The following is a 55000-nucleotide window of genomic DNA, read 5'->3' as shown; positions in this document are numbered from 1 at the left end:
GAGCTCGTGCTTGCGCTGGATCGTCCACACGGTGAAGAACGTCCCGACGACGAGCGCGGAGATGGCGTACAGGAAGACCTGGATGAGCGTGAGCGTGGAGATCTCGGCGGTGTAGCCGGGCGAGGCTCCGAAGGACTCTTCGAGCGTCATGCTCGCGGTGCCCGCCGCGGCGTCGCCCCCGGCCAGGTCGATCTCGTCACCGTCCCGTGCGCGCAGGGCGATGGCCGTGGCTTCTTCGTACGCTTCCGCACGCACCTCGTCACCCGGGCCAGCGCCGGCGTGCACCTGCTGCCAGGAGCGCAACGGCAGGTACGCCACATCGACGTGCCCGAACGTGCGCTGGTCGCCGGTGGTTCCGACGATCTTGAGCTGTGTGCCCAGGCGGTCGATGACGACGGTGTCGCCGATCGCCAGGCCCTCGTCCAGGACGGTCTGGCTGACCACGATCCCGTCGAGGTCGCCCAGCCCGGCGCCGTCGGAGACGGGCGGCGTGAGAAACGAACCGGGCTCGACGCCGAACAGCGCCAGGTCGATCGGCACCTCGGTGCCGGCTCGCGTCGTGGCCTTGGCGTTGACCAGCATGACGCCGAACGGCGCGGCGTCGCCGACGTCGTCGCGGCCCTTCCATGTCTCGGCCTTGCTCACGTCGACGGTGCTGCGGGAGAAGGCGGAGTCGGTCTTGGTGCCCTCGGCGAAGGCGAACGCGGTGACGGGCAGCCGTTGGAGCCCGGAGACGCCGTCGTTGACGAGCCCCGAGGAGAGGCCGGACAGCAGGACGACGAGGATTGCGATGAGGGCGACGACTCCGCCCATCAGGCCGAAACGTGCGCGGGCGAAGACCAGCTCGCGCCAGGCCAGGAACATGGCACTCCTTGACGGGAAAGGGGATTTCACGGAACCGACGCCTTAGTTACCGACGCGCCGTCGACAAGATACCAACATGGTGTCGGAAAGATGAAACTCGACGCGTCAGCCACGAGAGACGTCATGAGCCCCGAATCGACGTGATCACGTCGCCGGCCGCCGGGCCGCGGCCAAGCTGCGCGAAGGAGCGGTTACCCGGCCGTGAGCGGACCGGCCGACGGCTCGGTCCCGTCACACCGGCGTCACGGGCATCCGAGTACGCGTACCCACGGAACAGGCATGGATCCTCCGGATCCTTATAGGAGAAACCGCCGTAAAAGTCCCCGGCCCCGTAGATCGCCACCGCGGCGAAACTGCCCTCGAGCCACCCCGTCCGCGCTCGGCGCCAGCGTCTCTTCGAGAGGGTGACGGCGATGTGCACGGCCATCCCCACCGCGGCGATCGCGATCAGCGGCCACCCCAGCGATACGAAGAGGAGGGACATGCCCAAGGCGGCGGTCATGGGCACCATTGATACCGGACGAGAACGGATGCGTTGCCGCCCCCGCAGGACCCGGCGACGGTGACGTTCTCGAACGAGGTCTTCGTGGAGGCGTAGAGCCCGACGCCGCCGCTGCGCACGACGTTGTCGCGGCCCTTCCGCCTCGTCGGCGGAGGTGACCGGACCAGTTCGGGTCAGGGGAAGGTGCTGATCTCGATGAGGTTCCGTTCCGGGTCGCGGATGTAGACGCTGCGGATGGGGCCGGTCGCGCCGGTGCGTTCGACCGGGCCTTCCTCGGGGACGCCGTGCGCCGCGAGTTCCTCGATCACCTGCTCCAACGGATCCGTGGTGATCAGGCAGAGGTCGGCGTTGCCCGGGGTCGGCCGGTGTGCCTTCGGCTCGAACTCGCGACCGGCCTGGTGCAGGTTGATCTTGGTGCGTCCGAACGTCAAGGCGGTGCGGTTCGCGCCGAACGTCACCGCCTGCATACCGAGAACCCGGACGTAGAAATCCACGGTGGTGTCGATATCGGCGACGGTCAAGACCACGTGGTCGATGCGGTCGATACGCATGCGGCTCCTCGACTGCCTCGGGTGCCCCGAGCGGGCTGCGGCATCTTCCAGCACCATAACCGCCGAGTCCGCATTCGAGCCCGGCCCACCTGTGCCGCCGGCGCCTTCGCCCGCACCGTTCTCGGCCCCTGCGACGGCCCTCGCAGAGTCCTGGTCGTCGGAACGCGACCCTTGAGAAGGGCCGGACTGCATGGTCCGCACCATCACCCGCATCGCCGCCATCGGCACGCTTCTCGCCACCACCCTCGCGTCATCCCCCACCACCGGAGCATGGGCGGCGACCACCTGCTCCGCGCCGCAGGAGAAGACGTTCTCCCTGCCCGGCAGGCCGGACGTCTGCGTCGGCGCAGTCTCCAACGAAGTTGTTGCTGGAGTCTCCTGAGAAGATCGCCCCGAACGTCCAGCCTCGGGAGGCGCATGATGGCCACGGGTAAGGCGACCGCAGCCGCTTATGAGTGGCTCTACCAGGAGTTCACCGACGACGTGGGCGACACCTGGCTCTGCGCGTGTTTCGTACGGGACTCGCCTCCTGAAGAGGCGCTGCGGCGGATCGACGTGGTCGCGGGCAGCCCTCTGGAAGGGGAGGGATTCGGCGTCGCGGCGTACCGGACCGATGGCGGGACGGTGCTCATCGAGTACGGCTGGGGCGGCGTCGTCTATAACGGTGCCGGGCGTCTTCGGCCGGCTCGGCGGCCGCCGCGGTCCGCGTGACGATCAAGGACGCTGAGTTCGCGTACCACGAAAACGGGACGCTGATCACCACGTTCAGCCTGTACAGCTACCGTTTCCGGGAGGGCGCCGAGCCCGATCGCCTCAGGGCCGACGTCACCGACCTCGGACTGCACGCCGACGTCGAGCACGGGTTCGCGGACAATCCGGCCTCCGCCGCGCTGGCCCTCGCCGAGCGGGCCACCGGCGTGCACCTTTCGCATGCGGCTTACGCGGACGCTGCTGCTGCGCTGGTCGGCTCGGCGGCGCAGCTCCATCCCTACGCCTAGCGAGAACCCCAGGAGCCCTCCGTCGGCGATGGCGCGCATGTCACGCCCCGGCCGTCACGGACCGGGGTCGCGGCGGCGGGCGGCCAGGCGGGACGGGGTCGGCCAGCGGACGTCGCGCACCCAGCCCAGCCGCTCCAGCCACCTGATCAGCCGGGCGGAGATGTCGATCTGGCCGGGCAGCATGCCGTGGCGGGCGCAGGTGGGGTCGGCGTGGTGGCCGTTGTGCCAGCTCTCACCGAACGAAAGGATCGCCAGCGGCCAGAAGTTCGCCGCCCGGTCCCCGGCGCGGGTCTTCAGCGGCCGCTCGCCGAAGACGTGGCAGACGGAGTTGATCGACCAGGTGACGTGGTGCAGCAGCGCGAGCCGTACCAGCGAGCCCCAGAAGAACGCGGTCACCGCCCCCGCCCAGGTGCCGGTGACCAGCAGGCCGACGGCGGGCGGCAGCAGCATCGAGACCGCCACCAGCGGCCCGAACAGCCGCTCGACCCGGACGATGCCGGCGTCGTTCAGCAGGTCCTTGGCGAAACGCTCCCGGTTGGTGAGGTCGCGTCCGAACATCCAGCCGACGTGCGCGAACACCAACCCCTTGGCCAGGCCGCGCACGCTGTGGCCGTAGCGCCAGGGCGAGTGCGGGTCGCCGTCACGGTCGGAGAAGGCGTGATGGCGCCGGTGGTCGGCCACCCACTGGATGACCGAGCCCTGCACCGCGAGCGACCCGGCCACGGCCAGGGCGATCCGCAGCCAGCGCCGTGCTTTGAACGCGCCATGGGCGAGGTAGCGGTGGAAGCCCACCGTGACGCCGAGCCCGGTCAGGACGTACGCCGCGCCGGCGATCACCACGTCGGTCCAGCTCAGGCCCCATCCCCAGGCCACCGGCACGGCGGCGACCAGCGCCGCGAACGGCACCAGAACGAACACCCACAACGCGACCACCGCCGCGACCGGTTTACGGCCGCCGATGAGCGGCGCCGCCCCCGCCCGTCCCTGATAGAACGCGCCTGCCTCCGACGCAGCCATGTCCGCATTCCCCCTTACACTGCGACGCCGATCTCCTGATGTACTCATGTGCCCACGAACGCGCAGGTCATGTCCGGGACCACGAGAGCCCACCGGAACGCGGCGCCCATCGCGGACGTGCCGCCCGGCCCGAAGGGGCATCCGGCCTCCTGAGCCCGCGAAGCAGCGAGCGTTCGCGGGAATCGCCGACCCTCCCTGGTCGACAGGTCACCGGCGCGCAGCGGAGATCATCCACGCGTGGAGCGCCGCGGGGCTCTCCGGCTCGGGGATGATCCGAGCCGGAGAGCCCCGGACGGCGTCACGAGATGCCGTAGGCGCGGGTGATGGTCTGGGTGAGGGAAACGCCGTCCGCGTCGGTGACGGTGGTACGGAGAGAGGCGAATCCCGGTGCGGACGGGTTCTGGATGGCCTGTTTACGACGCACCGGTCATGCTCCCTTCATCGGTTCGTCCCTGCTTGGTGAGAACCGCCCGGAAGGGTTACATCCGCACGTCAGGGCACATCTGCCCGGTCGGCGGCGGGTTCAGCGGTCGTCGGCGAAGCCGGTGCGGTAGGCGAGGACGACGGCCTGGACGCGGTCGCGCAGGTTCAGTTTGGTGAGGATGCGGGAGACGTACGTGCGGACGGTCTCGAAGCTGATGACCAGCTCCTCGGCGATCTCCTGGTTGGACAGGCCGCGGGCGATCAGGCGGAGCACCTCGCGTTCGCGGGGCGTGAGGACGGCGAGCGGGTCATCGGCCGGCTGCGGGGAGGCGGGGCGGAGGCGGTCGGCGTAGCGGCCGATGAGGTTGCGGGTGACGGCGGGCGACAGCAGGGCCTCGCCGCGGGCGACGGTGCGGACGCCGTTCACCAGCTCCGTCAGGGGCGCGTCCTTGAGCAGGAAGCCGCTGGCGCCGGCGCGCAGGGCCTCGTAGACGTACTTGTCGACGTTGAACGTGGTCACGACCAGCACCTTCGGCGGCGACTCCGCGCCGGGTCCGGCGATGCGCCGCGTCACCTCGATGCCGTCCATCAGCGGCATCTGGATGTCCATGACGACCACGTCGGGCTTCAGCTCGTGGATCGCCTCGATCGCGGCCGGGCCGTCGGCGGCCACGCCGACCACGGTCATGTCCGGCTGGGCGTCGAACGCCATCTGGTATCCGGCGCGGACGATCTCCTGGTCCTCGCAGATCATGACGCGGATGGTCACGCGGCACCGTCCATGGGGATCGACGCGTGGAGGCGGAAACCGCCGTCCGGCTGCTTTCCCGCGGCCAGCTCGCCGCCCAGCGCGCTCACCCGGGCGCGCAGCCCGGACAGGCCGCGCCCGCCGGACAGGTCGCTCCTCGCGCCGGCGGGCTGCGCGGCGGGGGCGTTCGTCACCTCGACCTCCACACGATCGTCCCGGCAGCCGACCCGTACGGTGGTCGGCCGGCCTTCTGCGTATTTGACGGCGTTCGTCAGGCCCTCCTGGACCACCCGGTACACGGCCAGGCCCACCGCGACCGGGAGCGCGGGCAGCTCGCCGTCCTCCACGAGCTCGACGGGCTGGCCGCCGCCGCGTACCTGCTCGACCAGGTCGCGCAGGCTGCCCGCGACGGGTCTTGCCGACTCCCCGGTGGCCTCAAGCACGTCGAGCAGGTAGCGGAGTTCGGCCAGGGCGCGGCGGCCGGTGCCGCCGATGGTCGTCAGCGCCGCGCGCACGCGGTCCGGCTCCGTGGCCACGAACTGGGTGGCGTCGGCCTGGATGACGATGCCGGTGACGTGGTGGGTGACCACGTCGTGCAGCTCGCGGGCGATGCGCGCGCGTTCCGCGGCGGTCGCGGCCTCGGCGGCGTGCCTGCGGCGTTCGGCCTCCTGGCGGCGCTGCCCGCGGACGAAGGCGCCGACCAGCCAGCAGGCGGCGAAGAGAACGTAGAACACCACGAACTGGCTCGGCCCGGCGGGCGAGCCGAGCAGCAGCATCGTCACGACCAGCAGGACGTACGCGGCCGACGCCGCGACGGCGACACCGCGGCGGAACCGCTCCTGGTGCGCGCCCGCCGAGTACAGCGCGAGGTACACCGTCACGGTGCTGAACCGCATGGGGTAGCCGAGCGCCTCGTGCAGGGCGAAGGACGTGCCGATGATCGCCAGGCAGGCGGCGGGCCACCGGGTGCGTACGGCGAGCGGCAGCGTCTGCGCGAGCGCCAGGACGATCGCGAACGCGTCCTCGGGGCGTTCGGGCAGGTCGCCGAAATCGACGCTCATGTTCGCCAGCAGCGGCACGAACGCGAGCCCGGTGAACACGGCGGCCAGCACCGGGTCCCAGATCGCGGCGCCGGATGAGCGCCACGCGTCGCGCGATCTTCGTATGCGGTCGGCGACCCGGGCCCACGACATGGGTCAGAGCCTATCGATCCCTGATCGTCAGCGTTTGTCCCTCAAATGAGCTACCCGGATTGTCCGCAGCACAGTGATTCGGAACGTGCCTCTGACCTCGTACTTTCCTGTCAGCCGCACAACGGAGAACAGCACAGGAGGCACGATCATGGGAGACACCATCCGCGTACGGACCGCCATCGCCGGCGCCCTGGCCGCGATCGCGACGGCGGGCACGCTGGTCGGCGCGCAGCCGGCCAAGGCCGCGACGCCGATCACCTGGGGGAAGTGCCCGCCGCTCGCGCAGGGCGCGGAACGCGACCCGAGGCAGACCTGCGGCACGGTCGAGGTGCCGCTGGACTACCGGCGTCCCGGCGGTGAGACGATCTCGATCGCCGTCTCCAGGATCGCCACCGCCAAGCCGGGCAAGAAGCGCGGCGTCCTGCTGCTCAACCCGGGCGGCCCCGGACTGCCCGGCCTGGACATGCCGGGCCAGATGGCTCACACGCTGCCGAAGCCGGTGCTCGACGCGTACGACCTGATCGGGTTCGACCCTCGCGGGATCGGCCACAGCAACCCGATGAGCTGCGGGCTGAGCGGCGCCGACAGCCTGTCCACCCTGTTCCCCTATCCCGGGCCCGGCGGCGCGATCGAGCCGAGCGTGGCCGCCGCCCGCAAGGTGGCCGAGCAGTGCGCCGCGAACGCCCCCAAGCTCCGGTACTTCACCAGCGCCAACACCGCCCGCGACATTGACCGCATCCGCCAGGCGCTCGGCGTGCGGAAGATCTCGTACTGGGGGCAGTCCTTCGGCACCTACCTCGGCGCGGTCTACGCCTCGATGTACCCCCGCCACACCGACCGGATCGTGCTGGAGGGCAACGTCGACCCGCGCAAGATCTGGTCGGGCATGCTCGACACCTGGAACCAGGGCATGAACGACCGCTTCCCCGACGCCGCCCGCATCGCCGCCGCCGACCACGCCACGCTGGGCCTGGGCCGCACCGCCGACGAGGTCACCAAGACCTTCATCGCGCTCGCCGACCGCCTCGACAGGAAGCCGGCCACGGTGCCGGGCGCGCAGGTGACCGTCAGCGGGGGGCTGCTGCGCGCGGTGACGTACCAGATGCTGCTGCACGACGAGACGCTCGCGCCGCTCACCAGGATCTGGAAGGCGGTGTCCGATCTGTCGGCGGGCAAGGCCCCGTCGAAGGAGGGCGCCGCCGCGCTCCAGCAGGCGCTCGCCGGCACCCCGGCCACGCCGGGCGTCCCGGAGGACAACCAGGTCACGATGGCCCTGGCCATGCTGTGCGGGGACACCTCGTGGTCGCGGGACGTCGGCTCGTACGCCAAGGCCGTCAAGACCGCCCGCGCGAAGTACCCCTTGAGCGCGGGGATGCCGGGCAACATCCGGGCGTGCGCGTTCTGGCCGGAGAAGCCGATCGAGCCGACGGTCAAGGTCACCTCGCGGGGCCCGCGGAACGTCCTGGTCCTGCAGAACCGCCGCGACAACGCCACCCCCTGGGCGGCGGGGAAGGGCATGCGCAAGGCGCTCGGCCACCGCGCCGTCCTCGTCGGCGCCGATCAGGGCGGCCACTACGTGTACGGCACCGGCTCGGCCTGCGCCGACCGCGCCACGGTCGCCTTCCTGGCCAAGGGCGAGCTCCCGGCCCGCGACCTCTACTGCCGCTCCTGACCCCGCCCCCCGCAGGACGCCACGGTTCCCGCTCGTCTCCACGGCGGTCGCCGTGGCCCCGGCGGCCGGCGCGCTCGCCGGGGCCGCTCCTGCGACGGCGCACCTCGACGCGCGGCCGGTGGCCGCCTCCTCCGCCGGGTCGTTCTCGCTGGCCTACGTACGGGTCGCCGGCAGCTCCAGGATCAACCGGGACGGCGTCACGTGTTACTCGGGGCCGGTGAGCTTCGGCATCGCCCTGAAGGGGCCGAAAGCTGAAGAAGTCGGTCACGTCGGTCAAGTGCTGACGTTCTGCTCCCGCTCTCCGCCCTCCGCGACGTCCTGAAGGGCTTCCCGGCGGGCGGTGAGTGCCGGGGCACCGGCCCAGACGACGACGCGGTCGGCGTCTGCGTCGTACCCGAGATCCGGATGGGCGGGTGTTCCCTCCGCGCTCATCCAGACGGACATGCCGAGACGCCGGCCGATCGAGCGGAGGAGGTCACGAGGACGTCCCCTCCACGACCACATCCGGCAGGGTTCCGTTGAGCGCGGGGTCGAGGAAGGGCTTCACCTCCTCCCACAGCAGATCAGGCACAGCAGGCATCATTCCCGAGACCCGAGAACGGCACGGCTGCGAGAGTATGGCGGAATGGACCACCAGAAACTTCGCGATTCGATCAGCAACGCGTGGGCGGCGGACGTGCTGCCCAGCCTCTCCGGGCTGGTCGAGATCCCCGCCGTGTCGGCCGCCTACGACGCCGCCTGGGAGGAGAACGGGCACCTGCGGGCCGCCGTCGAGCACGTACGCGGCTGGATAGCCGCGCGGGGGCTGCCGGGTGCGCGGTGCGAGGTCGTGCGGCTCGACGGCCGGGCGCCGCTGCTGTTCGTGGACGTGCCCGCGACGCCCGGCGCGGCGGCGACCGCCGGGACCGTGCTGCTGTACGGGCACCTCGACAAGCAGCCGCCGCTCGGCGACTGGTCGGAGGGCCTGGGGCCGTGGCAGCCGGTGATCCGCGGCGACCGGCTCTACGGCCGGGGCGCCGCCGACGACGGATACTCGGGTTACGCGGCCACGACCGCGCTGGAGGCCGTACAGGAGGCCGGTGGCGAGCATGCCCGTGCGGTGCTGCTGCTGGAGACCGGCGAGGAGTCGGGCAGCCCTGACCTGCCCGCGTACTTGGAGCATCTCGGCGACCGGCTCGGCGAGGTGTCGCTGGTGGTCTGCCTGGACGGGGGCGGCGGCGACTACGAGCGGCTGTGGCTGACCTCCAGCCTGCGCGGCGCGGTGCAGGCGACGCTGACGGTGCGCCTGCTGGAGACGGGCGTGCACTCCGGGCTCGGCAGCGGCATCGTGCCGAGCTCGTTCCGGGTCATGCGCCAGCTGCTCGACCGCCTGGAGGACCCGGAGACCGGCGAGATCAAGGTGCCCGAGATGGTGGTTCCCATCCCGGACGAGCGGCGCGCGGAGGCGGCGGAGCTGGTCGCGGGCCATCCCGAGGTGGCCGTGCCGAAGCTTCCGGTGCTGCCGGGCGTGCGGCGGGTCTCCGATGACGAGGTGGAGCTCGTGCTCAACAACACCTGGCGGCCGACCCTGTCCATCACCGGCGCCGCAGGGCTCCCTGACCCGGCGGTGGCGGGCGCGGTGCTGCGGCCCTGGAGCTCCGTACGGCTGAGCTTCCGCCTGCCTCCCACGGCCGACGCCGAGGCGGCGCGGGCGGCGCTGGAGCGGGTGCTCACGACCGACGTGCCGTACGGGGCGCAGATCGAGGTCGGCGAGTTCATGGTCCTGAACGGCTGGCACGCGCCCACGGCGGCCCCCTGGCTGGAGGCGGCGCTGCGGCAGGTCGGCGATGACGTGTTCGGCAGGCCGTGCCAGAGCATGGGGATCGGCGGCGGGATCCCGTTCATGGAGATGCTCGGCAGGCGGTATCCGCGGGCGCAGTTCGTCGTCACGGGTGCGCTCGGCAACGACTCGAACGCCCACGTACCGGATGAGTGGCTGCACATCCCGTTCGCCAAGCAGGTGACCGAGGCGGTGGCGCGCCTGCTCGACGCGCACGCGCGGGCCGGCGCGCAGAGCTGACCGCTCACACCCCGAGCGTGCGGCGACTGCTCCGGCGGACCGGGCCGGCGTTGGCCGACCCCGCCGCGCGGAACCGTCACCCCTCCTGAGCCTGGCCGGGCTCACCGTGTCCGCGCATGGTGACGAAACAGATGGCGGCCGCCGCCGCCAGGACCGGGACGCCGACGAGGATCGGCGCGCGCAGCCCCCACGACGCCGCGACCACGGACTCTCTCCTTATCTGCCGATGTCTGATCTGCGGGCCCTGGCAACCAGAACATCACGTCGTCGCGGAAGTCCATCGCGTTCTGCTCTCGGCGGATTGCCGGAAGGCGAACAGCCCGCCTCCGGCTCGACCTGCCGGGGCGGACCGCATGGGTCATGGGTCCATGGTGCCTGTCCGGCATGGCGGTGATCCTGGCGTTTGTCAGCTCAGGGCGCGGGTCACCTCGGCGATGCGTTCCTCGGTCCACTCGACGTCGGGGTCGGGTTCGAGGAAGGCGGTGAGGGTGGCGGCGACGCCGAGGGCGGGCAGGGACCAGTGGGCCGGGTCGGAGTCGCCGAAGGGCGCCGCCGTCACGCGGCGGTCGGCCACGTCCGGGGTGCTGAGCGCCGTGGTGACCAGCCCGCGCAGGGTGGCGCTCGCCAGCAGTGCGACCGTCTCGTACGTGGCCCCCGTCTCGGGCCTGATCCGGTAGCCGAGGAGCGTCGCCATCTGCTCGTACGTGGCCGCGATGGCGCTGATGAACCCGTGCTCCGACCGGGCGAGCACGCTCCTGACCTCCTCCCGCAGCTCGCCGTCTGGCAGGCTCTGGAACGTGGCGTGCAACGCCAGGTACGTGCGCCACTCCGTGGAGCCGTGAATGCGCTGGAAGTCGCGCCGCGCCCCTTCGCGTATCAGCTCCATGATCAGGCGGTGGCGCTGCTCCGGCGTCCGCAACCGGTCGAGGCGGTCGCGGACGATGCGGCGGATCATCTCGTCAGTGCCCTCGCGCGAGATCGCGGCAGGGGTCGCCGCCGCCGCGATCTCCTTCAGCAGGTCGCTGAAGAACAGGTCTTTGTACGGCCAGCGGCGGTAGGCGGCGCTGCGGGAGACCCCGGCCTCGCGGATCACCTCCTCGAAGCTGATGTGCTCCAGGCTCACCGTCAGGCCGGTGCGGGCGACCGCGGTGATCGCGGCCCGCAGCATGCGCCGCGCGGTCTCCTCGTCCGACAGTCGTGGCCGGCGGCCGGTGAGACCGGTGGGGGTGCGCGGGGTCGGGGTCGGCATGGCTATCCTCTCGTTTAAGACACTGTATTTCATATCTCAAACTGAGGACGAGCGCTGTGATCCCCTTCTTCGCCCTGGTGTTCGTACTCTCGGTCCCGTTCTGGGTGGCGGGGGCGTTACTCGGCGACCTCCCCGGCAGCCCGATGAACCTGCCGGTGGGCGCGCTGCAGTTCCCGTGCCCCCTCATCGCCGCGGCGATCCTGCTGCACCGGCGCGAGGGGGCGGGTGCGGTACGCCGGCTGCTGCGCACGACGTTCGCCGCAGGAGGCATGCGCCGGGCGCCCTGGCTGGTCACCGCGTTCCTGCTGGCGCCCGTCATCGACCTGGCGGCCTACGCGCTCGCGCTGCTGGTGGGCGGCCCGCTCGGCGGCGAGCACTCCCCGCTCCTGGCCGCACCGCTGCTGTTCGCGGTGTTCTTCGTCGCGGCGGCCTGCGAGGAGGCGGGCTGGATGGGGTACGCCGCGGGCCCGCTGCTGGACCGGCGGGGCGTGCTCGGCGCGGGCCTGATCATCGGCGTGGTGTGGGGAGCCTGGCACGTCGTGCCGCTGCTCCAGGCGGGCCGCTCCCCCGCCTGGATCGCCTGGTGGTTCCTGGGCACGGTGGCCGCGCGGGTGATCATCGTCTGGCTGTACGCCGGCACCGGCGGGAGCGTGCCGGCGGCCGTGGTCGTGCACGCGATGCTCAACGTGATGCCGTCGCTGCTGCCCGGCTACACCGCAGGTGACACTCTGATCGCCTGCTCGGGGCTGATCGGCGCGCTCGTCGCGGTGGCGCTGCTCGTCTGGAGCGCAGGACCCGCTTCATCACGTACGCCCCGGCCGGCCAGAAGAGCGTGATCGCCCCGGAACGTACGACCAGGTGGACCGGGTCGGTCCGCAGCGTGCCGCACGCGGGCCGGCGCGGCCCCGGTCGTCAGGCGGCCGGCGCCACCTCCCCAACCGGTCGCCTGACGATGACGTTCAGGCGGTTGACGGTGTTCATCAAGGCGATGAGGGAGACCAGGGCGGCGAGCTGCTCCTCGTCGTAGTGCTCGGCGGCGTACGCCCACGCCTCGTCGGAGACACCGGGGGCACCGTCGGCGACGCGGGTGCCCTGCTCGGCCAGTTGCAGGGCGGCGCGCTCGGCGTCGGTGAAGACCGTCGCCTCCCGCCAGGCGGCGACCATGTGGAGGCGGTCGGCGCTCTCTCCCTTGGCGGCGGCGGTCTTCGTGTGCAGGTCGATGCAGACCGCGCAGCCGTTGATCTGGCTGATGCGCAGCGCCACGAGCTCCTGCGTCCGCACGGGCAGGGTGGCCGACTCCTGCAGGACCTTCCCCGCGGACATGATGTGCTTGACGATCTTGCCGACGATCGGGCGGCTCATGAGGTCCAGGCGGGCTTCCATGGCGTGCTCCTTCACTGTTGATTCACTGGTCGTGCATGAGACGGCGGCCGCCCGGATCCTGTGACAACCTGGCTCGTGTCACAGAACGCCGCCCGGCGACGTCCTATGCGGAGAGACCGCCGAACGGAACAGGAGCCGCCTCGTGAACGCGGACAACAGCCCCGACACCGCGACCGAGGTGTTCGTCGCCCACCGCGACCTGCTCTTCACGCTCGCGTACGAGATGCTCGGCTCGGTGGCCGACGCCGAGGACGTCCTGCAGGAGACCTGGCTGCGCTGGTCGGCCGTCGATCTCGGCACGGTACGCGAGCACCGCGCGTACCTGGTGCGGATCGCCACCCGCCAGGCGCTCGACCGGCTCCGCGCGCTCAGCCGGCGCAAGGAGTCCTACGTCGGGCCCTGGCTGCCGGAGCCGCTGCTCACCGCGCCCGACGTGGCCGAGGACGTCGAGCTGGCCGACAGCGTCTCGATGGCGATGCTGCTGGTGCTGGAGACGCTGAAGCCGGCCGAGCGTGCGGTGTTCGTGCTGCGCGAGGTCTTCGACTTGGGCTACGACGAGATCGCGCAGGCCGTCGGCAAGAGCCCGGCGGCGGTCCGGCAGATCGCCCACCGGGCCCGCGCGCACGTCGCCGCCCGCCGCCCCCGCGACGCCGCCTCCCCGGCCGAGGCCCGCGCCGTGCTCGCGGCCTTCCAGCGGGCGGTCGAGACGGGGGATCTGCAGAGCCTGTTCGACCTGCTCGCCCCGGACGTGGTCGCCCTGAGCGACACCGGCGGGCTCAAGCAGAACCTCCCGCGCCCGCTGTCGGGTGCCGATCGCGTGGCCCGCCTGCTCGCCACGGGCCTGCGCATGCTGGGCACGCGGCTGTCGTTCCAGCCGGCGCACGTCAACGGCAGCCCCGCGCTCCTCGTCCGGATCGACGGGGAGATCGACGGCGTCATGGCGGTACGGGTGGAGTCCGGCCTGATCACCGGCCTCTACTTCGTCCGCAACCCGGACAAGCTGTCCCGCGTGCGGCGGGAGCCGGACCTGCCCGAGATCGCGGTCAGGCCGCCTCGTCCTCGCGGCGGGGAACCGGTGCCAGGTGCGGGCGTGCATCATCCTCAGGGAAGACCCACTTCCTGAACGCCCACCGACGGCGAAGAGCAGCGCGGAGCCGATCATCACACGGTGAAGAGCAGCGCGGAGCCGATCAGGAGCACGACCGCGGTGGCGAAGTGGACGCCGTACGCGGTGGCCTTGGCGCCGCCGTTGCGCAGCACGATGAGGGTGTCACTCAGCGGTGCCAGGGCGGCGACCAGCAGGAACCACGCCTCCGCCTGCGCTCCCGCGAAGGCCAGCAGGGCCAGGCCGACCAGCCCGTACGTGCCGTCGCGCACCCCCTTGATGGTGAGGTACGCGCGGTCGGTCGTGGCGGGCACGCCGTAGCCCGCGGCGGCGGCGTACGGCGTGAGCAGGAAGCGTGCGCCGATGAGCAGGCACAGCAGGTTGATGGCGATGGCGAGGCCGTACGCGACAGCGGTCAGCATGGCGGGACTCCACGAGTGCTAGCAGTGCTAGGGACGTTGCCGACGCTAGCAGAGCATCGACAATACTTCTAGCGGTGCTAGATTTGGCCCATGTCGATCCAGAGCCGCAAGGAACGCGAACGCGCCCAGCGGGAGAAGCTGATCATCGCCGCCGCGCGCGAGCTGGCCGAGTCAGAAGGCTGGGAGGCGGTCACCACGCGACGGCTGGCCGAAGAGGTCGAATACAGCCAGCCCGTGCTCTACAGCCACTTCACGAGCAAGGACGCGATCGTCACGGCCGTCGCGCTCGAAGGCATCGCCGACATGGCCGAGGAACTGCGCGCCGCCCGCACCGCCGCGCACTCGCCCGCCGCCGCCCTGGCCGCGCTCGCCTCCGCGTACATCTCCTTCGCCGAACGGCGGCCCGCGCTCTACGACGCCATGTTCAGCCGCCGGGTCGATCTGCCCTTCGCCACCCAGGAGGCGCCGCCCGCGCTGAAGGCCGCGTTCGGCGAGTTCGTCGAGGCCGTACGCCCCTACACCGGGGACACCGCGCCCGAGGTGCTGGCCGAGATCCTCTGGGCCGCCCTGCACGGGCTGGTCACGCTGATGCGCGGCGGCCGCATCCCCCGCGAGGCGCACGAGGAGCGGCTCACGGCCCTTTTGGCCAGGTTCACCCAAGCCACCGGTTGACCGCCCACGGCGCGCCCGCCTCAGGCTCCGGTCAGCTGGGCGCGGAGGGCGGAAGCTCCGGATGCTGCGAGCCAGTCGGCGAGGGTGCGCGCGGTGTTCAACGCGGCGGCGCAGCGGTTCCGGGACGCGCTCGGCCGGCTGCTGCGCGAGCCTCAGGAGGCCGGGGTGGTGCGTGCCGACGTGCGGAACGACGACCTGGCCGCGCTGCTGGCCGGCCGCGCCGCTACTGCGGCCCCACCTGCCGCCGGCGCGCCCACCGCCGCGGCCTCGCCGGGTGACCGCCCACGCCGTACCCGACCGACCTGTACGACCTCATGGCCTCCTTCGGCGTCAGCGGCCCGGATTTCGACGATCTCCACGTGCTGTGGGCTGAGGGCATGGGGGGCAACGAGCTCTGCCGCCGCCTGGGCGCTGATCCGGTGAATGCCGGCCACTTCTCGCTGAGTGGGCGCTGAACGCGGCGGTCTGCGCCCGCCACTGCTCGGCCGGCCCGCCCTCCTGGTTGAACACCACACACCGCCGACGGACGTGCGCCTCGCGGCCGCACGCGAAAAGTGGTCATACCCCGTCCCGGCGCGTTCTCACTTTCTCGGGGCGAAAAAATGAAAGTCGCAGGCCACGAAGCCTTTCACGGAGCCGAGTCAGCCGTTGTGGGAAGCAGTCAAAGGTCGAGTCACAAATATCAACGCACCCCCTCCAAAAGATCCGAATGCTGGTCTATGATCCAGTCGTTACGAGGGAGCCTCGCGAGATGGGAGTTCGAACCTTGTCCGGTGATGTCATCGACGCCGCCTCTCGTCCCCGGCGCCAGGACGGCACGCGGGTTCGCCGCGTCGGCGGCCGGGTCGTGCTCATTCTTGATTCCGGCGGGCTCGAACTCAATGAGACCGCGGAATCGGTCTGGCAACTCTGTTCCGGATCCACGTCGGTCGCCGAGATCGTCACCAAAATCAGCGAGGAATACGACGCCGAGGAGGACGAGATCCGCAAGGACGTCGTGGAGCTCCTGGAAGAACTGGAGAGCCTCGGAGCCCTAGAGATCGTCGCCCCGGCGTAAGCGCAGGTCGTGACGCCGATGGAGAGTACCGGCGAGGGCTTCCTCACCGTTCTGCTCGGCCCCGACGGCGCCGGCAAGACGACGCTCACGGCACGACTGAAAAAGCTCGTGCCGGAGTGGCGTTTCACGTCGCTGCAGCCGGAGGACCTATATCCGATCGAGAACCTCGACTGTTACAACTGGGCCCTCCGGACCCATCCTCGCGAATATGTGCAGCACATGGCGCCCATGGTGCGCACGTCTTTCTTTCTGCATATCATCGCGCTGGAATGGGAATATCATATCCGCCCCGCGCTGGCCGAGGGCCGTACCGTCCTATGCGATTCCTATTGGTATCGCACGGCGGTCAAGGAGTCGATTCACAATCCGGGTGCCGCGTCGCTGCTGAGCGGCATCACGGAGCTGCTTCCTGAGCCGGACCTCATCGTCTGGCTCGATGTCCCGCTGGAAGAGGCGTGGCGGCGCAACGGCGTTCCGACCGTTTTCGAGGTCGCCGGTGACGACCTGAGCTATCCCGCTTTCGAGGATTTCCAGCAGCAGGTGCTGAACGATCTGCACGACCAGGTGAAGGGGATTCCGCAGGTGTCGTTCGACGGAAGGCTGGGCATCGACGAGCTCGCTCGTTCCGTGGCCGACCAGGTCGGTGCGCTCGCCGCGCACCATCGCACCGGCCGGACTCGAAGCAGGCAGGCGGGGCGGTAATGCCTCCTCGCCTCGCGCAGATCTACCCCCCGCCCCGCACGAAGACGGCCCCGCCCCCCATTTTCACCCCGCGCACGGTCGCGCTGCCCGCGGCCGTGACGCTCGGCGCGCTCGCCTGCTGGGCGGTGGACGCGCCGGACTTCGCGGTCATGCTGGCTGCGGTGGCGACCGTGTGGGCCATGCAGCTCATCGCGCCCGCCGTGCGGCGGCGCAGCCTGTCCATGGCGGGCTGGGCGTCGGAGGTGCTGTTCGCGGCGCCTTTCGTGCTGTTCTTCCTGCCGTACGTGGCGTGGACGGCGATCGTCCGCCCGGCGTTCGCGTGGGACTGGGCAGGCGCCGTCCTCGCGGTCGTCGTCGCGGCGGCCGTGTACGCCAGCGACTGGCGGCGGCTGCGCCTCGGCTTCGACCGCGAGCTGCTCGAACTCATGGCGCCGCTGCGCCTGTCCACGGCCGCGCTGCGCAGCTACCAGTTGCTGGCCGCGGCGATCGGGCAGGAGCTGTTCTACCGCGGCGTGCTCTTCGCGTTCCTCGTCCCGGTCGTCGGGTGGTGGGCGGTGCCCGTCTCGACCGTGCTGTTCGTCGTGGAGCACCTGGGCAACCGCTGGGCCGGCACCGTCATCAACGTCGCCTACGTCGTGCGGATCACCGTGCTGTCGACGCTGCTCGCCTCGATCGCGTACGTGACGGGCTCGCTGTGGGCGGCGGTGCTCGGTCACGTCACCTACAACCTGTTCCCCGTGGCACAGATCGTCTGGCATTACCGGACCAACCCGTACCGGGGCGGCGCCGGGTAGCGCCGCCCCGCACGGCTCAGCCTGAGAAGTCGACCCCGAGGATCTCGGTCGCCGCCTGCTTGGGCCGCTCGCCCACCCAGTCCGCCGTCAGCAGGAACAGGTAGGACACCGCCGACCAGTCGCCGTCGGTGCCCGCAGCCGCCGCTTCGAGAGCGTTCGCCCAGGTAAGGAGGATGAAAGTGGACAGTTCGTCCGCGCCGACCGTCCACTCCCGGCCGGTGAAGCGGTCCCGCCAGCGCAGGTCGGAGCCGTGACCGAGCTGGGGGTAGACCGCCTTGCGGTCGCAGCAGCCGTACAGGTAGACGGCCGACTCAGCGGAGGTGCCGATGAGCTCGCGCAGCTTCGGCCGGTCCTCCAGCGTGACGAGCGGAGAGACCAGGCCGTCGGTGCCGTACACGGCGTGGCACAGGCCGGCGACGGCGATCTCCTCCGGGCAATCCCAGCTCAGGAGCAGCTGCTCGGTCCCGACGAGGTGGTCGAGCAGGGAACGGTGGTGGAGCCGGATGTCACCCGTGCCCAGCTCCTTCAGAAACTGCAGCGTCGCGTTCCGATCGATGATGTCCACGGTCCGGCGCCTCAAATCGCCTTGAGAATGAGTTCGTCACCGAATTGCAGGCAGCGCCGCGTCAGGGCGCCGACGTCCCCGACGTCGGACCCGGCGATGCCCTCGCATTCGAGGAAACGGTCCGACAGCTCAGTGTCGCCTTTCAGCAGCCGGACGAGCTTTTTCCAGCGCCACTTGTCGACCCGGGTATTGGTCTCGCCGTGAGCGGCCAGATACATGTCGATCGCGGCTTCCATACGTTGCCTGGCGACCAGGTAGGCGGAGACGGCGTCGCCTTCGTCCAAAAGCCCTTGGGCGTCGTCGAAGAGGCTGTCGGCGCGATTCTGGTAGAAGCGCATCAGGTACTGGCGGAACTTCATGAAGTCGATGCCGTTCCTGAGTTCTTCGAACCGCTCGGCGTTCGCCAATGGCACGCCGATTCCGAGTCGGTGCACGAACTCCCGGAAGTTGTCGCTCCACCCGGTCGGGTAATCGGTCTCGCCGTTGAAACGGCCGAGGAAGCCGGCGACCGCGGTCAGCAGGTCGGTGGAGACGACCGTGAGGTCGATTCTGGTCCTGCCCGGAGTGAGGGTCATGTACATCGGCGGCATGCCGGGGCCGGTCACCTGGGGCACGCCGCTGGTGCGCTCCTTGTCGGAGGTGATGAGGTAAAGGTCGAGGTCAGAGCGTGAGTTGCCGAAGCCCTCGACCCACGAGCCGCTCCAGAAGAACGTCTCGTCGTCCTTGAGGCGCACGTCCTCCACCAGCTCGGCGACGCTGCTGCCGCAGCGTTCTTTCAGCAGGCGATCGAGGAGGTCGGGAGTCGCTCGTTCCGCGTTCATCGTGCGTCCTCCCTCTTACAGAAGGTCGTGGTGTCCACTCGCCGATCGTGCAAACTCACGGCATTACTCCAGGGTCGAGCAGCCATCAGCACGTTCAGAGTGTCGCAGTCGCAACAAATGTTAGTCAAGGTGCCTTCGCACCCCGGATGAATACCAGGAAAACGAGTATGGACAACCGATTGCGGGCATATTAACATGTCTGCCCACAGGAATCCGATAACCCGAGCATCGCCATTGAAGGCGCGACCTCGACTCATCCTTCTCCCGTGAGTCACCGCCTTTTGTCAGTTCAAATCTAGCTATTCCTGGATCATCGATATAGGCTTTTAGCCAAGTGCGCTGCGCCGGCTGGTGTGCCTATTTTTTCGCAGCCGTTCACAGAGATGGGGAGTAAACGGGCGTGTGCGGTCTGGCCGGTATCGCGGTCTGGGATACGACCGGCGAGGCGGAAACCCCTGGCGTTAAGCGGATGCTCGATGCCATGGCGCACCGGGGCCCCGACGGTTCCGGGCTGTTCTCCGCCGAGCACGTCTGCATGGGCACGGTCCGCCTGGCGATCGTCGATCCCGAGGGCTCAGACCAGCCGCTGTCGGCCTCCGGCGCCGACGTTCACCTGGTGTTCAACGGCGAGATCTACAACTACCGCGAGCTGCGCGAACGGCTGGAGCGCCGGGGGCACACGTTCAAGACCGGCGGTGACGGCGAGGTCATCCTGGCCGCGTACCTGGAGGACCCCGAGCACTTCGCCGCCCGGCTCGACGGCATGTTCGCCTTCGCCCTGTGGGACGGCCGGCGGCGCCGGCTGCTGCTGGGCCGCGACCGTTGTGGCATCAAGCCGCTGTACTACTGGGCCGACCGCGAGCGGGTGGTCTTCGCCTCCGAGGCCAAGGCACTGCTGACCGACCCCGCGGTGCCGCTCGCGGTCAACCGCGACGCGATCGCCGACTACATCGCCGTACGCTTCCCGCTCCCGCCCGGCTGCGCCTTCGACGGCGTGCGCAAGGTCGCGCCGGGCACGCTGCTGGAGTTCGGCCCCGGCGCACGCTCCGGGCGCGAGCGCCCATTCCACGTCCTCGACGTACGCGGCGCCCCAGGGCCCGCGACCGCGACCACGCTGGCGGAGGCGCTGCGCGGCGCCGTCGAGACCACCGGCCAGCCGGGCCCCAGGCTCGGGCTGCTGCTCAGCGGCGGGCTCGACTCGACCACGCTCACCGCGCTCGGCGCCGGCACGGCGGCCGCCGTCGACGCCTACAGCGTCGGCTACGAGAACGCGACCTGGCAGGACGAGACCGGATACGCGCGGGAGGTCGCCCGGCACGTCGGCGCCGAGCACAAGGTGACGGTGCTCGGCACGGCCGACCTCCTCACCTGCTTTCTCGACACGCTCTGGCACCTCGAAGAGCCCATCTACACCCCCGTGTGCCTCAGCACCTTCGCCGTCACCGGGCTCGCCGCGCGCGATTACAAGTCCGTGCTCGCCGGAGACGGCTCGGACGAGCTGCTGCTCGGCTACGCCCACATGCACCGGGCCCAGCAGGAGGCCGCGCTCGGACGTCCGTGGCAGCAGCTCTACTGGGACGCGCTCGGCTGGCTCTCACCCGACGACAGGAAGGTGCTGCTCGACGAGGACATGGCCGGGCGGTGCGAGCCGGCCGCCGCGCAGTCCCGCGCCGGCTTCACCGACGCCGTAGCGGGCGGGACGGCCCCGGCGGACGCGATCCGCGAGTTCGAGACGGTGAAGAAGCTTCCCGAGTACCACCTGCTGCGCGTCGACCGGCTGTCCATGGCGCACAGCCTGGAGGTCCGGGTGCCGTTCCTCCGCAACGACGTCGTGGCCTGGGCGCTGTCGCACAGCGCCGGCGACCTGATGCGGGGCGAGCCGAAGCAGCCCCTCCGCGACCTCGCCCGCCACATGGTGCCGCGGCACATCGTCGACCGCCCCAAGCAGAAGTTCTCCGCCCCCGCCGCGTCGTGGCTGGCGGGACCGCTGCGCCCGCTGGCGCTCGACCTGCTCCACGACGGCGCGGGCGCGGAGGAGCTGGGGCTGAGCAGGACCGGGCTGCGCCGGCTGGCCACCGCGTTCCACGACGATCCGGCCACGACGCCCGACATCACCTGGGGGGTGGTTCTCCTTCTCGGTTGGTATCGCTTCGTCTTCGAACGACTGGGCCGTACTCGCGCAGAAAGGCAAACCGACAGATGACGTCAACCCTGCAGCCCGCACCCGCGGCGGCGCGTTTCGAGATGCCCGTGCAGTGGGCGCCGATGCGCTCCGCCGCAGCTCTCGAGTCCGAGGCGAAGGTCCGGATCATCCACTTCGAACGTGGCGACTTCGAGGGAGAGGAGTTCCTGCCGGCGCCACACGTGATCGAGGCGTGCTGCCGCGCACTCAAGGACGGCAAGGTACGTTACGCGCCGGGCGCGGGGCTGACCGAGCTGCGCGAGGCCATCGCGGCCGACAACACCGCGCGCGGCAGGCCCACGCGGCCGTCGGAGGTGCTCGTGACCTTCGGCGCCAAGCATGCGCTGACGATGTCGCTCATGACGCTCCTGACACCGGGAGCGCGGGTGATCACGCCGAACCCCGGCTACCCGCCCACCGAGATCTGGATCAAGTATCAGGGCGCCGAGGTGGTGCACGCCCCGCTGGTCGCCCCGTCGTTCTCGTTCGACCTGGAACAGCTCGACAAGCTGCTGCCCACCGCGTCGCTGCTGGTGATCAACAGCCCGCAGCGGCCCACCGGCATGCTGCACCACGAGATCGACGACATCGCGCAGCTGTGCGCCAAGCACCAGGTGCCGATCATCAGCGACGAGATCTTCAGCCGCATCGTCTACGCCCCTGAGGGCCACCGGTCGATCTCCACGGTCGAGAGCGCCAGGGACCGCACGGTGGTGATCGACACCTTCTCGAAGTCGTGGCAGATGACCGGCTTCCGCATCGGCTGGTGCATCGCCCCCGAGAACATCATCAAGACCCTCGACATCTACCAGCAGAACTCGGTGACGAACGTCCCGGTGTTCGTGCAGGAGGCGGCGCTCGCCGCGCTGACCGGGCCGCAGGACCACACCGAAGAGGTGGTCTCCCGCCTGCGGGCCAAGCGCGACAAGGCGGTGGCCGCCATCAAGCGCATGCCGGGGCTCGACTGCGTCGTTCCCGAGGCCACCTTCTACGTGATGCTCGACGTCCGCGGGCTGGGGATGACCTCCGAGGAGTTCGCCAAGGAGCTGCTCGAACGGCACCACGTCGCCGTGGTTCCCGGGACCGCGTTCGGCAGCGTCGGCGAGGGCTTCGCCCGCATGACGTTCGCGGTGCCCGACGACGTGCTGGAAGAGGGCCTGGCCAAGCTGGAGAAGGCGGTCACGGAGATGGCCGAGCGGGCGGGCTAGCCGATGAACGTTCCGGCCGGCTCGCCCGCGAGAGCGGCGCGGACGGCCGGAACGTCGCGGCCGGAGACGATGCGCGAGGTGACGCCGTGCTCCAGCAGGCGGAAGGCGGAACGCAGCTTGCCGCGCATGCCGCCGGTGACGTCGCCGTCGTCGTCACCGATCAGGCTGAGCCGGTCGAGGTGGGCGCGTTCGAGCACCGGGGCCACCTCGCGGGTGCCGTCGGGCCCGTCGACGAACACGCCGGGGACGTCGGAGAGCCAGATGACCTGCTTGGCCGGCATCTCGCGGGCGACGAACTCGACGATCGCGTCGCTGGACACGATCGAGTACGTCCCGTCGTCGTCGAGCACGGTGCCGCCGTACAGGACGGGCACCTCGCCGGCGGCGAGCGACGCGGCGATCGGGCCCGGCCAGCCGTCGGTGATGTCCCCCGCGTGGCAGCGGAACAGCGACTGCGGGTCGAAGCTGCGCAGGGTCCTGCCCATCGGCTGCAGGCAGGCCACCACCTGGTCGTGCAGCGAGCGCAGGTCGGCCTGGATGGTCCTGGCCAGCAGGGCGCGCTCACCGCCGATCGTCGCGGACGGCCCGTCGTAGAGCGGCATCCACGCCCGGCCGAACGTCCCGAGCCCGTGGACCAGGCACAGCTGGCCGTCATGCCGGCCGAGCAGCTCGGGCAGCCAGTCGCACCAGGAGTGTTCGAGCACGCGCGAGCCGCCCCGCCGGGTGAGTATCGCGCCGCCAAGTTTCACGACAAGCATGTCCGTCCATATTCTCGCAGCTCGCTGCGGACTTATTTCGGGGAGGGCGCGATCAGTTAAAGGACTCGCCGGGCGGAGTTCTCCAGGAAATAGCCCTTGACCCTTCTGAGCCGTCGTTCGCCCGGGCCCAGCGCGGTCCTGGCGTGCAGCGCATGATGATTGTCGATGAGAATGAGCTCGTCCGTTTCCAGACGCACCTGCACGGCGAACGAACCCGGGGCGGCGAGCACCTCGTGCAGCACGGTGAGCGCGCGCCGGTGAATATCGTCCAGGTCGAAGCGCTCGGCCAGTGCGGTCAGAATGTCGCGGCGGTAGCGAATGGACCACTCGTCGCCGTCGCGATGGAGAATGGGGACGAGCTGGATGCCGTGTCCGAAGAGCGGGTCGCGCAGATAGAACGGATAGACCTGGTCGCCGAGCGCGGCGAGCACTTCGTCGCCGCCGACGGCCCGCACTCGTTCCGCCACATCGGCCGCGCGCACGATAATCGACTCGCCGCCCGAGTCGCTGTTTCGCACGCAGGCGAGACCGAGGAAATCGTGAGGAATGGCGAAGAAAGTGGAGTCGGTGTGCAGCGGGAACTCGGCTTTGGTGCCGGATACGTCTTCGGACCGCGACGAGTCAGGGGAGATGTCGAAGAACAGGGTGTCGCCGTTGCCCAGCGCTGAGGGGACGGCGACGAGGCCGATGAGGGCGACGAGCTCGGCGTCTTCGCTGCACGGGACGTTGCGCAGCAGCGCGTAACCGTCCTCGCGGAGCCTGTGGCGCACGGCCCGGCCGATCGATTGAAGCGACTCGGATTTCCTGGCCCTATCCCGCAGAGCCTCGACGGACGGCCCATCCAGTGACCACCCAATCACCACCGACGCCACTTCGCTCAGCTCACGCCGGTCGGCTCCACGGAGGCAGATCTCACTCAAGACTCTTCCCTCGCGAGTGAACACTGAATGGACCGCCTGTGCATTTCTTACACCATTCCGTCGAGCTAGTCGATGATCACAGCGCCCAAAAGGTCGATGTGCCGCACGACGGGCTTCACATAGCGCTTCTTCACGTCATCCTCCTTTCCCCATCTATTGGCCCGGACGTTAAGTGATCGTAAGCTCCGGTACACACCCCGTCAAGCACTCCAGTCCCGTACACATTGGGCGACCTCAAGCCCCTCGAGGCCGACGGCTCCTATAACACCCTGACTACATTCGGTCAAGAACTCAGTTTTGCCGGGCAATGATTGTGAGACGGTATTGAGAAGCCACCTTGTGAGGCGTCGCAATGGTTGCGCGGCCATCCTTTTCGCTTAGAATCTTGGAATCTGCTGTGCCTCCCGGTATAACTGATGGAAGGGAAGCGCATATGGGAGTCTCCAGCGAGCTCTCCGGCGACCAGAGAGCGCTGCTGACCCGCACGTTCATCGACCCCTCCTTTCGAAAAGCACTACGAGATGACGCGTCGTCAGCCGTGCGTGCCGCCGGAATCGATCCGTCGAGTGCGTCCGGCGTATCGATGCTCAAGGAGATCGAGTCCTTCTTCGCCCGCGGAGGCGGCGGGCGAAGCCTTGGCGACCTGGCGACGGTGAGCCTGGACATCGCCGCCGCGAAGCCGGCGGCCGATGACGGATCCCCGCGCGTGGCCTTCGTCGTGATGCCGTGGGCCGAGACCCGCTGGGCGTCCATCGGCGTCTCGCTGCTACAGTCCGCCCTCGCGGCCGACGGCCTGGCGGCCGACGTCATCTACGCCAATCTCGACTTCGCCGAGGCCGTCGGCAACGACACCTACAACCGCATCGGCACCAGCTCGCCGAAGGTGGCGCTGGTCGGCGAGTGGCTGTTCGCCGAACGGTCCGACGGCGCGGACGAGCGCTTCCTCACCGAGGTCCTGCTCGCCGAGCACGCGGACTTCGCCGACTTCGCCACCGTCTACCGGCTCGGCGAGATCAAGGAGCTGACCGAGCCGTTCCTCGACGCGCTGGCCCGCCACGAGATCTGGGGCCGCTACGACATCGTCGGCTTCACCTCGACCTTCCAGCAGAACGCCGCCAGCTTCGGGCTCGCCAAGCGCCTCAAGCGGCTCCGCCCCGACCTGACGATCATCATGGGCGGTGGTAACTGCGAGGGCCCCATGGGCTCGGCGGTCCTGCGCAACTACCCCGCCATCGACTACGTCTTCCGCGGCGAGGCCGAGTGGCTGATCAGCCGGTTCGTCCGCGACCTGCGCGCGGCCGGCGCCCGCCCCGGCTGGGTCGAGTCCGACACGTTCTGGAGCGACCGCGTGGAGCCGCATCCGGGCGGCCGAGCCGTCATCGAGGCCGGCACCGCCCCCAGCATGGACGACCTGCCGGTGCCCCAGTACCACGACTTCTACGCGCGGCTGCGGACCACCCGCCCGGGCAGCACCCTGCCCGTCGAGACCGCCGTCCCGCTGGAGACCTCGCGCGGCTGCTGGTGGGGCGACAAGAAGCACTGCACGTTCTGCGGGCTGAACGGCCTGACGATGGCGTTCCGCAGCAAGTCGGCCGCCAGGGCCTTCGACGAGCTGCGCCGGCTGGTGCACGAGTACGGCAAGGGCGGCAAGCGCCGCACGGACGTCCTCGTCGTGGACAACATCCTCGACTACCGCTACTTCAATGACCTGCTGCCGATGATCGCGCAGTCGGATCTGAAGGTGACACTCCACTACGAGGTGAAGGCCAACCTCCGTCTCGACCAGCTCATGCTGCTGCGCGACGCGGGCGTCTACCACCTGCAGCCCGGCATCGAGTCGATGAGCAACCGGCTGCTGGAGGCCATGCGCAAGGGCACCACCAGGCTGCGCAACCTGCAGACCATGAAGTGGTGCACGGAGCTGGGCATCGACGTGTCGTGGAACTACCTGCACGGCTTCCCCGGAGAGACCGACGACGACTACGCCGACCTGCCGGAGCTGTTCGGCCTCGTCACGCACCTGTCGCCGCCCGAGCACGTCGGCCCCGCCCGCGCCGACCGGTTCAGCCCCTTCTACGAGTCCGGCGCCGACTTCGGCATCGTCGAGCTCGAACACGAGATCGCCTACGACCACATCTACGCCGACCTGCCCCGCGCCGAGCGCCGGGACATGGCGTACTTCTTCCGGATGCGCTGCGACCGGCCGCTCGCGTCCGAGGGCGTGCTGGCCGCGTTGCGGGCGGCGGCCGACCGGTGGCGCCGTGACCATCCCGAGTCGCGGCTGGAGGCGTCCTGGATGGGCGATCACCTGCGCGTGCTCGACACCCGCCCGGCCCGCCCGCACCCGGAGAGGGAGTTCGACCTCGACCCGGCGGCGAGCAGCGTGCTCATCGCGCTCGACCAGCTCAGGTCGGCGAAGGCGATCGAGCGCGCGCTGCCCGTGCCGGTGCCCGCCGAGGAGATCGCGGGCGCTCTCGACCGGCTGCTCGCGGCCGGCCTCGTCGTACGCGACGACGACAGCTATCTGGGCCTGCCGATCCTGCACCGGCGGCGGCTGCCGGGCCCGAAGCCCGCGGTCCGGGTGCCGAAGCAGCTTCCCGTGCTGACCGGAGCCGCCTGACTCCGCAGCCGCCAGGCTCCCCCGTTCTCCCCCTGAGGGCCGTCACCCGCGACGGCCTTCACAGCTTTGAGGAAGTCACCGTGACGGAGACCGCTTTCCGCTTTCCCACCGACAAAAGGCCAGGACCGTTCGACCCGCCGGACGTCTTCCGCAAGATCCGCGAGGAGCGTCCCCTCACCCCCATGACGTTCGCTGACGGGCACGAGGGCTGGCTCGCCTCCAGCCACCGCATCGTCAGGAAGATCCTCTCCGACGACCGGTTCAGCAACCGGCGCGAGCTCATGCACCTGCCCGTCGCGCGGGACATCTCCACGAAGCGGCAGCCGTCCGAGCCCGGCATGTTCATCCGCATGGACCCGCCGGAGCACACGCGCTACCGCCGGCTGCTCATCGCCCAGTTCACGGTCCGGCGCATCAAGCAGCTCGAACCGCGCATCACCGCGGTCATCAACGACCGATTGGACGCCATGGAACGCTCGGGCGGCCCCGTCGATCTCGTCGAGGAGTTCGCCATCCCGATCCCGTCGGCCGTCATCTGCGACCTGCTGGGCATCCCGGAGAGCGAGCGCGGCGAGTTCCAGCGGGCGATGGGCGTCGCCGTGAACCTCAACACCAAGCAGAAGGACCTCGTCGAGGCGTTCCTCACGATGCAGAGCCTGTTCCCGCCGCTGATCGCGGGCAAGCGGGCACGGCCGACGGACGACTTCTACAGCGACCTGATCAACAACAGCGACCTCACCGACGAGGAGCTCACCAACATCGGCTTCATGTTGTTCGGGGCGGGTTTCGAGACCACCGCCAACATGCTGGGGCTCGGCGCCTTCGCGCTGCTGGAGCATCCCGAGCAGGTCGCGGCGCTGCGCCGGGACCCGTCGCTGATCGACAGCGCGGTCGAGGAGCTGCTGCGCTATCTCACCATCATTCACATCGGCCCGATGCGGGCGGCCCTGGAGGACGTGGAGATCGAGGGCGTCACCATCAAGAAGGGCCAGGTGGTCTGCATGTCGCTGTCGGCGGCCAACCGCGACCCCGAATGCTTCGACGACCCCGAGCGGCTCGACCTCACCCGGTTCACGCGCGCGGGGCGGCGGATGGGCCATCTCGCCTTCGGGCACGGCATCCACCAGTGCCTCGGCCAGCAGCTCGCCCGCAGCGAGATGCGCTTGGCGTTCCCCGCGCTGTTCGAACGCCTCCCCGGCCTGCGCCTCGCCGTGCCCCGCGAGGAGGTGCCGACCAGGGAGGCCAGCGTCATCTACGGCCTGGAACGCCTGCCGGTCACGTGGTGACCTCCTGTCCGGCCTCGGGCTCATGCGTACGGGTGCGCTCGGCCCAGGCCACGGCCGGGGGCAGCAGGAGGCCGGCGGCGACCATCAGGGCGCCGAGCACGATCCAGCCGGGGACGCCGACGCCGAGCACGAGCACCGCCAGCAGGTACGGCCCCGCCGCGCCCGCCAGGCCCTGCCCGAGCCCGAACACGCCGCTGTACTCACCCTGAAGCTCGACCGGCGCGAGCCCGAAGCTCAGCTCGAACTCGGCGGCGGCGTAGCGCAGCTCGGCCAGCGTCATCACGATCGTGCCGGCCACGAGGATCACCGTCGCGGCCACGGCGCCGAGCCCGGACGTCAGGCCGTAGAGCACGAATGCGGCCAGCAGCCCGAAGCTCGCGACCCGGGCCGCGCGCCCGGCGAGAAGCACGCCGTCGATGCCTTTTGTCGCGGGCAATTGCAGCAGCGCGACCATGACGGTGTTGATGGTGACGAGAATGGCGACGAGCGTGCGCGGAGCCTCGGTGTGCTGCACGATCCACAGCGGTATCGCGAATGTCAGCACCGGCCCCTGCAGAGAAAGGACGCCGCACAGTACGGTGACCGCCAGAAATGGCCGGTCCCGCAGCGCCACGCCGGTTTTCGCCGTGGATTTCGTGCGCAGCGGTTCGAGTTTCGGCAGCATCATCACCAGCAGCACATTCACCGCGAACGTCGCCGCGTTCGCGAGAATGAGCACGGTATAGGCCGCCTGGGTGTCGACGGTGATGACGACGCCGGCCGCGAGCGCGCCGACGCTCGATCCGATGTTGACGAGCGAGCGCAGGACCGCGCGCAGCCGGGTGGCGCCGGCGCCGCCGATGCGGCGGAAGACCGGCATGCGCGCGGTCTGGCTGGCCGCCGCGGCGAACTGGCTCACGCACGCGACGAGCACGAAGAGCGGGAGCGAGTCGACCAGCAGGAAAGCGGCCATGGCCAGGGCTTCGACCACCAGGAACCAGGCCCACAGGCGGCGCGGGCCCCACCGGTCGGCCATCCGCCCCACCGGGATGCCGGCGGTGAGCGCGACGAAGCCGGCGATGGTCAGTCCCGCACCGACCTCCACGGCGGACAGGCCGGCGACCCGGGTGAAATACAGCGCACCCGCGGTGATGAAGAGCCCGTTTCCCGCGGTGTTGACCAATGTCGAGACGGCGAGGACCCGGCGCGGCCCGGTTTGCATCTCGACGGATTCGAGCAGGCGCCTGCCCCACCCTTTCGTCTGCTCTTCTGGAGCCGCGGACATCATCTGCACCGGTCCACGGAAATGACATCGGCCACTACAGCGTGCACCTGCGATCCAATCTTCGGAGGCCCGGGGTCAGGCCGTTTTCAGAAAGCTCAGCGAGTGCCCGTCAGATGCCGAGAGTTGTCATATGCGACCTGACTTTCCCTCAGGATTCACGGTAAGGGGGACTTTCGGTCATGCTAAGTGGATCAAGAAGGGCCGCGCAAGGGTCTGTCAGCCGTTTAAGGGTCTTTCACGCGCCGCCGGGCTCGGCGTTTCGCTCCCACATCGACTTCATCTCGGCGAACCCCTGCTCCATGATCCCCACCATGGCCCGCCTGGCGCGCTCGCCGTCGCGGCGCTGGATCGCCTGGGCCACGTCGGTGTGCAGGTGCAGCGCCTGCTCGTCCGGATAGTGCGGCATCAGGTGGTAGTGGTGGCGTCCCGCGAGCACCTCGGCGACGATCACGTGGAGCTTTTCGAACATCTCGTTGCCGGACGCGGCCAGCACCCGCCGGTGGAACTCGATGTCGAGGTCGAGGAAGCGCTGCTCGTCGCCGGCCTTGCCGGCGGCCCACATCTTGGCCGCGAGGCCCACCAGCTCGCTCGCGTCGTCGTCGCTGATGTGGGCGGCGGCCAGCAAGGCGGCGTGCGGCTCGACGGCGGTGCGCAGCTCCGTGATCGAGCGCATCTGCGCCATGCGCCCGTCGGAGGCGAGCCGCCAGCGGATCACCTGCGGGTCGAAGACGTTCCAGGCGCTGGGGGGCTGGATCATGATGCCGACGCGGCGCCGGGTCTCGATCAACCCCATGGACGCCAGCACGCGCAGCACCTCGCGGATCACCGAGCGGGACACCTGATAGCGGTCGATCAGGTCGTCGATGCTGATGACCGAGCCGGCGGGGATGTCGCCGTTGCAGATGACGGTGCCGAGCCGGTCGAGGACGCGAGCGTGCAGCCCAGCCTCGGCAGGGGCGGATGGGGTTGGTGCGCCCATGGGGGAGGACTGAGTCACATATAAAGCATATCTATCGAGAGACGACTCTTGAATAAGTCTGCTTTTTTGTCCTAGCATCCCCGCATTAACCCGATGTAACGGAAACATGGCGCGTTGGGGGCAGCGACCATGACAGAAAGGCGAGATCACGTGCGACATCGGTCGATCATCGGTGCATCTCTGGCCGTGGTGGCGTCCTTGACCCTGTCCGCCTGCGGCGGCGACGACGGCGAAGGCTCGTCCACCACGCTGCGGGTCACGCTGGCCAACCACGTGTGGACCGACAACATCAAGAAGGCGCTGCCCGAGTTCGAGAAGCAGAGCGGGCTCAAGGTCGAGGTGACCCAGCTCGGCGAGGACCAGCTCTCCGACCAGTACAACGTCAAGCTGAACGCCGGCTCCGCCGACATCGACGTGATGATGTACCGCCCCCTCCAGGAGGGGAAGCTCTTCGCCAAGAACAAGTACCTGGCCGACCTGACCGACCGGGTCAAGGCCGCCGCGAACTGGAACTACTCCGACTTCCAGGCCGGGCCCGTCGAGGCCACCACGTACGAGGGCAAGCCGGTCGGCGTGCCCATCATCACCGAGCAGGAGGTCCTCTACTACCGCAAGGACCTGCTGGAGAAGGCCGGGCTGGACGCGCCGCCGAAGACCCTCGACGAGCTGAAGGAGGCCGCGCTCAAGATCAAGCAGAGCGAGCCGGACGTCGCCGGGTTCGTCGCGCGCACCGGCAAGTCCGCTGCCGTCACGCAGTTCTCCAGCTTCCTCTACAGCTTCGGCGGCGACTTCATGGACGCGAGCGGCAAGGCCGCGGTCGCCACCGACGCGGCCAAGCAGGCGTACGCCTACTACGGCGGCCTCATCAAGGACGCCGGCCCGGCCAACGTCAGCACCGACATGAGCTGGCCCGAGGCGATGGCCATCTTCACCCAGGGCAAGGCCGCCTTCTACACCGAGGCCAACTCGCTCTACCAGAACGCCACCGACCCCGCGAAGTCGAAGGTATCCGACAAGGTGGGCTTCGCGCCGTTCCCTGAGGGGCCGGCCGGGTCGAAGCCGTACAACATCCCGTCGTGGGCGCTGGGCATCAACGCGGCCTCCGAGAACGCGGACAACGCGTGGAAGTTCATCGAGTGGGCCACCAGCAAGGAACAGACGCTCGCCCAGCAGAAGGCCGGCGTCCCGGGCGCCCGTACGTCCGTGTGGGAGGACCCCGAGGGCACCTCGACCTTCCCGAAGGATCTGGCGGAGGCCATCGCGGCCAGCACCAAGGGCGGCGTCGGTCATGACCGGCCGCTGGTGGTGAAGGTCGCCGAGTCCCGCGAGATCGTCGGGCAGCCCATCGTCGACGCGATCACCGGCAAGGACGCGGCGGCGGCCGCCGACACCGCCAACGCCGCGTTCCAGAAGTTCCTGGACGACGAGGCCAGGTAGCCGCTCTACCTCGCCTCTTCACTGGAGATCCCGTGGCAACGACCACCACCGAGCCACCGCGCAGCGCGTCCACCGAGACCCCCGTCACCCCCGGGTGGGCGCGCTGGGTGGACGATCACCGCAAATGGCTCTTCGCCGCGCCGGCGATGACGTTCGTCGCCGTGCTGCTCGTCTTCCCGCTGGCCTGGACGATCTACCTCAGCCTCACCGACGCCGAGGGCTCCGTCCGCGCGGAGAGCGACTTCGTCGGCCTGCGGAACTACCTCGACGTCCTCACCGACACCGAGCGGTTCTGGCCCGCCGTCGGCAGAACGGCCGCCTTCACCCTCACGGCGCTGCTGTTCGAGGTGGTGCTCGGGATGGCGATCGCGCTGCTGCTGTGGCGGCCGTTCAAGGGCGAGCGGTGGGTCCGCGTCGCCATCCTGCTGCCGCTCGTCGCCACCCCGGTCGCGGTCGGCATGATGTGGCGGCTCATCTTCGACCCGAACATCGGCCTGGCCAACCAGATACTCGGCTGGTTCGGCATCTCCCCACAGCCCTGGCTGGCGGGCCAGCACACCGCGCTGCCCACCACAATCCTCATCGACGTGTGGCAGTGGACGCCGATGGTGGTGCTCATCCTGCTCGCCGGGCTCACCTCGCTGTCCGACGAGCCGCAGGAGGCCGCGCTCATCGACGGCGCGGGCACCTGGCAGCGGTTCAGGCACATCACGCTGCCGCTGCTGACGCCCACCCTGACCGTCGCGGTCCTGCTGCGCGGCATCGACGCGCTCAAGACCTTCGACATCCTGTACGCCACCAAGGGCCGCGGCGGCGGCTCCTTCCACGAGGTGGAGACGCTCAACGTGTACGCCTACGGGCTCAGCTTCGACTACAACGAGTACGGCGTCTCGTCCACCGTCCTCATCCTCTTCTTCCTCATCATCATCGGGGCGATGTGGGCCCTGACCGCCCGGCGCAAGGAGGCACGGCGATGAGGCTGCGGCCCGCGTACCGGATCTTCCGCGCGGTGGCGCTCACCGTCGTGGTGCTCGTGCTCATCGCGCCGCTGGTGTGGATGGTCGCCGCGTCGCTCAAGACGAACGTCGACATCTACGACCCCGCCAAGGCGCTGGCCTTCTCCCCCACGCTGGACAACTACGGCAAGGTGCTCCAGCAGGCCAACTACATCGACTTCATACTCAACAGCCTGTGGGTGGCGTTCGCCGCCACGGTGGCCTCGCTCATCCTGGGCGTGCCGGCCGCGTACTCGATGAGCCGGTTCAACATGAAGAAGTCGGCGCTGGTCGTGCTGATGGCCCGGATCATCCCCGGCGTGTCGCTGCTCGTGCCGTGGTTCTACGTCTTCTCCAACCTGCGCATGGTCGGCGGCTTCGGGGTGCTGATCATCAGCCACATGTTCGTCTCGCTGCCGCTCGTGGTCTACATCATGATGGGCTACTTCGACAGCCTGCCCACGGAGCTGGAGGAGGCGGCGCTGGTGGACGGGCTGACGCACGTCGGCGCGTTCCGGCGGATCACGCTGCCGCTGTCGGTGCCGGGCGTCGCCACCGCGGGGATCCTGTCGTTCATCTTCTCGTGGAACAACTTCATGTTCGCGCTGGTGCTGTCCGACGCGGACACCAAGACCCTGCCCGTGGCGATCTTCGACTTCGTCGGGTACGCCAGCATCGACTGGGGCGGCCTGATGGCCGCGACCACCGTGGTCACGCTGCCGATCATGGTGATCGCGCTCTTCGTCCAGAAGTACGTGGTCTCCGGCCTGACCGCCGGCGCCACCAAGGGCTGAGGCGCGGTCAGGGGCGGTCGAAGAGTCCGCGTTCGAAGGCGGCGGCGACGGCGGCGGCGCGGTCGTTGACGCCGAGCTTGGCGTAGATGTGCAGCAGGTGGCTCTTGACCGTGGCCTCGCTGATGAACAGGCGCGCGGCGGCCTCCCTGTTGGTGCAGCCCCGGGCGATCAGGCCGAGCACCTCCAGCTCGCGGGCGCTGAGCGGGTCGGACGGCGCGCGTACCCGGCCGAGCAGGCGGGTGGCCACCGACGGCGAGAGCACCGACTCGCCACGGGCGGCGGCGCGGACGGCGCGGACCAGCTCGTCGGGCATCGCGTCCTTGAGCAGGTAGCCGGTGGCGCCCGCCTCGATGGCGGGCAGCACGTCCCGGTCGGTGTCGTACGTGGTCAGCACGAGCACCCTGGCCGTGCTCCCCCGCTCGGCCAGCCGCTTGATCGCGGTGACGCCGTCGGTGCCCGGCATCCGCAGGTCCATGAGGATGACGTCGGGCCGCAGCTCCTCGGCGAGCGCGACCGCCTGCGCGCCGTCGCCCGCGACCCCGACCACCTCGATGCCGGGCTCCCCCGCGAACATGCCGCACAGCCCGTCGCGGACGATGGGGTGGTCGTCGACGACGATCAGCCGGATGGACGCCTCGTGCAACGCGGTCATCGGGGCTCCCTGGCGGGGACGGTGGCGGAGACGGCGGTGCCCGTGCCTGGCTCGGACTCGATCTCCAGCGTGCCGTCGAGCGCGGAGACGCGCTGCCGCATGGACGTCATGCCGAAGCCGCCACCGGTGCCCGGCACGAACCCGCGTCCGTCGTCGCGCACATCCAGTGTGACCACGTCGTCCATGTACGACACGGTGACGCCGACGCGGGAGGCACGGGCGTGCTTGGCCACGTTCGCGAGCGCCTCCTGGCAGACCCGCAGCAAGGTCACCTCCACCTCGGGGTGCAGCGGCCTGGCCGTCCCCGTCGTCGTGTACGCGGCCGGGACGCCGTGCACGGACTCCCACCGCCGCACCACGTCGGCCAGCGCCTCGGGCAGCCGGGCGGACTCCAGCTCGGCCGGGCCCACGGCGTGCACGGACCGGCGCGCCTCGGCCAGGCTCTCCCTGGCCAGGCGGGCGGCGTTGTCGAGGTGACGGCGCCAGGCGTCGCGATCGTCCTCGGCCTTCACCGCGGCCTGGATCTGCGTGATGATCCCGGTCAGCCCCTGGGCCAGCGTGTCGTGGATCTCCCTGGCCATGCGCTGCCGCTCGTCGGTGACGCCGGCCTCGCGGGCCTGCAGGAGGAGCTGAGCCTGCAGCCCGGCGTTCTCCCGCATGGTCTCCTCGAGCCTGGCGTTGGTGGCGGCGAGCTGCTCGACCATCTGCTGCCTGCGTACGCTCTGATCGTTGATCATGTCGCCGAAGAGGCTGAACAGCACGACCATGACCACGATGGCGGCGATGACCAGCACGTACGAGGAGATGACGGCCGGATCGGGCCCGGGCAGCCCGCCGAAGAAGCCGGTGACGGCGGCCGCCGCCGTGGCCGCCACGCCCGCGATCCGCCAGCGTCCGCGCAGCAGCTGCCATGAATGCAAGTAGCCGATGAAGGCGTAGAAGCCGGCGAACCATGGGCTGAGCAGGCCGAGCGCGGCGATGAGCGCGACCAGGCCGGCGATGTAGACGGCGGCGCCCCTGGCGCTCGCCGTGCGGGCGGGGCACAGCGTGACCAGCCACGCCGTCCAGGCCGCCGCGAGCGTGCTCAGCACGATCACCGCGTTCCGCTGAACCGTCGTGAGGTCCTCGGTGAGCAGCGCGAGCCCGGCGGAGACGACGAGCAGCACGTAAGGCACGGCGGCGAGACCGAGGGTCACGCGCGTGTGCGCGGTCTCGGGTTGCTCGCTCACGCGTACCTCACTCCCAGCGGAAGATTCGCGCTGCGACCCCACCAACTACCAGCGCATATGCCGCCATTATGGCAAGAATGAGGGGTTGTGTCGCCGCCCCGCTCCAGGCGTCGAACACGGCCTGGCGGAACAACCCCAGCGGGGTCCACTCCCCGATCGCGGCCAGCACCTCAGGCATGGCCTCCTTGGGCTGCATCAGGCCGCCGAGGAAGGCGAGCGGGAAGTAGAGCAGCACGCCGATGCCGTTCGCGGCCCGGCCGCTCGGCGCGGTCGCGGCGATGAGCAGGCCGATCGCGAAGACCGCCGAGGTGCCGAGCAGGAACGCGACCGCCATGGTCACGGCTCGCGCCGGCACGGCCGCCGAGAAGGCCGCGACCGAGACGCCCACGAGCAGCGCCGAGGCGAGCACCGCGAAGACGAGCTGCAGCGTCAGCTGCACGCCCAGCAGCGTGACCGGGCTGACCGGGGTCGTGGACAGCCGGCGCAGGATGCCCCGCTCCCGGTACGTGGCCAGCGTGGTCGGCACCATGTAGAGCCCCACCAGGCCCACCGCGACCGTCATCGACATCGCGGGCAGCGCGACGTCCCCGGGAGCGGCGCCGCTGCCGAAGACCGCCAGGATGAACAGCGGAATCACCATGCTGAAGATCGCGCCGGGGTCGCGCAGCAGCAGCTTGGACTCGACGCGGGCGAGACTTCCGAAGCCGGTCACGCGTCCTCCCCGCCGTCGAACGGACGTCCCGTCAGGGCGGCGAACGCGTCGTCCAGCGTGTGCTGATCGACGCGCAGCCCGGCCACCGGCACGCGCTCACGCGCCAGCGCGGACGTCACCGCGACCGCGAACTCCCCGCGCCCCGCCACGATCACCTGCTCGCCCTGGCGGGTCACCGACACCACCCCGGGCAGCCCCGTCAGCAGCGCGTCGTCGAACGGCGCGAGCGGCTTGAACCGCAGGTGCTGATCGGCGTCCACGGCGGAGATCAGGTTCGCCGGGGTGTCGAGCGCGACGATCCTGCCCCGGTCGAACACCGCGACCCGGTCGCACAGCTCCTCCACCTCGTCCATGAAGTGGCTCACCAGGACGACCGTGACGCCCGCCGCGCGTACCCGCTTGATCAGCTCCCAGGTGGCGCGGCGCGCGGCCGGGTCCAGGCCCGTCGTCAGCTCGTCGAGGAAGGCCACCTTCGGATCGCCCACCAGCGCCAGCGCGATGAACAGGCGCTGCTTCTGCCCGCCCGACAGCGCCCCGAACCTGGCCTTGCGCCGGTCGGCCAGCCCCCAATCCTCCAGGAGCCCCCGCCAGTCCCTGGGGGATCGGTAGAAGGAGGCGAAGAGCTGCAGCGCCTCCTCCACCTTGATGTTCTCCGGCAGCAGCGACTGCTGGAGCTGCACGCCGACCTGGTGGCTCAGCTCCCGCCGATCCTTGACCGGGTCCAGCCCGAGCACCCTGACCGAGCCGCCGTCCGGCCTGCGCAGCCCCTCGATGCACTCCACCGTCGTCGTCTTGCCCGCCCCGTTGGGGCCGAGGATGCCGAAGATCTCACCCTCCGCCACGGAGAACGAGACCTCGTTCACCACCGGCAGCCCGCCGTACCGTTTGACGAGCGCGTCCACCTCGATAACCGCCATGCCCCTACTGTGGCGGGAGAGGCCCCTCGCCCGAATCGCCCGGCCGGCCACGAACCGGCGCCGATACGGCTGAGCCGCGAATCAACCGATCGGTGGATGCGCGGCTGCTTACGTGTGGTCCTTGTCCTTGTTCCAGTCGCACCGGGGATGGTCGGTCTTGTACACCGAGCGGAAGTTGGCGAGCGACATCCACCCGTGCGTCCTGGTGCCCTTGATCCGCCCGTAGACCCAGAGGTTGCCGTGGGAGTTCTTCCTCCAGCAGTGGAAGTAGAGCACCTGCCCCGCGCGCATCCGGGTGACGTTGCACGCGCCTTGGGCCGGGTCCTTCTTCAGGTTGAACGACCCCTTCATCACCCCATAGCCGTCGTCCAGGTTGGGCCCGGTCGTCGTGCTGACGCGCGCACATCTGACGTACCACTGCTCGTCCTTGGGAGGCCCGGCTGCCACAGCGTGGGCGGCCGGGACTCCCGACAGGGCGACTCCGGCGGCCACCAGCGCCACCGTAGCCTTGCTCAGCAACCGCATGCCTCTCCCATCCCTCGAAGTGACTTCCCGATCAGAAGTCTGGGCATGGGCGTGTTGAGGATGTGTTGAGAACGTGTTGATCCATCACTCCCGGGGGCGGCGGCGCAGCCGGGCCAAGAGCTCCCACAGCCTGGGCAGGAGGGCGGCAAGAGCGAGGGCGGCGAGGACGAGGAGCAGGTTGCGGCCGTAAGCCAGCGGCAGGATCGACGGGTTGTCGCCGCGGCGGCCCAGGGCGAGCACGGTCGGCAGGGTCGCGAGCGTCACCGTGCCCGCCACGATCGCGGCGGCCCGCACCGCCCAGCCCGTCCTGCGCAGTGCCAGCCCGGCCAGCAGCACCAGAGGCACGAGGATCGCGTCGTGCGCCACCGCCGCGCCGCCGAACCACACGGCCCAGCCCACCGGATTGCTCTCGGCGATGAGCCCGGCGAAGCCGAGCAGCACCAGGGCGGCGCCGGCCGCGTACATGATCCATCTCATGCGACCCGCACCGTCCCCACCCACTTGGTCTGCATGACGCCCGGCCGGTTCGGGGCGATGAGGCGTACCGGATAGCCGTGGTCGGGGTCGAGCGTGCGGCCGTTGAGCTTGAGCGCGAGCAGGGTGAGCGGGTCCTGCCAGTGCGGCGGGCGCACCTCGCTGCTGCGGTAGTAGCCGTTGCGCTCCAGCGACTCGACGGTCAGGAACGCGTCGGGCGCGCCGCCGGCCGCGGCGATCAGGTCGCGCAGGCGCACGCCCGTCCACTCGCACTCCACGCTCCACCCCTCCACGCAGGCGATCGGCAGCCGCACCGTGTGCTGCGGCATGCGGGCCAGCTCGGCGTAGCTGATCGACAGTTCCGTACGTACGGCGCCGGTCACGACCAGCCGGTACGCCGGGTCGCCGAGCACTTGCGTGACCCCGGCCGCCGCGGCGGACCTGTTGACCGGCACGCCCTGCGGCCCCACGTCCGGATCGCGCGGCGCGAGCACCGCGAGCCGCTTGAGCGGCGTGACGGTCTCGCCCGCGGTGACCAGCGCCGCCACGCCGCACGCGGCGGCCACCGTGGCGAGGAAGCGGCGGCGGTCCGGCTGCTCCACCCGCGTCCAGGCGTGCCGCCTGACCTTGGCCCACTCGTTGGCGACGTGGATGACGAGCGCGCCGTACACGATGAACGCCGTCCAGTAGTGCGCCTGCACGAACCCGAACGGCCACAGGTACGTGTAGGCGATGTTCATCAGCCCCGTGACGAGCTGGAACAGCGCCCCCGCGACCAGCAGCAGCACCGACAGCCGCTCGGCCGCGTGCCCGGCCGAGCGCAGCGGCGGCCACTGCCACAGCTTGGGATAGACCGTCCACAGCTTGGCGAGCAGCAGCGGGACCGTGGCGATGCCGCCGATGACGTGCAGTCCCTGCGTCACCCGGTAGAGGTTGACCGGCCGCGACGGCCACAGCAGCCAGGCGGGCGGGTGCTGGACGAAGTGGCTGAACAGCCCGGTCGCGAACGCGACGGTGAAGCTGACGCCCAGCCACATGCCCAGTTTGGCCGCCACCTGCTCCGAGTGCAGTGTGCTGGTGAACCGGCCGGCCAGCGACTTCGCCACGTCCTCGGCTCGTCTCAGTCGGCTGCTCATCGTCCCGCCCCGGTTACACGTGCTCGCGGATGTAGCGGACCAGGCCGGCGACGTCCTCGGGGACGAGGCGGCCGATGGCGCCGCTGGAGTAGACGCTGATCAGGACCCGGCCGTTCGGGTCCAGCACGAAGCCGGTCGACTGGAGGTAGAGCGGGTCTTCGTTGACGAACGCGCCCGTGGCGGCGGCGAACGCATGGGCGTCCGCGCCGTACCCCACCGGGAACTCCAGGCCGTGCTTGTGGATCGTCTCCTTGGTGGTGGCCTCGTCGTCCACGGAGGCCGCCACCACCTTGACGTCCAGGTCGGCCAGCTTGTCCAGCGAGCGCTGGAACGCGCGGAGCTGGGCGTTGCAGTACGGGCACCACGCGCCCCGGTAGAAGAGCACCACGCCGTAGTGGCCGGCGAGCGCGCCCGGCAGGTCGAGGGTCTGCCCGCCGGGCAGGGTCAGGGTGAGGCCGGGGAAGGTGTCTCCGGTGTCGAGCAGGCTCATCTCGTCGTTTCCTCTCTCGGGGTGATGGCTGGTCAGGCGGCGTCGGCGTCCCAGACCTGGGCGGTGCCGTCGTCGTTCGCCAGGTGGTCGAGCAGCTTCTTCGCCGACTGCTCCGGCGTGATCAGGCGCCCTTCGGCGTGCGTGCGGACGAACCGCTCGTGCAGCGCGGCCCCGATCCTCGCGGGGTCCTGGGCACGGATGTAGGCGGGCATGGCCGTGTCGACCACCCCGGGGCGGTAGACGTTGACGGTGACGCCGGTGCCGTCCAGCTCGAGCGCGAGGTTGATGGTGTGCATCTCGAGCGCGGCCTTGGTGGTGACGTACGCGTTGCCGCCGATCATGCTGGCCGGGCGGGTGACGGCGCCGGTCGAGACGTTGACGACGCGGCCCCAGCCCCGCTCGACCATGCCGGGTGTGAACGCCACCGCGAGCGTCACCGGCGCGAGCAGGTTGATGCGCGTGGCCGCCGCGTAGTCGGCGACGTCCAGGGTGGGCGTGGGCCGCAGCGGCCACACCACGCCCGCGTTGTTGACGAGGATGTCGACCGGGCCCAGCTCGCCGCGCACCCGCTCGATCGCGCGGGACAGCTCGCCCTCGTCGCCCAGGTCGGCGGGCACCACGTACGCGGTGCCGCCCGCCGCCTTGATGATGCCGGCCGTACCGGCCAGCTCGTCCTCCGACCGCGCGAGCAGCGCGACCCTCGCGCCGCCCGCGGCCAGACCGGCGGCGATGGCCCGGCCGATCCCCCGGCTTGCTCCGGTGACCAGGGCGGCCCTGCCTGTGAACGAATCGGTCATGCCCCGTTCGCGACGACCAGGGGCGAACCCTTACCGCGATGTGACGCAGGTCACTCGGTGATGGCGGCGAGCAGGCCCTCGAAGTCGTCGTCGCACGGGCCGCAGGCGCGCAGGTGCGCGGCGATGCCCGGATGACGCCGCTCCGCCTCGGCGGGGTCCTCGGCCGCCAGCTCCACGTACACGTGCAGCATGGCCATCGCCTCCTCGCAGCCCACGTCGCGCGGGTCGGTCCGCAGGAAGCGGTCGAGCTCGGCCCAGTCGTTCATGGGCGCCTCACCATCGTGTCGTCCACGTAACCCTTAGCGGCGAGCGCGGCCCTGAGCTTACGCCTGGCGTCGAACATCGTCTTGTAGATGGCGTTGCGGTTGGTGCACAGCTCGGCGGCCAGGACGTCCAGCGGCACGCCGGTGAGCACCAGCGCGACGAAGACGCGGCGCTGATGCTCGGTCAGCGTGTCCTGTACGGCCTGGCGCAGCGCGGCGAGCAGGTCGCGCCACTCCGACTCCCTGGCCGGGTCGAGCCCGAACCGGTCGGGCAGCCGCTCCCACCGCTCGCCCTCCATCGGCACGCCGGGGTCGCGCCAGAAGTGCCGCGCGACCTTCCCCGCCACCTCCAGCACGACGAACTTGTACGCCCAGGTCGTGAACCGGCTCTCACCCCGGAAATCGCCGATCTTGCGGGTGATGGCGAGCAGCGCGTCGGAGGTGGCCTGCTGGGCGAGGTCGTCGAGCTCGGGCCCGGTCACGCCGAGCCGCGCAGCGCGCCTGGCCACCTCTTTCCTGGCGATGCGCAGCAGCAGCGCGTGCAGCCGGTCGACGGCCTGCTGACGCTCCGGCGCGGAGCCGCGCAGCGCGCGCACCCACTCGGCCGACTCGTCGTCCAGCGTGACGCGCCCCGGCGAGATGCCTCCCCCATGCGGGCATGCTACCGAGCCCGCTGGTTGGGCCGGCGAGGTGACGGTGACCAGGCGGAGGATCGCCGTACGCTGCCGCACGGTCCACCAGGCCGCGCCGAACACGCCGAGCACCACCGCCAGGAAGAGCCAGGCCACGGTGAGTCCCGCCGCCTCGACCAGCCAGCCCGCGAGCAGCGAGAAGCCCGCCTTGGCCGTGCCCGCGACCGCGTTGCGCACCACCGCGAACCTGCCCACCTGATCCTCGGGCGGCGCCTGGTTGGTCAGCACCTGCATCGCCATGACGTGGCCGGTCATCACCATGTTCAGCACCAGCATGACCAGCACGACGGCGGGCGGCCACAGCGTCGCGGCCACCGCCGCCGACAGCACGCCGCCCGCGACGAGCGCGGCGTTCAGGAACGTGCGCGAGGACATGCGGCCGCTGGACAGCGCGGCCCCGGCCAGGAAGCCGCCGCAGGTGCTCGCCACGGTGAGGATCGAGTACAGGGTGCTCGAACCGGGCGCGACGGCCTGCGCCAGCGGGACGGTGAGCGTCGAGATGAACGGCAGCGAGCCGCTGCTCGGCACCGAGTACAGCAGGATCAGCCGCAGCCGCCCCGCCGCGCCCGCGTCCGGCGCGGAGCCGGACCCGCGCCCCGGCCCCGTCGCGGGACCGGATCCGCGCGGCTGCTCCGGCTCCGGCACGGGATCGGCCTCCACCTCGGCCCCGGCGGGGGCCTCGGCGGCGGATCGCTCGCCGGCGGGGTTTTCCTCGCCGGACGAGCCCTCGTCGCCGGGGCCGTTCGCGGCGGCCGGGCGGGTATCGGCGTCCGGCCGGGAACCGACCCGCCAGGCCGAGGCCAGGCTCAGCACGTACAGCAGGGCCGCACCGCCGAAACACCACCCGGCGGCACCTGTCTCCAGCACCAGGCCCGCCGCGCCACCGCCGACCAGCCCGCCGACCAGCCCGAGCGAGGTCACCTGCTCGCGCAGCCTGATGCCCGCGGGCGACGGGAACCGCTGCCTGATCACGCGGCCGACGTACGCCTTGTTCAGCGCCTTGACCACGCTCAGCACGCACTGGGCGACGATGAACGCGCCCAGCACCACGTCATGAGACGACCCGGCGGCGTACACCAGGGCGAGGGCGGCCGAGCCGCCGGCCAGCGCCCAGTTGGTGAGGGCGAGCTGCCGCGAGGCGTGCCCGCCGTCCACCCGCTTGCGCAGCACGAGCCCGAGCACGATGCCCGGCACGTACGCGGCGGCGTTGACCACGCCGGTGACGGTGGCGTTGTGGGTCAGCTCGTACGACGCCCAGAGGATGGCGACCGCTTGCAGCGCCTCGGCGACGCTGCTGAGGAGGAAGTAGGCGAGCAGCCAGGCTCCGCCTTGGGGGATACGCGACAACGGTCGAAAGCACTCCTTGTCAGGATCGCCGCCAGCGGATCTCGCCGCCGACGACGGTGGTGAGCACCCGGGTGCGCAGCACCGCCGCCGGCGCCTCCAGGTAGGGGTCGGTGTCCACCGCGATGAAGTCGGCCAGCATGCCGGGCGCGAGCACGCCCTTGCGGTCCTGCTCGCCGGCCGCGTACGCGGCGCCCAGCGTGTGGGCGGTGATCGCCTCGGCCATGGTGAGCCGCTGCTCGGGCTGCCAGCCGCCCTCGGGGGTGCCGTCCTGCCTGGTGCGGGTGACCGCGGCGTACAGGGCGGCGAACGGGTCGGGGCTCTCCACGGGCGCGTCGGAGCCGAACGCGAGCGCGACGCCGGCGTCCAGCATGCCGCGCCAGGCGTACGAGGCGAGGTCGTGCCCGCCGAGCAGCGCGTCCACCAGGGAGATGTCGCTGGTGCAGTGCACCGGCTGCATCGAGGCGACGACCCCCAGCCTGGCCATCCGCGCCAGGTCCTGCGGCCTCAGGTGCTGGGCGTGCTCGATGCGGTGCCGCAGGCCCGGGGTCGGTCCGATCTCCTCGTACGCGTCCAGCACCAGCCGGTTGGCCCGGTCGCCGATGGCGTGCGTGGCCACCGCGATCCCGGCCGCCGCCGCGGTGCGGAAGATGCGGACGAGGTCCTCGTACGGGGTGACCGCGATGCCGGTGTTGCCGTCCTCGCCGGCGAACGGCCGGTGCATGTGGCAGGTGTGCGAGCCGAGCGCGCCGTCGCTGAACACCTTGACCGGCCCCGTCCGGATCCAGTCGTCGCCGTCCCCGGTCCTGCGCCCTTCGGCGATGGCCGCCTCCAGGTGGTCGAGCGGGATCGCCTTGTGCACCCGGATCTTCAGCTCGCCCGCCTCGCGCAGCTCCAGGTAGGCGGCGCGGCAGTCCTCGCCGTCGATGTCGTGCACGCTGGTCACGCCCAGCGCGAGCAGCTCCTCCTGGCCGGCGCGCAGGCGGTCGCGCAGGTCGCCGGAGACCATCAGGGCGCGCAGCGGGGCCGCCGCCGCTTCCCGCAGGATGCCGGTGGGCTCGCCGTCCGCGTCCCTGACGATCTCGCCGCCCACCGGGTCGGGGGTGCTCGCGTCGATGCCGGCCAGCCGCAGTGCGGCGGTGTTGGCCCAGACGGTGTGGGTGTCGGCGTTCGGCAGCGCCACGGGCAGGTCGGGGCAGACCGAGTCGAGCGCGCGGCGGTCGGGCTGGACGGGCGGGTCCCAGGTGTTGCTGTCCCACCGGCCGCCGAACAGCCACCCGCCGGGACGCAGCCTGGCCGCGTGCGCGGCGATCCTGGCCAGCGCCTCGTCCAGGGAACGCGCGTCGCGCAGGTCGACGCCGGTGAGGCTGTTGGCGTACTGGGCGGTGTGGATGTGGGCGTCGTAGAAGCCGGGCAGGACGGCGGCTCCGTCGAGGTCCACCGGCTCCGCCGCCGGGCCCGCCGCCGCGCGCACCTCGTCCTCGGTGCCCACGGCCACGATCCGCTCGCCGTCCACGGCCATGGCCGAAGCGGCGGGAGCGCCGGCGACACCGGTGCGGATGGCGGCGTTGCGGTAGACGAGCATGCGGTGGTGACCTCTCAGTGCCGCTCCCAGCAGGAGTCGCGAAAAGGGCAGGAAGCACTATAGACACGCGCTTTCCCAGCTCATCACCCGGCTCGGTCACCGGCGGGCGGGCGGGCGTCAGGAGGCGAGGCCGTGGCGGTAGGCGTAGACGACGGCCTGGACGCGGTCGCGCAGGTCGAGCTTGGTGAGGATGCGGGAGACGTACGTCTTGACGGTCTCCTGGCTGATCACCAGGGTGGCGGCGATCTCGCTGTTGGACTGGCCGTCGGCGATGAGGCGCAGCACCTCCAGCTCGCGCGGCGTCAGGGCGGGCTCGGTGGCCTGGACGTCGGCGGGGCGGATGCGGGCGGCGAACTTGCCGACGAGCTGCCTGGTCACCTCCGGGTCGATCAGCGCGGCGCCGGTGGCGACCGTACGGATGCCGTGCAGGAGCTGGGCCGGCGGGGCGTCCTTGAGCAGGAAGCCGCTGGCACCCGCGCGGAGCGCCTCGTAGACGTACTCGTCGAGGTTGAAGGTGGTGACGACGAGCACCTTGATGGGATCCTCGACGCCGGCCCCGGCGAGCCGGCGAGTGGCCTCGATGCCGTCGAGCACGGGCATGCGGATGTCCATCACGACGAGGTCGGGGCCGAGCTTGCGGGCCATCTCGACCGCGGTGCGGCCGTCACCGCACTCGCCGATGACCTCCATGTCGGGTTGCGCGTCGATGATGGTGGCGAACCCGGTGCGGATGAGCGCCTGGTCGTCGCAGACCAGCACCCGGATCGGCGCGGTCACGACCCGCTCCCCGTGGGGATGACGGCGCGTACGGCGAAGCCGCCGCCGGCCTGCGGTTCGGCGGTGAACTCACCGCCGAGGGCTTCGACGCGTTCGCGGAGCCCGGTCAGGCCGCGCCCGCTGCCTCCCACGGCCGCGGCACGGGAGCCGGAGCCGTCGGTGGTGACCGCCACGCTGATCTCCTCCTCGCCATAGCGCACCTGGACAACGGTGTGGCTGCCGTGCGCGTACTTGAGGGCGTTCGTCAGAGCTTCCTGGACGACTCTATAGGTGACGAACTCGGCACTGCCCGCCGATTCGGATGGTTTGCCCTCTTCGTCGAACTCGACCGGCTGTCCGGCCTGCCGGGTCTGCTCGATCAGGTCGCCGATGTCGCTCGCCGACGGCACGGTGAAGTCCGCCTCGTGCTCGGGGTTGAGCACGTCGAGCAGGTGGCGCAGGTCGGAGATGGCCCGCCGGCCCGTCTCGGTGACGGAGGCGAGCGCGCTGTCGAGGCGCTCGGGGGCCGCGGTGAGGTAGCGCGCCGCCTCGGCCTGCACGACCATGGCGGTGACGTGGTGGGTCACGACGTCGTGCAGCTCGCGGGCGATGCGGGTGCGCTCGGCGGTGCGGGTGGCCTCGGCGATGCGTCGGCGGCGTTCGGCCTCGGCGGCGCGGGTGGAGCGCACCCAGGAGCCGACTCCCCACAGGACCACGAGCGCCACGTAGAACACCACCAGGTCCGACGGCGTCTCCTTCGAGCCCAGCATCTCGAGCCAGGAGATCAGCACCAGGTACGCCAGCGTGAGCAGGACGGCGGTGAGCTTCCTGCGGCGTTCGAGGTGGGCGCCGGTGTTGATGAGCGCGAGCGGCAGCGCCATGCTGCTCACCGCGTGGTAACCGAAGACCTGGTCGAGCGAGAAGCCGATGACCACCAGCGTGACGCACAGGCCCGGGCGCCGCCGCCGCACGATGAGCGGCAGGGCCTCCAGCGCGATCACCACGAGCGCGAAGACGTCGAAGGGGCGGTTGGGCAGCAGGCCGAGCGAGGTGCCGCTGCCGTGGAACTCGGGCACCAGCGAGAGGACGACCAGCAGGAGCGCCAGGGGGAGGTCCCGTACTGTGACGTCGCTCCGCCGCCAGACCTCCCCGATGCGTCGAAGATCCATCACCCGGCGAGCCTAGCGGTTGCGTGGGGTGGTATGCCCAATTCGGAGCGAAGTCGTGGCGGCTTGTCCCCCTTGCGAGCTACTGGCGATTGTCCACTGTGTGGTGACGCTTCAGGGGTGCTCGATTCCGTAGCGTAACGGACGTAACGCCGAGGACGTTCCTTTAAGCCCCTGGAGGACACCATGTTCCGCACCTTCAAGAAGACCGCCCTGACCGCCGTCGCCGTCGCCCTGCTCGGCATGGCGGCCGCCGGTTGCAACCCCGATGAGCTCGACAAGCTTGACGAGTTGGACAAGCTGGACAAGCTCGACTCCCTGGTGACCACGTCCTCGGAGCCCGCAGAGAAGCTGTTCACCGGGACCCAGAAGATCGACGTGGCGGGCGTGAAGGTGAACGTGTCCTGCACCGGCGAGGCCGAGAAGGACAAGCCGGTGATCATGCTGATGGCCGGTGCGGGTGACGGCCTGGACAAGCTGGCCTCCCTGCAGAAGACGCTGAGCGCCAAGCACCGGGTCTGCTCCTACGACCGCCCCGGCGAGGGCGCCAGCGACAAGCCCAAGGGCCCGCAGACCTTCGACAGCGCGGGCGAGGTGCTGACCGCGGTGCTCGACAAGGCCGCGGGCGACCACCCGGTGGTGCTGGCCGGCCACTCGCTCGGCGGCCTGCTCGCCGGCCGGTACGCCCCCGAGCACACCGACAGGGTCAAGGGCGTCGTCCTCATGGACGCCACCCCGCCCACCATGCTCAGCGACATGGAGAAGTCGATCCCCGCGAACGCCAAGGGCCCGGCCGGCCAGCTCCGCGCCCAGAACCTCGCGGTCTTCAAGGGGCAGAACCCGGAGCTGCTGAGCATGCCCGACGGCCCGGTCGGCTCCGCCGGTGACATCCCGGTCGAGGTGCTCAAGCACGGCAAGGAGTACCTCGCGGCGATCCCCCAGTACGGGCAGAAGCTGGAGCAGGCCTGGACCGCCGGCCAGCGCAAGTGGCTCGGCCTGTCCAGCAACAGCAAGCTGATCGTGGCCGACAAGAGCGAGCACTACATCTACGTCGACCAGCCCGAGCTCGCCGTCGAGTCCATCGAGCGGGTCGCCGGGCAGGCCGCCGGAGGCCAGTCCTGACCAGCCGGGTCTGCTCCACCCGAATTTGCCCCGACCGGCCGATCCTGACCGGCCATCCCCGACCGGCCGATCCTGACCGGCCGTCCCTCACCAGCCGGTCCTGGACGGCCGTCCCCGACCTGCCTGTCCTGACGGCCATCCCTGACCAGCCGGTCCGAACCGGCCACATCCGATCGGCCCGTAGCGGCCGGACCACAGACCGGGCGCGCCACCAGATCGGGCGCGCTGCCAGACCGGGGCGCGTGCCCCGCCGCTCTCAGGGGCTTGCGGCGGGCACGCGCCTCGTTCCGTGTGTACGGGGCCACGCGCTGTACGCGGGCGCAGAAGCGGCGCAGCCGGTCACCGGCACACAGCCCCCGGCCCTGCCGCCGCTGCCCTGGGGACGACAGACGCCCACGACCGGGCCCGTCGCCTACCCGCCACCGTCCGGCGTGCCCGACACGGCGGTGCGCATGGACGTCGTCAACGTCGGCCGGCCCGGAATCGGGTGGGTGCGCAATGGGGCGTACTGGTTCGACGTGCGGGCGCCGCACCGGCTCGCCGGCTACTCGGGCGGTGACCTGCTGACCGCTACGGAGCCCGCCGAGGACGACGCGGCCCGCCTGACGGCCACGCCCGGCGGGGATCAGGAGGCGAAGGACACGTACGCGGCGCTGGCGGCCGAGCGGCGCCGCCGGCCTGGCCTCCGCCCTCCCCACCTCCTGAGCCCGAGACCCGGCGGCGGGGTCGCGGCCGGCGCTCACGGGGCAGGGGGCGAGCCGGCGCGCAGGGGGTATGGCGAATACGCGAGTTGCCGCAGGGGCGCGGACAACGCACCCCCGGCGCGCATCACTCCTCCGTCAGTTCCTGGATGGCGGCGCGCTGGGCGGCGGTGGCGCGGGTGACCCAGTCGAGGATGAGCTCCAGCTCGTCGTCGGTGTACCGGTCGTAAAGCTCGGCGAGCCTGGTCACGAACGGCTCGAACAGCTCGGCGAAGCCGGCCAGCCGGGCGTGGTCGATCTCCACGATGACCCGGCGGCGGTCCTTGGTGTCGCGTACGCGCCGGGCGAGCTGCTTGGCCTCCAGCCGGTCGATGAGCCCGCTGACCGTGGCGGGCGCGAGGCCGGTGTGCTGGCCGATCTCCCCCGCGGTGAGCGGCCCGAGGCGCTGCAGCAGGTCGAGCGTCTTCTCCTCGGTCATGCCGAGCCCGAGCCGCTCGCCGAGCGCGCTGTGGTACATCACCGCCGCGTTGCTCTGCTCGCGCCCGGCCGTGGTGAGCGCCTCCAGCAGACTCTTTCGTCGCTCCGAAATATCTCTCGACACCGTTCGCCACCCTTGCCTATTATTTCGTTCGTCCGAACGAAAGGTTATCACCATGAAGGCTCTGATCATAGGTTGTGGCATCGCAGGACCCGTGACCGCGATGGCGCTGCGCGAGGTGGGCATCGACGCCGAGATCTACGAGGCGTACGCGCGCGGCGCCGACGACGTCGGATCCTTCCTCAACGTGGCCTCCAACGGCCTGGCCGCGCTGCGCGTGCTCGACGCCCACCACGAAGTGCTCAAAGCCGGCATCCCCACGCCGCGCATGGTGATGTGGAGCGGCACCGGCAAGCGGCTGGGCGAGGTGGCCAACGGGCTGGAGCTGGACGACGGCACGGTCAGCCACACGATCTTGCGCTCCGACCTCTACCGGATCGTGCGCGACGAGGCCGAGCGGCGCGGCATCCCCATCACGTACGGCAAGCGCCTCACCTTCTACGACGAGAAGCCGGACGCGGTGACGGCGGTGTTCAAGGACGGCAGCCGCGCCACCGGTGACCTGCTCATCGCCTGCGACGGCGTGCACTCGCGCACCCGCACGGTGCTCGACCCGCAGGCCCCGTCCCCGCGCTACAGCGGCCTGTACGGCTTCGGCGGCATCGTCGCCGAGTCCGGCCTCGCCGGGGAGCCCGGCACGTACCACATGGTGTTCGGCAAGCGCGCCTTCTTCGGCTACACGGTGGCGGCGTCCGGCGAAACCTGGTGGTTCGCGAACCTGCCGCGCAAGCTCGGCGACGTGCAGGCCGACTGGAAGCCGGTGCTGGTCGACGCCTTCAAGCGGGACGCGAACGCCTCCGCCGACCTCATCAGGCGCAGCGACGTCGGCCCTGGGCTGCCCATCTACGACCTGCCCGAGCTGCCGACCTGGCACCGGGGCCGGGTGCTACTCACCGGCGACTCCGCGCACGCCACCTCGCCCAGCTCCGGCCAGGGCGCCTCGCTGGCGATCGAGGACGCGATCGTGCTGGCCCGCTGCCTGCGCGAGAGCGGCGACCACGAGGAGGCGTTCAAGCGCTTCGAGTCCGAACGGCGGCCGCGGGCGGAGCGCGTGGTGGCGTACTCCAGGACGATCAGCAACAGCAAGGCCGCGGGGCCGATCGTGCGGGTCATCCGCGACCTGATGATGCCGTTCTTCCTCAAGAAGAGCGCCGGCCAGGAGTCGCTGGCCTGGATGTACCGCTACCAGGTCAGCCTGTGAGGCCGCCCGGGTGCTGTGCGGGGCCGTCGATCGCCGCGGCCTGAACTCGACGGCCCCGCGTGCTCCTCACAACTCACTTCCCCGTACAGTGAGGTGTCCGCCACAACCCCTGTGAGCTTGGAGTACGTGTTGCACGAGAAGTTGTCGGCGATCTATGACAACGTCCTGCGCCGCAACCCTGGCGAGATCGAGTTCCACCAGGCGGTGCGCGAAGTCCTCGAAAGCATCGGCCCAGTGCTCGGCAAGCACCCCGAGTACGCCGAATCGAAGATCATCGAGCGGATCTGCGAGCCCGAGCGGCAGATCATCTTCCGCGTCCCATGGACGGACGACAAGGGCGAGGTGCACATCAACCGGGGCTTCCGGGTGGAGTTCAACAGCGCGCTCGGCCCCTACAAGGGCGGCCTGCGCTTCCACCCGTCGGTCTACCTCGGGATCGTCAAGTTCCTGGGCTTCGAGCAGATCTTCAAGAACAGCCTGACCGGACTGCCCATCGGGGGCGGCAAGGGCGGCTCCGACTTCGACCCCAAGGGCCGCTCCGACGGCGAGGTCATGCGGTTCTGCCAGAGCTTCATGACCGAGCTCTACCGGCACATCGGCGAGTACACCGACGTGCCCGCCGGTGACACCGGTGTCGGCGGCCGCGAGATCGGCTACCTGTTCGGCCAGTACAAGCGCATCACCAACCGCTACGAGTCCGGCGTCATCACCGGCAAGGGCCTGGTCTACGGCGGCGCCCAGGTGCGCACCGAGGCCACCGGCTACGGTTGCAGCTTCTTCGTGCAGGAGATGCTGAAGGCGCGCGGCACGTCGTTCGACGGCAAGCGGGTCGTGGTGTCCGGCTCGGGCAACGTCGCCATCTACACCATCGAGAAGGTCGAGCAGCTCGGCGGCGTCGTCGTGGCCTGCTCCGACTCCTCCGGCTACGTGCTCGACGAGAAGGGCATCGACCTCGACCTGCTCAAGCAGATCAAGCAGGTGGAGCGAGCCAGGCTCGACGTGTACGCCCAGCGCCGCCCCCACGCCACGTTCGTGCCGGGGCGCAGCGTCTGGGAGGTGCCCGGCGAGGTGGCGATGCCGTCGGCCACTCAGAACGAGATCACCGGCCACGACGCCGCCACCATGGTCGCCAACGGCCTGATCGCGGTCGGCGAGGGCGCCAACATGCCGACCACGCCCGAGGGCATCAAGGTGTTCCAGGAGGCGGGCATCGCGTACGGGCCCGGCAAGGCGGCCAACGCGGGCGGCGTCGCGACCAGCGCCCTGGAGATGCAGCAGAACGCCAGCCGCGACTCCTGGACGTTCGAGTTCTCCGAGCAGCGGCTGCAGGAGATCATGCGCGACATCCACGACCGCTGCCTGGCCACCGCCGACGAGTACGGCATGCCGGGCAACTACGTGGCCGGCGCGAACATCGACGGCTTCCGCCGCGTCGCGGACGCCATGCTCGCCCTCGGCCTGATCTGACGGGCCTGATCTGATGGGCCTGATCTGACGGGCCTGATCCAACCGGCCTTCTTCTTTCCGGCCGACCCGGCCAACGACGTCCGGGTCCACCGGCCACCTGACCCTCCGCCTGAAAACGCGCCCGTCAGCGCCAGGCGGACACCGTACGGGCGACGTAGTCGCCGAAGTCGATCGGATCGCGGCCGAGCGCCCGCCGCACCCCGTCGCGCGGCTCGACGAACAGGCCCGCGCATCTTCGCGTACAACGCGTTCAGCTCCTCCGCCGCCTCTTGCGACGCGCCCTCCGCCAGCAGCTCCTCGCGGTACTGCTCAGGGGTCACCGTCTCGTACGTGATGGACCGCCCCGACGCCTTGGCGATGGCCGCCACCGCCTCGCCGAACGTCAGCCCGCGCGGCCCGGACAGCGTGTAGACCTGCTCGTGGTGGCCGTCCTCGGTGAGCGCCACCGCGGCGACCTCGGCGATGCCGCCGCTGACGTATCTGAAGGAGTGGCGGATGGCGCTGGCCGCCGACCTGCTGGGCGAGCCCGCCTCGACCGTCGCCGCGGTCGCCCGCCGGGTGGGGTACGCCGACGCGTTCGGGTTCAGCACGGCGTTCAAGCGCTTCTACGGCGCCAGCCCCACCGAGTGCCGCGCGTCCTGCCAGGCGTGAAGGCGCTGTAGCGTGCTGGCGGGCTCGCCGGCGACCGGCCGGCGGACGACGGCGGGGCTCAGCGCAGCGCGCGCTTGACGGTCGTGAGCCGCCTGGGGTGGTTGGTCATGATGCCGTCCACCCCGTACGAGATCAGCTTGCGCAGCACGGCGGGCTTCTCCGCCGTCCAGGTGTAGACCCGCATGCCGCGCCTGTGCACCTTCTCGACGTACCGAGGGGTGAGCTGCTTGTGCGCCAGCGTGAGCCCGTCGGCGTAGCGGGCCAGCTCGCTCAGGCGGGCCTCGTGCGGCCGGCCGAGCAGCGCGATCGGCAGTCCCGGCACCATGGCGCGCAGCACCCGCATCGACTGCCAGCCGAACGCCTGCACGGCGAGCCGCCCGTCGCCCCACAGGTCACGCGTCTCCAGCAGCTCGGCGGCCACCCTGCGGTCGATGTCCGGCCGGTCCGGCGGGTGCTTGATCTCCAGCAGCAGCCGGGTGCCGGTGCCGCGTACCGAGCGCAGGGCCTGCGCGAGCGTCGGCACGCCCTCGCCCCGGAAGCGGGGGAGAACCAGGAGCCGGCGTCGAGCCGCTGGATCTCCTCCAGCGTGAAGTCCGAGACCCGCCACGGCGCCCGCTCCGGGAAGAGCTTCTCGACGTTCGTGGTCCGGTCGAGCGTCTCGTCGTGCATCAGCACGAGTTTGCCGTCCTTGGTCTGCTGGACGTCGAACTCGCACACGTCCGCACCCTGCCTCCTGGCCAGGGCGCAGGCCGCGATCGTGTTCTCCGGTGCCTTCGCCATGCCGCCCCGGTGGGCGATGGTGTCCACGTGGGGCGGCACGACGGGCGCGGCGACGGCGGCGGGGCCCGGCACGACGCCAAGGCCCGCCACGGTTGAAACGGCGAGAACGCCGAGAAAGCGATACATGGTCACTCCCCCCGGTATTGCTGTGCCAGAGAAGTTCCCACTAAGGGGGGAATGACCGTTTCCTCCGCGCGTGTCGCAAAGATCCGTACGAACTTTTGACCGCGCGCCTTCCGGCCGACCGCCGGCCGCACGACCGCGACAAGCGCCCGCAGGCGACGGCTACAAGACCGCGACAGGCACCCGCAGGACGCCGGCCGCAAGACCATGACGGGCGCCCGCAGGCCGCAGGTTGCACGACCGCGACGGGCGCCCGCACGCCGGAGCGCCCGTCGCGGTCACGCGGTCACGCGGTCAGTAGCGCAGCTCGCGCAGGTACCGGTAGCCGACCTCCGCCGTACGCTGCGGCGTCACGTCCGGGGTGTCGTTCTCCACGATGTACTCCTCCACTCGGTGCGCGCGGAACACCCGGCGGAAGTCGATCGTCCCCGTCCCCAGGTCGGCCATGTCGCCGTCGAGGTGCCGGTCCTTGACGTGGTACTGCAGCACGCGCTGCGGCGCCCTGCGGATCACGTCGATCGCGAACTTCACCGGGTCGCGTTCCCCGCGTCCCACGCCGCCGGTGACCGCCCAGTAGATGTCGATCTCCAGGTGGACCAGGCGCGGGTCCAGCTCGGAGGTGAGCACGTCCCACGGGGTGACCCCGTTGCCGAGGTCGGTGGTGAACTCGTGGGCGTGGTTGTGGTAGCCGTAGCGCAGCCCGGCCTTGCGGGCGGCCTCGGCCTCGACGTTCATCCGCTCGGCCCACGCCTTCCACTGGTCCAGGCTGTCGGATGCCAGATAGGGCACGACCATGTACTTCTGGCCCAGCGTCAGCGCGTTCTCGATCTTCGTTTCGAGCCCGGCGGCGTCGGAGCTGATGTCCTCGTGGCTGGAGCTGGCGCGCAGGCCGAGCCCGTCGAGGAAGCGGCGCAGCTCGCGCGCGGTGCGGCCGAAGTAGCCGAGCGCCAGCTCGACCTTCGGGTATCCGGCCCTGGCCACGTAGCGGAGCGTGGCGTCGTAGTCCTTGCTCAGGTCGTCGCGGAGCGTGTAGAGCTGGATGCTGATCTTGCCGGGCGGCACCCGCTCGCCGTGATGGCGGGGCGGGTGCACCGCCGCCGCGGCGGCGGGCGACGCGGCGGCCACCGCCGCCGCACCCAGCCCTAACCCGGCGGCGAGCAGGGAACGCCTGCTGGGGCCGTAGCCGTAACACATAGTGGTCCTCCTGAGTCCGCCTAATTCGTGGCCGGCGCTATGGGCTGGAGCACGACCTGGGCGCTGCCGGTCAACGGCGGCAGGCCGCCGGTACCCGGGTCGGTGTAGGTGGCCACGAAGACACCGGTGAGGTTGTCGTTCTCCGGGTCGTGCCCGCTCGGCTCGGTGGTCTGGATCGACCCCGTGCAGCCGCGGGCCGTGGTCTGCGGGTGGCCGTGGTCGTCGTGGCCGAGGATGTAGTCCACGGTCACGTTGGCGCAGTCGACGGGCTGGTCGTCGGTGACGCGGACCTCGAACTCGACCACGTCGCCGAAGCTGAACCGGTCGCCGTCCACCGGCTTGACCAGCTCGACCACCGGGGCCGCGTTGCCCACCACGATCCGCACGGACGTCGAGGCCGACCGCCCCTTCGGGTCGGTGACCTTGAGCGTGGCGTTGTACAGGCCGTTCTCCTTGAACGTGTACGACGCCGACGGGCTGCGCGAGTCCACCTTGCCGTCGGCGTTGAAGTCCCAGGCGTAGCTGAGCCGGTCGCCGTCGGGGTCGCTGGTGCCCGTGCTGGTGAAGTCGACGGTGAGCGGCGCGAGCCCGTCCGTCACCGACGCGGCGGCCACCGGGATCGGCGAGTGGTTGCCGGTGCGGCCGATGTAGTCGATGCGGGAGAGCTGCGCCTCCGGGTTCTCGCTGAAGTAGCCGTCGCCGTATTCCAGCACGTACAGCGCGCCGTCCGAGCCGAACTCCATGTCCATCGGGTTGTCGAAGACGATCGACGGCAGCACGCTCTCGATGCGGCCGTCCCGGTGCATCGCCTTGACGTAGTCGCGGGTCCACTCGTACAGCAGCGGCACGCCGTCGTAGTAGCTCGGCCAGGCCACCGAGTCGCGGCCCTTGGTGTCGGCCGTGCGGATGTCGTACGCCGGCCCGCCCATCGGCCCGATACCGCCGGTGCCCAGCTCGGGGAACTCCGGCGACAGCCCGTACGAGTACCACACGTCGGGCTGGGTGACCGGCGGCAGCTCGCGCAGGCCGGTGTTGTGCGGCGACTCGTTGATCGGCGCCTTGCAGTCGAACGTCTCACCCGACTCGCCGGTGGCGAAGTCGTAGTCCACGTACGGCAGCTCAGCCGTCGCGCAGTACGGCCAGCCGTAGTTGCCGGGCTTGCGGACGATCGTCCACTTGCCGGTG

General features: G+C 70.5%; 58 protein-coding genes and 2 pseudogenes (2 of these 60 cut by a window edge). 24 read left to right on the top strand and 36 right to left on the bottom strand.

What is annotated here, in order from left to right; translation table 11 throughout:
• From WBK31_RS38220 to WBK31_RS38210, 3 genes are all read right to left on the bottom strand, one after another.
• A protein-coding gene (locus tag WBK31_RS38220; RefSeq protein WP_364063478.1) for an ABC transporter permease crosses the window boundary here: on the bottom strand, positions 1-864 show its 5' portion. The gene continues 279 nt to the left of window position 1, outside the view; the window shows 864 of its 1143 coding nt (coding positions 1-864); the start codon lies at positions 862-864; its stop codon lies off the left edge, out of view.
• A gap of 121 nt (positions 865-985) precedes the next feature.
• The gene (locus WBK31_RS38215; protein ID WP_406673983.1) at positions 986-1366 is read right to left on the bottom strand and encodes a hypothetical protein; all 381 of its coding nucleotides are present in this window, start codon (positions 1364-1366) and stop codon (positions 986-988) included.
• 173 nt (positions 1367-1539) lie between these two features.
• Positions 1540-1917, bottom strand: coding sequence for a VOC family protein (locus WBK31_RS38210; RefSeq protein WP_406673982.1), 378 nt, complete (start codon positions 1915-1917; stop codon positions 1540-1542).
• A 190-nt stretch (positions 1918-2107) separates the two neighbouring features.
• On the opposite strand from WBK31_RS38210, the gene WBK31_RS38205 reads away from it, so the two are divergent.
• Genes WBK31_RS38205 through WBK31_RS38195 form a run of 3 tightly spaced genes read left to right on the top strand, consistent with a single transcriptional unit; the run spans position 2108 to position 2915 of the window.
• Positions 2108-2299: a hypothetical protein gene (locus tag WBK31_RS38205; protein WP_406673981.1), complete on the top strand. Its 192-nt coding sequence runs from the start codon at positions 2108-2110 to the stop codon at positions 2297-2299.
• 35 nt (positions 2300-2334) lie between these two features.
• Positions 2335-2628, top strand: a complete 294-nt coding sequence (locus WBK31_RS38200; protein ID WP_406673980.1) for a hypothetical protein — start codon at positions 2335-2337, stop codon at positions 2626-2628.
• On the top strand, positions 2625-2915 hold the full coding sequence (locus tag WBK31_RS38195) for a DUF6461 domain-containing protein (protein WP_406673979.1): 291 nt from the start codon (positions 2625-2627) through the stop codon (positions 2913-2915). The genes WBK31_RS38200 and WBK31_RS38195 overlap by 4 nt, the downstream gene beginning before the upstream one ends.
• A gap of 54 nt (positions 2916-2969) precedes the next feature.
• Here the strand turns inward: WBK31_RS38195 and WBK31_RS38190 are convergent, their stop codons facing one another.
• From WBK31_RS38190 to WBK31_RS38175, 4 genes are all read right to left on the bottom strand, one after another.
• A complete protein-coding gene (locus WBK31_RS38190; RefSeq protein ID WP_364063514.1) occupies positions 2970-3932 on the bottom strand; it encodes an acyl-CoA desaturase in 963 nt (320 codons plus the stop codon).
• 298 nt (positions 3933-4230) lie between these two features.
• The gene (locus WBK31_RS38185; protein WP_406673978.1) at positions 4231-4356 is read right to left on the bottom strand and encodes a hypothetical protein; all 126 of its coding nucleotides are present in this window, start codon (positions 4354-4356) and stop codon (positions 4231-4233) included.
• A gap of 99 nt (positions 4357-4455) precedes the next feature.
• Positions 4456-5109, bottom strand: coding sequence for a response regulator transcription factor (locus WBK31_RS38180; RefSeq protein ID WP_364064732.1), 654 nt, complete (start codon positions 5107-5109; stop codon positions 4456-4458).
• Between the two features lie 11 nt (positions 5110-5120).
• Positions 5121-6296: a histidine kinase gene (locus tag WBK31_RS38175; RefSeq protein WP_364063520.1), complete on the bottom strand. Its 1176-nt coding sequence runs from the start codon at positions 6294-6296 to the stop codon at positions 5121-5123.
• Between the two features lie 148 nt (positions 6297-6444).
• Between WBK31_RS38175 and WBK31_RS38170 the strand changes: the two genes are divergently transcribed.
• The 3 genes from WBK31_RS38170 (at position 6445) to WBK31_RS38160 (ending at position 10027) form a co-directional block, all read left to right on the top strand.
• Entirely contained in the window at positions 6445-7968 is a 1524-nt protein-coding gene (locus WBK31_RS38170; RefSeq protein ID WP_364063523.1) for an alpha/beta hydrolase, read from the top strand.
• 52 nt (positions 7969-8020) lie between these two features.
• Positions 8021-8290, top strand: coding sequence for a hypothetical protein (locus WBK31_RS38165; protein ID WP_406673977.1), 270 nt, complete (start codon positions 8021-8023; stop codon positions 8288-8290).
• Positions 8291-8593: 303 nt separating this feature from the next.
• Positions 8594-10027, top strand: a complete 1434-nt coding sequence (locus WBK31_RS38160; protein WP_406673976.1) for a M20/M25/M40 family metallo-hydrolase — start codon at positions 8594-8596, stop codon at positions 10025-10027.
• Positions 10028-10103: 76 nt separating this feature from the next.
• Here WBK31_RS38160 and WBK31_RS38155 read toward each other — a convergent pair whose 3' ends face one another.
• Positions 10104-10232, bottom strand: a complete 129-nt coding sequence (locus WBK31_RS38155) for a hypothetical protein (RefSeq protein WP_406673975.1) — start codon at positions 10230-10232, stop codon at positions 10104-10106.
• A 201-nt stretch (positions 10233-10433) separates the two neighbouring features.
• Complete coding sequence (locus WBK31_RS38150; RefSeq protein WP_364063535.1) at positions 10434-11276, bottom strand: TetR/AcrR family transcriptional regulator; 843 nt, start codon at positions 11274-11276, stop codon at positions 10434-10436.
• A 56-nt stretch (positions 11277-11332) separates the two neighbouring features.
• On the opposite strand from WBK31_RS38150, the gene WBK31_RS38145 reads away from it, so the two are divergent.
• A complete protein-coding gene (locus WBK31_RS38145; RefSeq protein WP_406673974.1) occupies positions 11333-12112 on the top strand; it encodes a CPBP family intramembrane glutamic endopeptidase in 780 nt (259 codons plus the stop codon).
• Between the two features lie 76 nt (positions 12113-12188).
• Here the strand turns inward: WBK31_RS38145 and WBK31_RS38140 are convergent, their stop codons facing one another.
• The gene (locus tag WBK31_RS38140) at positions 12189-12659 is read right to left on the bottom strand and encodes a carboxymuconolactone decarboxylase family protein (protein WP_364063541.1); all 471 of its coding nucleotides are present in this window, start codon (positions 12657-12659) and stop codon (positions 12189-12191) included.
• A gap of 142 nt (positions 12660-12801) precedes the next feature.
• Between WBK31_RS38140 and WBK31_RS38135 the strand changes: the two genes are divergently transcribed.
• Entirely contained in the window at positions 12802-13782 is a 981-nt protein-coding gene (locus WBK31_RS38135) for an RNA polymerase sigma-70 factor (protein ID WP_364063543.1), read from the top strand.
• Positions 13783-13820: 38 nt separating this feature from the next.
• Here WBK31_RS38135 and WBK31_RS38130 read toward each other — a convergent pair whose 3' ends face one another.
• Complete coding sequence (locus tag WBK31_RS38130) at positions 13821-14186, bottom strand: DUF4267 domain-containing protein (RefSeq protein ID WP_378785613.1); 366 nt, start codon at positions 14184-14186, stop codon at positions 13821-13823.
• A gap of 90 nt (positions 14187-14276) precedes the next feature.
• On the opposite strand from WBK31_RS38130, the gene WBK31_RS38125 reads away from it, so the two are divergent.
• From WBK31_RS38125 to WBK31_RS38105, 5 genes and pseudogenes are all read left to right on the top strand, one after another.
• A complete protein-coding gene (locus WBK31_RS38125; RefSeq protein WP_378785615.1) occupies positions 14277-14858 on the top strand; it encodes a TetR/AcrR family transcriptional regulator in 582 nt (193 codons plus the stop codon).
• Between the two features lie 66 nt (positions 14859-14924).
• Positions 14925-15281: pseudogene (locus tag WBK31_RS38120) on the top strand (hypothetical protein); the annotation flags it as partial.
• Between the two features lie 328 nt (positions 15282-15609).
• Complete coding sequence (locus WBK31_RS38115; RefSeq protein ID WP_406673973.1) at positions 15610-15915, top strand: PqqD family protein; 306 nt, start codon at positions 15610-15612, stop codon at positions 15913-15915.
• 9 nt (positions 15916-15924) lie between these two features.
• Positions 15925-16617 carry a hypothetical protein gene (locus tag WBK31_RS38110; protein ID WP_364063554.1) on the top strand — a complete coding sequence of 231 codons (693 nt, stop codon included), beginning with the start codon at positions 15925-15927 and terminating at the stop codon, positions 16615-16617.
• Positions 16617-17411 (top strand): CPBP family intramembrane glutamic endopeptidase, encoded by a 795-nt coding sequence (locus tag WBK31_RS38105; protein WP_364063557.1) that lies wholly within the window; start codon positions 16617-16619, stop codon positions 17409-17411. Before WBK31_RS38110 ends, WBK31_RS38105 begins: the two co-directional genes overlap by 1 nt.
• Before the next feature lie 16 nt (positions 17412-17427).
• On the opposite strand, the gene WBK31_RS38100 is transcribed toward WBK31_RS38105, so the two are convergent.
• Positions 17428-17976 carry a DUF6817 domain-containing protein gene (locus WBK31_RS38100; RefSeq protein ID WP_406673972.1) on the bottom strand — a complete coding sequence of 183 codons (549 nt, stop codon included), beginning with the start codon at positions 17974-17976 and terminating at the stop codon, positions 17428-17430.
• A gap of 11 nt (positions 17977-17987) precedes the next feature.
• Positions 17988-18797 (bottom strand): hypothetical protein, encoded by an 810-nt coding sequence (locus WBK31_RS38095; protein WP_406673971.1) that lies wholly within the window; start codon positions 18795-18797, stop codon positions 17988-17990.
• A 400-nt stretch (positions 18798-19197) separates the two neighbouring features.
• On the opposite strand from WBK31_RS38095, the gene asnB reads away from it, so the two are divergent.
• Together asnB and WBK31_RS38085 are read left to right on the top strand one after the other, a co-directional pair.
• A complete protein-coding gene (gene asnB / locus WBK31_RS38090) occupies positions 19198-21000 on the top strand; it encodes an asparagine synthase (glutamine-hydrolyzing) (RefSeq protein WP_364063565.1) in 1803 nt (600 codons plus the stop codon).
• A complete protein-coding gene (locus tag WBK31_RS38085) occupies positions 20997-22187 on the top strand; it encodes an aminotransferase class I/II-fold pyridoxal phosphate-dependent enzyme (RefSeq protein WP_364063567.1) in 1191 nt (396 codons plus the stop codon). The genes asnB and WBK31_RS38085 overlap by 4 nt, the downstream gene beginning before the upstream one ends.
• Here the strand turns inward: WBK31_RS38085 and WBK31_RS38080 are convergent.
• Complete coding sequence (locus tag WBK31_RS38080; RefSeq protein WP_364063570.1) at positions 22184-22945, bottom strand: hypothetical protein; 762 nt, start codon at positions 22943-22945, stop codon at positions 22184-22186. The two genes, WBK31_RS38085 and WBK31_RS38080, sit on opposite strands and share 4 nt — an antisense overlap.
• A 56-nt stretch (positions 22946-23001) precedes the next feature.
• Positions 23002-23865, bottom strand: a complete 864-nt coding sequence (locus WBK31_RS38075; protein ID WP_406673970.1) for a TauD/TfdA family dioxygenase — start codon at positions 23863-23865, stop codon at positions 23002-23004.
• 433 nt (positions 23866-24298) lie between these two features.
• Here WBK31_RS38075 and WBK31_RS38070 point away from each other — a divergent pair, with 433 nt between their 5' ends.
• The gene (locus WBK31_RS38070) at positions 24299-26485 is read left to right on the top strand and encodes a RiPP maturation radical SAM C-methyltransferase (RefSeq protein WP_406673969.1); all 2187 of its coding nucleotides are present in this window, start codon (positions 24299-24301) and stop codon (positions 26483-26485) included.
• Between the two features lie 80 nt (positions 26486-26565).
• On the top strand, positions 26566-27771 hold the full coding sequence (locus WBK31_RS38065) for a cytochrome P450 (RefSeq protein ID WP_406673968.1): 1206 nt from the start codon (positions 26566-26568) through the stop codon (positions 27769-27771).
• On the opposite strand, the gene WBK31_RS38060 is transcribed toward WBK31_RS38065, so the two are convergent.
• Positions 27761-29038, bottom strand: a complete 1278-nt coding sequence (locus tag WBK31_RS38060) for an MFS transporter (RefSeq protein WP_364064735.1) — start codon at positions 29036-29038, stop codon at positions 27761-27763. The two genes, WBK31_RS38065 and WBK31_RS38060, sit on opposite strands and share 11 nt — an antisense overlap.
• Before the next feature lie 232 nt (positions 29039-29270).
• Positions 29271-30032 (bottom strand): FCD domain-containing protein, encoded by a 762-nt coding sequence (locus tag WBK31_RS38055; RefSeq protein ID WP_364063580.1) that lies wholly within the window; start codon positions 30030-30032, stop codon positions 29271-29273.
• 180 nt (positions 30033-30212) lie between these two features.
• Between WBK31_RS38055 and WBK31_RS38050 the strand changes: the two genes are divergently transcribed.
• From WBK31_RS38050 to WBK31_RS38040, 3 genes are read left to right on the top strand one after another with little or no spacing between them, the layout of a single operon-like run.
• On the top strand, positions 30213-31451 hold the full coding sequence (locus WBK31_RS38050; RefSeq protein WP_364063583.1) for a sugar ABC transporter substrate-binding protein: 1239 nt from the start codon (positions 30213-30215) through the stop codon (positions 31449-31451).
• A gap of 32 nt (positions 31452-31483) precedes the next feature.
• Positions 31484-32428 carry a sugar ABC transporter permease gene (locus WBK31_RS38045; protein ID WP_364063585.1) on the top strand — a complete coding sequence of 315 codons (945 nt, stop codon included), beginning with the start codon at positions 31484-31486 and terminating at the stop codon, positions 32426-32428.
• On the top strand, positions 32425-33240 hold the full coding sequence (locus WBK31_RS38040) for a carbohydrate ABC transporter permease (protein WP_364063587.1): 816 nt from the start codon (positions 32425-32427) through the stop codon (positions 33238-33240). Before WBK31_RS38045 ends, WBK31_RS38040 begins: the two co-directional genes overlap by 4 nt.
• 7 nt (positions 33241-33247) lie before the next feature.
• On the opposite strand, the gene WBK31_RS38035 is transcribed toward WBK31_RS38040, so the two are convergent.
• The 14 genes from WBK31_RS38035 to WBK31_RS37970 all read right to left on the bottom strand — a co-directional run bounded on the left by WBK31_RS38035 (position 33248) and on the right by WBK31_RS37970 (position 45984).
• Positions 33248-33892 (bottom strand): response regulator, encoded by a 645-nt coding sequence (locus WBK31_RS38035; RefSeq protein WP_378785632.1) that lies wholly within the window; start codon positions 33890-33892, stop codon positions 33248-33250.
• A complete protein-coding gene (locus WBK31_RS38030) occupies positions 33889-35121 on the bottom strand; it encodes a sensor histidine kinase (protein WP_364063589.1) in 1233 nt (410 codons plus the stop codon). The genes WBK31_RS38035 and WBK31_RS38030 overlap by 4 nt, the downstream gene beginning before the upstream one ends.
• A 7-nt stretch (positions 35122-35128) precedes the next feature.
• Positions 35129-35833, bottom strand: a complete 705-nt coding sequence (locus WBK31_RS38025) for an ABC transporter permease (protein WP_364063592.1) — start codon at positions 35831-35833, stop codon at positions 35129-35131.
• Complete coding sequence (locus WBK31_RS38020) at positions 35830-36750, bottom strand: ABC transporter ATP-binding protein (protein WP_364063595.1); 921 nt, start codon at positions 36748-36750, stop codon at positions 35830-35832. The genes WBK31_RS38025 and WBK31_RS38020 overlap by 4 nt, the downstream gene beginning before the upstream one ends.
• Positions 36751-36858: 108 nt before the next feature.
• Positions 36859-37275 carry a hypothetical protein gene (locus WBK31_RS38015; protein ID WP_406673967.1) on the bottom strand — a complete coding sequence of 139 codons (417 nt, stop codon included), beginning with the start codon at positions 37273-37275 and terminating at the stop codon, positions 36859-36861.
• A gap of 84 nt (positions 37276-37359) precedes the next feature.
• The gene (locus tag WBK31_RS38010; protein WP_364063601.1) at positions 37360-37752 is read right to left on the bottom strand and encodes a hypothetical protein; all 393 of its coding nucleotides are present in this window, start codon (positions 37750-37752) and stop codon (positions 37360-37362) included.
• Positions 37749-38885, bottom strand: coding sequence for a molybdopterin-dependent oxidoreductase (locus WBK31_RS38005; protein ID WP_364063604.1), 1137 nt, complete (start codon positions 38883-38885; stop codon positions 37749-37751). The genes WBK31_RS38010 and WBK31_RS38005 overlap by 4 nt, the downstream gene beginning before the upstream one ends.
• Positions 38886-38898: 13 nt before the next feature.
• The gene (locus WBK31_RS38000) at positions 38899-39375 is read right to left on the bottom strand and encodes a peroxiredoxin family protein (protein WP_364063607.1); all 477 of its coding nucleotides are present in this window, start codon (positions 39373-39375) and stop codon (positions 38899-38901) included.
• 32 nt (positions 39376-39407) lie between these two features.
• On the bottom strand, positions 39408-40172 hold the full coding sequence (locus WBK31_RS37995) for an SDR family NAD(P)-dependent oxidoreductase (protein WP_406673966.1): 765 nt from the start codon (positions 40170-40172) through the stop codon (positions 39408-39410).
• A 50-nt stretch (positions 40173-40222) separates the two neighbouring features.
• On the bottom strand, positions 40223-40438 hold the full coding sequence (locus tag WBK31_RS37990) for a hypothetical protein (protein ID WP_364063613.1): 216 nt from the start codon (positions 40436-40438) through the stop codon (positions 40223-40225).
• The gene (locus WBK31_RS37985; protein WP_406673965.1) at positions 40435-42474 is read right to left on the bottom strand and encodes a sigma-70 family RNA polymerase sigma factor; all 2040 of its coding nucleotides are present in this window, start codon (positions 42472-42474) and stop codon (positions 40435-40437) included. The genes WBK31_RS37990 and WBK31_RS37985 overlap by 4 nt, the downstream gene beginning before the upstream one ends.
• 19 nt (positions 42475-42493) lie before the next feature.
• Entirely contained in the window at positions 42494-44056 is a 1563-nt protein-coding gene (locus tag WBK31_RS37980) for an amidohydrolase (RefSeq protein WP_364063621.1), read from the bottom strand.
• 117 nt (positions 44057-44173) lie between these two features.
• Positions 44174-44833: a response regulator transcription factor gene (locus WBK31_RS37975; protein ID WP_364063623.1), complete on the bottom strand. Its 660-nt coding sequence runs from the start codon at positions 44831-44833 to the stop codon at positions 44174-44176.
• Positions 44830-45984, bottom strand: coding sequence for a sensor histidine kinase (locus WBK31_RS37970; RefSeq protein ID WP_406673964.1), 1155 nt, complete (start codon positions 45982-45984; stop codon positions 44830-44832). Before WBK31_RS37970 ends, WBK31_RS37975 begins: the two co-directional genes overlap by 4 nt.
• Before the next feature lie 180 nt (positions 45985-46164).
• Here WBK31_RS37970 and WBK31_RS37965 point away from each other — a divergent pair, with 180 nt between their 5' ends.
• Entirely contained in the window at positions 46165-47100 is a 936-nt protein-coding gene (locus WBK31_RS37965) for an alpha/beta fold hydrolase (protein ID WP_364063629.1), read from the top strand.
• An 828-nt stretch (positions 47101-47928) separates the two neighbouring features.
• Here the strand turns inward: WBK31_RS37965 and WBK31_RS37960 are convergent.
• Positions 47929-48402 (bottom strand): MarR family transcriptional regulator, encoded by a 474-nt coding sequence (locus WBK31_RS37960; protein ID WP_364063632.1) that lies wholly within the window; start codon positions 48400-48402, stop codon positions 47929-47931.
• Between the two features lie 52 nt (positions 48403-48454).
• Between WBK31_RS37960 and WBK31_RS37955 the strand changes: the two genes are divergently transcribed.
• The 3 genes from WBK31_RS37955 to WBK31_RS37945 all read left to right on the top strand — a co-directional run bounded on the left by WBK31_RS37955 (position 48455) and on the right by WBK31_RS37945 (position 51718).
• A complete protein-coding gene (locus tag WBK31_RS37955; protein WP_406673963.1) occupies positions 48455-49600 on the top strand; it encodes an FAD-dependent oxidoreductase in 1146 nt (381 codons plus the stop codon).
• Between the two features lie 126 nt (positions 49601-49726).
• Positions 49727-51067: an NADP-specific glutamate dehydrogenase gene (gene gdhA / locus WBK31_RS37950; protein ID WP_364063637.1), complete on the top strand. Its 1341-nt coding sequence runs from the start codon at positions 49727-49729 to the stop codon at positions 51065-51067.
• A 435-nt stretch (positions 51068-51502) separates the two neighbouring features.
• Positions 51503-51718, top strand: a complete 216-nt coding sequence (locus WBK31_RS37945; protein WP_364063640.1) for an AraC family transcriptional regulator — start codon at positions 51503-51505, stop codon at positions 51716-51718.
• A 58-nt stretch (positions 51719-51776) separates the two neighbouring features.
• Here the strand turns inward: WBK31_RS37945 and WBK31_RS37940 are convergent, their stop codons facing one another.
• From WBK31_RS37940 to WBK31_RS37925, 4 genes and pseudogenes are all read right to left on the bottom strand, one after another.
• Positions 51777-52241, bottom strand: coding sequence for a glycerophosphodiester phosphodiesterase (locus WBK31_RS37940; protein WP_378785647.1), 465 nt, complete (start codon positions 52239-52241; stop codon positions 51777-51779).
• Between the two features lie 77 nt (positions 52242-52318).
• Positions 52319-52498: pseudogene (locus tag WBK31_RS37935) on the bottom strand (glycerophosphodiester phosphodiesterase family protein); the annotation flags it as partial.
• Between the two features lie 417 nt (positions 52499-52915).
• Complete coding sequence (locus WBK31_RS37930) at positions 52916-53815, bottom strand: sugar phosphate isomerase/epimerase (RefSeq protein ID WP_364063646.1); 900 nt, start codon at positions 53813-53815, stop codon at positions 52916-52918.
• Positions 53816-53835: 20 nt separating this feature from the next.
• Positions 53836-55000, bottom strand: partial view of a PQQ-dependent sugar dehydrogenase gene (locus tag WBK31_RS37925; protein ID WP_406673962.1) — the 3' portion only. 950 nt of this gene lie beyond the right edge of the window; the window shows 1165 of its 2115 coding nt (coding positions 951-2115); its start codon lies beyond the right edge, outside the window; its stop codon occupies positions 53836-53838.

The sequence above is a fragment of the Nonomuraea sp. N2-4H genome (genome assembly GCF_045291505.1).
In the GTDB taxonomy this organism is placed as follows: domain Bacteria; phylum Actinomycetota; class Actinomycetes; order Streptosporangiales; family Streptosporangiaceae; genus Nonomuraea; species Nonomuraea fastidiosa.
The sequence above is the reverse complement of the archived record's forward strand: the minus strand, read 5'-3'. Positions and strand labels throughout refer to the sequence as shown.

Excerpts from the sequence above, each read along its gene's own strand:
- WBK31_RS38140 (WP_364063541.1), bottom strand. The coding sequence starts at position 12,659 with ATGGAAGCCCGCCTGGACCTCATGAGCCGCCCGATCGTCGGCAAGATC.
- WBK31_RS37990 (WP_364063613.1), bottom strand. The coding sequence starts at position 40,438 with ATGAACGACTGGGCCGAGCTCGACCGCTTCCTGCGGACCGACCCGCGC.
- WBK31_RS38015 (WP_406673967.1), bottom strand. The coding sequence starts at position 37,275 with ATGCGGTTGCTGAGCAAGGCTACGGTGGCGCTGGTGGCCGCCGGAGTC.
- WBK31_RS38160 (WP_406673976.1), top strand. The coding sequence starts at position 8,594 with ATGGACCACCAGAAACTTCGCGATTCGATCAGCAACGCGTGGGCGGCG.
- WBK31_RS38010 (WP_364063601.1), bottom strand. The coding sequence starts at position 37,752 with ATGAGATGGATCATGTACGCGGCCGGCGCCGCCCTGGTGCTGCTCGGC.
- WBK31_RS38170 (WP_364063523.1), top strand. The coding sequence starts at position 6,445 with ATGGGAGACACCATCCGCGTACGGACCGCCATCGCCGGCGCCCTGGCC.
- WBK31_RS38175 (WP_364063520.1), bottom strand. The coding sequence starts at position 6,296 with ATGTCGTGGGCCCGGGTCGCCGACCGCATACGAAGATCGCGCGACGCG.
- WBK31_RS38150 (WP_364063535.1), bottom strand. The coding sequence starts at position 11,276 with ATGCCGACCCCGACCCCGCGCACCCCCACCGGTCTCACCGGCCGCCGG.
- WBK31_RS38080 (WP_364063570.1), bottom strand. The coding sequence starts at position 22,945 with ATGCTTGTCGTGAAACTTGGCGGCGCGATACTCACCCGGCGGGGCGGC.
- WBK31_RS38130 (WP_378785613.1), bottom strand. The coding sequence starts at position 14,186 with ATGCTGACCGCTGTCGCGTACGGCCTCGCCATCGCCATCAACCTGCTG.
- WBK31_RS38105 (WP_364063557.1), top strand. The coding sequence starts at position 16,617 with ATGCCTCCTCGCCTCGCGCAGATCTACCCCCCGCCCCGCACGAAGACG.
- WBK31_RS37980 (WP_364063621.1), bottom strand. The coding sequence starts at position 44,056 with ATGCTCGTCTACCGCAACGCCGCCATCCGCACCGGTGTCGCCGGCGCT.
- WBK31_RS37965 (WP_364063629.1), top strand. The coding sequence starts at position 46,165 with ATGTTCCGCACCTTCAAGAAGACCGCCCTGACCGCCGTCGCCGTCGCC.
- WBK31_RS37995 (WP_406673966.1), bottom strand. The coding sequence starts at position 40,172 with ATGACCGATTCGTTCACAGGCAGGGCCGCCCTGGTCACCGGAGCAAGC.
- WBK31_RS38020 (WP_364063595.1), bottom strand. The coding sequence starts at position 36,750 with ATGGCGGTTATCGAGGTGGACGCGCTCGTCAAACGGTACGGCGGGCTG.
- WBK31_RS38190 (WP_364063514.1), bottom strand. The coding sequence starts at position 3,932 with ATGGCTGCGTCGGAGGCAGGCGCGTTCTATCAGGGACGGGCGGGGGCG.
- WBK31_RS38210 (WP_406673982.1), bottom strand. The coding sequence starts at position 1,917 with ATGCGTATCGACCGCATCGACCACGTGGTCTTGACCGTCGCCGATATC.
- WBK31_RS38115 (WP_406673973.1), top strand. The coding sequence starts at position 15,610 with ATGGGAGTTCGAACCTTGTCCGGTGATGTCATCGACGCCGCCTCTCGT.
- WBK31_RS37930 (WP_364063646.1), bottom strand. The coding sequence starts at position 53,815 with ATGTGTTACGGCTACGGCCCCAGCAGGCGTTCCCTGCTCGCCGCCGGG.
- WBK31_RS38215 (WP_406673983.1), bottom strand. The coding sequence starts at position 1,366 with ATGACCGCCGCCTTGGGCATGTCCCTCCTCTTCGTATCGCTGGGGTGG.
- WBK31_RS38205 (WP_406673981.1), top strand. The coding sequence starts at position 2,108 with ATGGTCCGCACCATCACCCGCATCGCCGCCATCGGCACGCTTCTCGCC.
- WBK31_RS38040 (WP_364063587.1), top strand. The coding sequence starts at position 32,425 with ATGAGGCTGCGGCCCGCGTACCGGATCTTCCGCGCGGTGGCGCTCACC.
- WBK31_RS38070 (WP_406673969.1), top strand. The coding sequence starts at position 24,299 with ATGGGAGTCTCCAGCGAGCTCTCCGGCGACCAGAGAGCGCTGCTGACC.
- WBK31_RS38180 (WP_364064732.1), bottom strand. The coding sequence starts at position 5,109 with ATGATCTGCGAGGACCAGGAGATCGTCCGCGCCGGATACCAGATGGCG.
- WBK31_RS38005 (WP_364063604.1), bottom strand. The coding sequence starts at position 38,885 with ATGAGCAGCCGACTGAGACGAGCCGAGGACGTGGCGAAGTCGCTGGCC.
- WBK31_RS38085 (WP_364063567.1), top strand. The coding sequence starts at position 20,997 with ATGACGTCAACCCTGCAGCCCGCACCCGCGGCGGCGCGTTTCGAGATG.
- WBK31_RS38060 (WP_364064735.1), bottom strand. The coding sequence starts at position 29,038 with ATGATGTCCGCGGCTCCAGAAGAGCAGACGAAAGGGTGGGGCAGGCGC.
- WBK31_RS38125 (WP_378785615.1), top strand. The coding sequence starts at position 14,277 with ATGTCGATCCAGAGCCGCAAGGAACGCGAACGCGCCCAGCGGGAGAAG.
- WBK31_RS37955 (WP_406673963.1), top strand. The coding sequence starts at position 48,455 with ATGAAGGCTCTGATCATAGGTTGTGGCATCGCAGGACCCGTGACCGCG.
- WBK31_RS38200 (WP_406673980.1), top strand. The coding sequence starts at position 2,335 with ATGATGGCCACGGGTAAGGCGACCGCAGCCGCTTATGAGTGGCTCTAC.
- WBK31_RS38000 (WP_364063607.1), bottom strand. The coding sequence starts at position 39,375 with ATGAGCCTGCTCGACACCGGAGACACCTTCCCCGGCCTCACCCTGACC.
- WBK31_RS38095 (WP_406673971.1), bottom strand. The coding sequence starts at position 18,797 with ATGAACGCGGAACGAGCGACTCCCGACCTCCTCGATCGCCTGCTGAAA.
- WBK31_RS38035 (WP_378785632.1), bottom strand. The coding sequence starts at position 33,892 with ATGACCGCGTTGCACGAGGCGTCCATCCGGCTGATCGTCGTCGACGAC.